Source organism: Planctobacterium marinum (genome assembly GCF_020687805.1).
GTDB lineage: Bacteria > Pseudomonadota > Gammaproteobacteria > Enterobacterales > Alteromonadaceae > Planctobacterium > Planctobacterium marinum.
Genome location: NZ_JAJEWQ010000002.1, coordinates 913,159 through 970,829 on the forward strand (window position 1 = coordinate 913,159; position 57,671 = coordinate 970,829).

The 57,671-nt window shown below is 44.1% G+C and carries 53 protein-coding genes and 1 tRNA gene (1 of these 54 running past the window's edge); 24 read left to right on the forward strand and 30 right to left on the reverse strand.

Features of this window, described 5'->3' with window-relative positions; genetic code table 11:
- Both LJ740_RS09500 and LJ740_RS09505 read left to right on the forward strand, forming a co-directional pair.
- Positions 1–84: transfer RNA gene (locus tag LJ740_RS09500), tRNA-Ser, on the forward strand.
- 239 nt (positions 85–323) lie between these two features.
- Positions 324–1,886 carry a metallophosphoesterase gene (locus tag LJ740_RS09505; RefSeq protein ID WP_229528827.1) on the forward strand — a complete coding sequence of 521 codons (1,563 nt, stop codon included), beginning with the start codon at positions 324–326 and terminating at the stop codon, positions 1,884–1,886.
- 104 nt (positions 1,887–1,990) lie between these two features.
- Here LJ740_RS09505 and LJ740_RS09510 read toward each other — a convergent pair whose 3' ends face one another.
- On the reverse strand, positions 1,991–2,686 hold the full coding sequence (locus LJ740_RS09510; protein WP_229528828.1) for an endonuclease: 696 nt from the start codon (positions 2,684–2,686) through the stop codon (positions 1,991–1,993).
- 229 nt (positions 2,687–2,915) lie between these two features.
- Here LJ740_RS09510 and pnp point away from each other — a divergent pair, with 229 nt between their 5' ends.
- The 14 genes from pnp (at position 2,916) to LJ740_RS09580 (ending at position 17,092) form a co-directional block, all read left to right on the forward strand.
- Positions 2,916–5,048, forward strand: a complete 2,133-nt coding sequence (gene pnp, locus LJ740_RS09515) for a polyribonucleotide nucleotidyltransferase (RefSeq protein ID WP_229528829.1) — start codon at positions 2,916–2,918, stop codon at positions 5,046–5,048.
- 84 nt (positions 5,049–5,132) lie between these two features.
- Positions 5,133–5,432 (forward strand): DUF1244 domain-containing protein, encoded by a 300-nt coding sequence (locus LJ740_RS09520; RefSeq protein WP_229528830.1) that lies wholly within the window; start codon positions 5,133–5,135, stop codon positions 5,430–5,432.
- Between the two features lie 13 nt (positions 5,433–5,445).
- Positions 5,446–6,369 carry a lipoprotein NlpI gene (gene nlpI / locus LJ740_RS09525; RefSeq protein ID WP_229528831.1) on the forward strand — a complete coding sequence of 308 codons (924 nt, stop codon included), beginning with the start codon at positions 5,446–5,448 and terminating at the stop codon, positions 6,367–6,369.
- Between the two features lie 62 nt (positions 6,370–6,431).
- The gene (locus tag LJ740_RS09530) at positions 6,432–7,841 is read left to right on the forward strand and encodes an SEL1-like repeat protein (protein ID WP_229528832.1); all 1,410 of its coding nucleotides are present in this window, start codon (positions 6,432–6,434) and stop codon (positions 7,839–7,841) included.
- 89 nt (positions 7,842–7,930) lie between these two features.
- Complete coding sequence (locus LJ740_RS09535; RefSeq protein WP_229528833.1) at positions 7,931–8,389, forward strand: acyl-CoA thioesterase; 459 nt, start codon at positions 7,931–7,933, stop codon at positions 8,387–8,389.
- 181 nt (positions 8,390–8,570) lie between these two features.
- Positions 8,571–9,773: an RES domain-containing protein gene (locus LJ740_RS09540; protein ID WP_229528834.1), complete on the forward strand. Its 1,203-nt coding sequence runs from the start codon at positions 8,571–8,573 to the stop codon at positions 9,771–9,773.
- A 12-nt stretch (positions 9,774–9,785) separates the two neighbouring features.
- A complete protein-coding gene (locus LJ740_RS09545; protein WP_229528835.1) occupies positions 9,786–10,433 on the forward strand; it encodes a heteromeric transposase endonuclease subunit TnsA in 648 nt (215 codons plus the stop codon).
- 1 nt (position 10,434) lies between these two features.
- Positions 10,435–12,171, forward strand: a complete 1,737-nt coding sequence (locus LJ740_RS09550) for a Mu transposase C-terminal domain-containing protein (RefSeq protein WP_229528836.1) — start codon at positions 10,435–10,437, stop codon at positions 12,169–12,171.
- A gap of 125 nt (positions 12,172–12,296) precedes the next feature.
- On the forward strand, positions 12,297–13,196 hold the full coding sequence (locus LJ740_RS09555) for a TniB family NTP-binding protein (RefSeq protein ID WP_229528837.1): 900 nt from the start codon (positions 12,297–12,299) through the stop codon (positions 13,194–13,196).
- Complete coding sequence (locus LJ740_RS09560; RefSeq protein WP_229528838.1) at positions 13,196–14,173, forward strand: TniQ family protein; 978 nt, start codon at positions 13,196–13,198, stop codon at positions 14,171–14,173. Before LJ740_RS09555 ends, LJ740_RS09560 begins: the two co-directional genes overlap by 1 nt.
- Before the next feature lie 97 nt (positions 14,174–14,270).
- Complete coding sequence (locus LJ740_RS09565) at positions 14,271–14,597, forward strand: hypothetical protein (RefSeq protein ID WP_229528839.1); 327 nt, start codon at positions 14,271–14,273, stop codon at positions 14,595–14,597.
- A gap of 8 nt (positions 14,598–14,605) precedes the next feature.
- Positions 14,606–15,835: a PfkB family carbohydrate kinase gene (locus LJ740_RS09570; RefSeq protein ID WP_229528840.1), complete on the forward strand. Its 1,230-nt coding sequence runs from the start codon at positions 14,606–14,608 to the stop codon at positions 15,833–15,835.
- The gene (locus tag LJ740_RS09575; protein ID WP_229528841.1) at positions 15,832–16,425 is read left to right on the forward strand and encodes a 7-cyano-7-deazaguanine synthase; all 594 of its coding nucleotides are present in this window, start codon (positions 15,832–15,834) and stop codon (positions 16,423–16,425) included. Before LJ740_RS09570 ends, LJ740_RS09575 begins: the two co-directional genes overlap by 4 nt.
- A complete protein-coding gene (locus LJ740_RS09580; protein WP_229528842.1) occupies positions 16,415–17,092 on the forward strand; it encodes a nitroreductase family protein in 678 nt (225 codons plus the stop codon). Before LJ740_RS09575 ends, LJ740_RS09580 begins: the two co-directional genes overlap by 11 nt.
- On the opposite strand, the gene LJ740_RS09585 is transcribed toward LJ740_RS09580, so the two are convergent.
- A complete protein-coding gene (locus LJ740_RS09585) occupies positions 17,036–17,872 on the reverse strand; it encodes an 8-oxoguanine DNA glycosylase (RefSeq protein ID WP_229528843.1) in 837 nt (278 codons plus the stop codon). The genes LJ740_RS09580 and LJ740_RS09585 overlap by 57 nt on opposite strands.
- Before the next feature lie 62 nt (positions 17,873–17,934).
- Between LJ740_RS09585 and LJ740_RS23440 the strand changes: the two genes are divergently transcribed.
- Entirely contained in the window at positions 17,935–18,249 is a 315-nt protein-coding gene (locus LJ740_RS23440) for a helix-turn-helix domain-containing protein (protein ID WP_377307168.1), read from the forward strand.
- Positions 18,250–18,407: 158 nt separating this feature from the next.
- On the opposite strand, the gene LJ740_RS09590 is transcribed toward LJ740_RS23440, so the two are convergent.
- The 18 genes from LJ740_RS09590 to LJ740_RS09675 form a co-directional block, all read right to left on the reverse strand.
- Positions 18,408–21,017, reverse strand: a complete 2,610-nt coding sequence (locus LJ740_RS09590; RefSeq protein WP_229528844.1) for an RNaseH domain-containing protein — start codon at positions 21,015–21,017, stop codon at positions 18,408–18,410.
- Positions 21,018–21,034: 17 nt separating this feature from the next.
- The gene (locus LJ740_RS09595) at positions 21,035–24,436 is read right to left on the reverse strand and encodes a hypothetical protein (RefSeq protein ID WP_229528845.1); all 3,402 of its coding nucleotides are present in this window, start codon (positions 24,434–24,436) and stop codon (positions 21,035–21,037) included.
- Positions 24,436–25,707: a restriction endonuclease-related protein gene (locus LJ740_RS09600; protein WP_229528846.1), complete on the reverse strand. Its 1,272-nt coding sequence runs from the start codon at positions 25,705–25,707 to the stop codon at positions 24,436–24,438. Before LJ740_RS09600 ends, LJ740_RS09595 begins: the two co-directional genes overlap by 1 nt.
- A gap of 286 nt (positions 25,708–25,993) precedes the next feature.
- Positions 25,994–27,721 (reverse strand): hypothetical protein, encoded by a 1,728-nt coding sequence (locus LJ740_RS09605; RefSeq protein WP_229528847.1) that lies wholly within the window; start codon positions 27,719–27,721, stop codon positions 25,994–25,996.
- 43 nt (positions 27,722–27,764) lie between these two features.
- Positions 27,765–28,757: a lipoyl synthase gene (lipA, locus tag LJ740_RS09610; RefSeq protein WP_229528848.1), complete on the reverse strand. Its 993-nt coding sequence runs from the start codon at positions 28,755–28,757 to the stop codon at positions 27,765–27,767.
- Positions 28,750–29,385 (reverse strand): lipoyl(octanoyl) transferase LipB, encoded by a 636-nt coding sequence (gene lipB, locus LJ740_RS09615; protein WP_229528849.1) that lies wholly within the window; start codon positions 29,383–29,385, stop codon positions 28,750–28,752. The genes lipA and lipB overlap by 8 nt, the downstream gene beginning before the upstream one ends.
- A gap of 3 nt (positions 29,386–29,388) precedes the next feature.
- Positions 29,389–29,652: a DUF493 family protein YbeD gene (gene ybeD, locus LJ740_RS09620; protein ID WP_229528850.1), complete on the reverse strand. Its 264-nt coding sequence runs from the start codon at positions 29,650–29,652 to the stop codon at positions 29,389–29,391.
- A gap of 109 nt (positions 29,653–29,761) precedes the next feature.
- Positions 29,762–30,934 (reverse strand): serine hydrolase, encoded by a 1,173-nt coding sequence (locus LJ740_RS09625; RefSeq protein WP_229528851.1) that lies wholly within the window; start codon positions 30,932–30,934, stop codon positions 29,762–29,764.
- Positions 30,935–31,050: 116 nt separating this feature from the next.
- Complete coding sequence (locus LJ740_RS09630; protein WP_229528852.1) at positions 31,051–31,848, reverse strand: septal ring lytic transglycosylase RlpA family protein; 798 nt, start codon at positions 31,846–31,848, stop codon at positions 31,051–31,053.
- A gap of 1 nt (position 31,849) precedes the next feature.
- Positions 31,850–32,881, reverse strand: coding sequence for a lytic murein transglycosylase B (mltB, locus tag LJ740_RS09635; RefSeq protein WP_229528853.1), 1,032 nt, complete (start codon positions 32,879–32,881; stop codon positions 31,850–31,852).
- Between the two features lie 77 nt (positions 32,882–32,958).
- Positions 32,959–34,077: a rod shape-determining protein RodA gene (rodA, locus tag LJ740_RS09640; RefSeq protein ID WP_229528854.1), complete on the reverse strand. Its 1,119-nt coding sequence runs from the start codon at positions 34,075–34,077 to the stop codon at positions 32,959–32,961.
- A 2-nt stretch (positions 34,078–34,079) separates the two neighbouring features.
- A complete protein-coding gene (gene mrdA, locus LJ740_RS09645; protein ID WP_229528855.1) occupies positions 34,080–35,963 on the reverse strand; it encodes a penicillin-binding protein 2 in 1,884 nt (627 codons plus the stop codon).
- A gap of 3 nt (positions 35,964–35,966) precedes the next feature.
- Positions 35,967–36,437: a 23S rRNA (pseudouridine(1915)-N(3))-methyltransferase RlmH gene (gene rlmH / locus LJ740_RS09650; RefSeq protein WP_229528856.1), complete on the reverse strand. Its 471-nt coding sequence runs from the start codon at positions 36,435–36,437 to the stop codon at positions 35,967–35,969.
- Between the two features lie 9 nt (positions 36,438–36,446).
- Positions 36,447–36,764: a ribosome silencing factor gene (rsfS, locus tag LJ740_RS09655; RefSeq protein ID WP_229528857.1), complete on the reverse strand. Its 318-nt coding sequence runs from the start codon at positions 36,762–36,764 to the stop codon at positions 36,447–36,449.
- Positions 36,765–36,895: 131 nt separating this feature from the next.
- Entirely contained in the window at positions 36,896–37,930 is a 1,035-nt protein-coding gene (holA, locus tag LJ740_RS09660) for a DNA polymerase III subunit delta (RefSeq protein WP_229528858.1), read from the reverse strand.
- Positions 37,930–38,445 (reverse strand): LPS-assembly lipoprotein LptE, encoded by a 516-nt coding sequence (locus tag LJ740_RS09665; RefSeq protein WP_229528859.1) that lies wholly within the window; start codon positions 38,443–38,445, stop codon positions 37,930–37,932. The genes holA and LJ740_RS09665 overlap by 1 nt, the downstream gene beginning before the upstream one ends.
- Positions 38,446–38,456: 11 nt before the next feature.
- Entirely contained in the window at positions 38,457–41,039 is a 2,583-nt protein-coding gene (gene leuS, locus LJ740_RS09670; RefSeq protein WP_229528860.1) for a leucine--tRNA ligase, read from the reverse strand.
- A gap of 186 nt (positions 41,040–41,225) precedes the next feature.
- The gene (locus LJ740_RS09675) at positions 41,226–41,759 is read right to left on the reverse strand and encodes an SRPBCC family protein (protein ID WP_229528861.1); all 534 of its coding nucleotides are present in this window, start codon (positions 41,757–41,759) and stop codon (positions 41,226–41,228) included.
- A 150-nt stretch (positions 41,760–41,909) separates the two neighbouring features.
- Between LJ740_RS09675 and LJ740_RS09680 the strand changes: the two genes are divergently transcribed.
- Complete coding sequence (locus LJ740_RS09680) at positions 41,910–44,297, forward strand: Lon protease family protein (RefSeq protein WP_229528862.1); 2,388 nt, start codon at positions 41,910–41,912, stop codon at positions 44,295–44,297.
- A gap of 15 nt (positions 44,298–44,312) precedes the next feature.
- Here the strand turns inward: LJ740_RS09680 and LJ740_RS09685 are convergent, their stop codons facing one another.
- The 4 genes from LJ740_RS09685 to LJ740_RS09700 form a co-directional block, all read right to left on the reverse strand.
- Positions 44,313–45,371, reverse strand: a complete 1,059-nt coding sequence (locus tag LJ740_RS09685) for an MBL fold metallo-hydrolase (RefSeq protein WP_229528910.1) — start codon at positions 45,369–45,371, stop codon at positions 44,313–44,315.
- A gap of 65 nt (positions 45,372–45,436) precedes the next feature.
- Positions 45,437–46,180, reverse strand: coding sequence for a DUF1365 domain-containing protein (locus LJ740_RS09690; RefSeq protein ID WP_229528863.1), 744 nt, complete (start codon positions 46,178–46,180; stop codon positions 45,437–45,439).
- Positions 46,177–47,445, reverse strand: coding sequence for an NAD(P)/FAD-dependent oxidoreductase (locus tag LJ740_RS09695; RefSeq protein WP_229528864.1), 1,269 nt, complete (start codon positions 47,443–47,445; stop codon positions 46,177–46,179). The genes LJ740_RS09690 and LJ740_RS09695 overlap by 4 nt, the downstream gene beginning before the upstream one ends.
- 2 nt (positions 47,446–47,447) lie before the next feature.
- Positions 47,448–47,879 carry a nuclear transport factor 2 family protein gene (locus tag LJ740_RS09700; RefSeq protein ID WP_229528865.1) on the reverse strand — a complete coding sequence of 144 codons (432 nt, stop codon included), beginning with the start codon at positions 47,877–47,879 and terminating at the stop codon, positions 47,448–47,450.
- Between the two features lie 134 nt (positions 47,880–48,013).
- Between LJ740_RS09700 and LJ740_RS09705 the strand changes: the two genes are divergently transcribed.
- From LJ740_RS09705 to LJ740_RS09715, 3 genes are read left to right on the forward strand one after another with little or no spacing between them, the layout of a single operon-like run.
- Positions 48,014–48,595, forward strand: a complete 582-nt coding sequence (locus tag LJ740_RS09705) for an LON peptidase substrate-binding domain-containing protein (protein ID WP_229528866.1) — start codon at positions 48,014–48,016, stop codon at positions 48,593–48,595.
- A gap of 55 nt (positions 48,596–48,650) precedes the next feature.
- Entirely contained in the window at positions 48,651–49,265 is a 615-nt protein-coding gene (locus LJ740_RS09710) for a sigma-70 family RNA polymerase sigma factor (protein ID WP_229528867.1), read from the forward strand.
- Positions 49,258–49,926 (forward strand): ChrR family anti-sigma-E factor, encoded by a 669-nt coding sequence (locus LJ740_RS09715; protein ID WP_229528868.1) that lies wholly within the window; start codon positions 49,258–49,260, stop codon positions 49,924–49,926. Before LJ740_RS09710 ends, LJ740_RS09715 begins: the two co-directional genes overlap by 8 nt.
- Before the next feature lie 998 nt (positions 49,927–50,924).
- On the opposite strand, the gene LJ740_RS09720 is transcribed toward LJ740_RS09715, so the two are convergent.
- From LJ740_RS09720 to LJ740_RS09745, 6 genes are all read right to left on the reverse strand, one after another.
- The gene (locus LJ740_RS09720) at positions 50,925–51,809 is read right to left on the reverse strand and encodes a hypothetical protein (RefSeq protein ID WP_229528869.1); all 885 of its coding nucleotides are present in this window, start codon (positions 51,807–51,809) and stop codon (positions 50,925–50,927) included.
- Between the two features lie 333 nt (positions 51,810–52,142).
- Entirely contained in the window at positions 52,143–52,538 is a 396-nt protein-coding gene (locus LJ740_RS09725; protein ID WP_229528870.1) for a nucleotidyltransferase domain-containing protein, read from the reverse strand.
- Positions 52,539–52,580: 42 nt separating this feature from the next.
- Entirely contained in the window at positions 52,581–52,961 is a 381-nt protein-coding gene (locus tag LJ740_RS09730) for a hypothetical protein (RefSeq protein ID WP_229528871.1), read from the reverse strand.
- Entirely contained in the window at positions 52,954–53,622 is a 669-nt protein-coding gene (locus LJ740_RS09735; protein ID WP_229528872.1) for a hypothetical protein, read from the reverse strand. Before LJ740_RS09735 ends, LJ740_RS09730 begins: the two co-directional genes overlap by 8 nt.
- A gap of 221 nt (positions 53,623–53,843) precedes the next feature.
- Complete coding sequence (locus LJ740_RS09740; protein ID WP_229528873.1) at positions 53,844–54,095, reverse strand: hypothetical protein; 252 nt, start codon at positions 54,093–54,095, stop codon at positions 53,844–53,846.
- Between the two features lie 566 nt (positions 54,096–54,661).
- Positions 54,662–55,429 carry an outer membrane protein assembly factor BamD gene (locus LJ740_RS09745; RefSeq protein ID WP_229528874.1) on the reverse strand — a complete coding sequence of 256 codons (768 nt, stop codon included), beginning with the start codon at positions 55,427–55,429 and terminating at the stop codon, positions 54,662–54,664.
- Positions 55,430–55,626: 197 nt separating this feature from the next.
- Between LJ740_RS09745 and rluD the strand changes: the two genes are divergently transcribed.
- The 3 genes from rluD to clpB form a co-directional block, all read left to right on the forward strand.
- Positions 55,627–56,595, forward strand: a complete 969-nt coding sequence (gene rluD / locus LJ740_RS09750) for a 23S rRNA pseudouridine(1911/1915/1917) synthase RluD (RefSeq protein WP_267498189.1) — start codon at positions 55,627–55,629, stop codon at positions 56,593–56,595.
- Positions 56,596–56,607: 12 nt separating this feature from the next.
- Positions 56,608–57,315 (forward strand): peptidoglycan editing factor PgeF, encoded by a 708-nt coding sequence (pgeF, locus tag LJ740_RS09755; RefSeq protein ID WP_229528875.1) that lies wholly within the window; start codon positions 56,608–56,610, stop codon positions 57,313–57,315.
- A gap of 101 nt (positions 57,316–57,416) precedes the next feature.
- A protein-coding gene (gene clpB / locus LJ740_RS09760; RefSeq protein WP_229528876.1) for an ATP-dependent chaperone ClpB crosses the window boundary here: on the forward strand, positions 57,417–57,671 show its beginning. The gene runs 2,331 nt beyond the window's last position; the window shows 255 of its 2,586 coding nt (coding positions 1–255); it begins with the start codon at positions 57,417–57,419; the stop codon falls past the right edge of the window.

The following is a 57,671-nucleotide window of genomic DNA, read 5'->3' on the forward strand; positions in this document are numbered from 1 at the left end:
TGGCTGAGCTGGCTGAAGGCGCACGCCTGGAAAGTGTGTTTAGGTTAACCCCTAACGAGGGTTCGAATCCCTCTCTCACCGCCATATACGAATAAACCCGCATCAAGCGGGTTTTTTCGTATATGGCGGTGAGAAACTATGTGATATGCACAATAAGACAATCCGTCAACAGCAGCAGCCCCTTCAATAATATCTCTCAGTTGAAAACGACAACTTTTTTCAGGTTTACTCATTCAACACGCAGTAGCCAATGCGGTAAATTTTTTCGCTCTTCGGCAGTTTTCCTGCTATACCTTTTTGAAACACAAGGTTAAGGGAACACAATGCGAAACAACGCTATAGGAAAAAAGGTTAAATTCAGCTTTACTTTTGGGGTCGTCGTCATGCTTTTTGGCGTGCTGGTATCTGCCCATGCCACTGCATCCGACACTAGTTACGGCAGTTATGTGATTTTAGGGGAAGCACCTGCTGGCGATAATATTGCCATTGCCCGCACCGTTATCAATATCAATGAAACCTGTCCAACTGTTTCAGAGGTAGGAAGTGGCTCAGCTATTACCATGATCTCCAGGGACAATCCTAATCATTTCAGTGTATTAGTGTGCGAAGCGCTAATTGAGTTTGATAAAAGCTATCAAATTAACTTTGCCTCTGGGGCTGTGGTATTGCCCATGGCCAAATCAAATCCGGAAAATATTCTGGTTTACGGTGATACCGGGTGCAGCCATTGCGCCACTGGTACTGCTGCGGAACCTTTCAAAACCTTGGCCGATGCAGGCGCCTCTGAAAAAGCAGATTTAGTCTTGCATATGGGAGATTTTAATTATCGCGGCACGTCTGGAAAAACTGCCTTCTCAGGGTATCAGGACGGCAAGTGGCAGCAATCAGAGGAATATACCTATGATGCCGGCGATGGTGAATCGTTGGGACAGCACTGTGGTCAGGTGCCGGGTCAAAGTTTCCTGAGTCAGTCTGCGAGCAATTCTAATCGACCGGATATCTGGGAAAACTGGTTGGATGATTTATTTCTGCCGGCTAACAACCTGATGGCCAGCGCCCCCTGGATTGTGGCGCGTGGTAATCACGAATTGTGCAGTCGGGCAGGGCCGGGGTATTTTTACTTTTTAGATCACAATACCCGCCTGACAGGCAGCAAACAACTCAGTTGCCCTATTCCTGATGCCAGTAAAGACGCTGAACACAATACAGTGCAAATTCCAAATTTTGTGGTGAGTTTTGAGCATCTGGATATTGCCGTAATTGACTCTGCCAATGCCTGCGACAATTCCAATCAATCGCCGTTTACACAAAAGTATAAGAAAGTGTTTAGTGATTTGGAGAATGAAGTTGGGGGAAACCCCGCCTGGCTGATGACCCATCGCCCGATATACGGTGTTGAGGGCCCATCCTCACAAGCAGTTTCCTGTACCAGCAAAGGCGAATTCAGTTGCGTGAACCAGATGATGCAAGCCGCCATAAAACAACAGAAGTCTAAAACGTTGCCTTCGGCGGTGCAGTTGATTTTCACAGGTCATATGCATCGCTTTGAAAGTGTGAGTTTTCCCGGTAGTAAAAGACCTCCTAATATTGTAGTGGGATCCAGTGGTGTGAGCCTGTCTTCCGGGGCACCTTATGGCGCAAATACTACTGAGGTAGATGGTGAAAAAGCGCTGGTACTCAGCACCTCAGATAGCCTGACACTAAATGGTGAGGACTATCAGTCTTTTGGTTACATGTCCGTGTCTGTGGCTGCTGATGGTTCCTGGCAGAGTCAGTTGATTAATCCTGATATACCCGCGGTGATCGCTACCTGTAACAGTCAACAAAACCTTGTTTCAGGTGTCTGCGAATTAGGTAAAGGCGTTTCAGTAGAGGCCAAACCCTAAGTCAAAATGGTGGAGCGTGCTGATTTTTGCTGCAAAATTGTGACGCAAAGAGCAGCACACTCTCGACTCAATGTCGTTTTTTGCTCCTGCAAAAAATTTCGGTTTTACTGGTCCGTAACAGCAGAAAATACCTCATCAGCAAAGCCGGGATTAGTAATAAACGGGTTTTCTTTGCCCTGTATTGCCATGATGCGTTCATTGCGCCAGGTTTCTTCGGCGTTTGGACGGTATCTTTTGTGCCACTTCAGCATCAGCGGTAACTGTCCGTAATCCGGTAATTGGTATTGCCAGATAAGGTAAAGTATAGAGCGGGCAATTTCGCCTTTCGCGAACTCTCTGGGCTCTATCCCCTTATCAAAAATCGTGAAATTACAGTAACTGGCTTCGCCGCTGTTTTTATCACTTTCAATAAACAAATAATGCTGTCTGAGCTGCAATGATTTTTCCGCAACCGGCCACAAGTTATGCAGGTCGGCACTGGCTTCCTTATATCGGGCATATTCACATTGATTTTCCGATGGGCAATTCATGGCATTGGCCATCCAGGCCATGGGATATACATGGCCAACCGTTACATCTTGCGAAGTGTTGTTGGACATTGCGCAATAAAGGGTGTGATGTTTTTCCGTATACAATTGTTGCCAGAAAACAGCGTTTTTGACGTGCTGAAATGGCGTCGTATTAGCGGCCACCACCGCAGGGATTGAAGTAAGGCAAATAAAAACCAATGGTTTTAGCATTGAATTATTGAGTACTGAATGTCTGATTTGTTTGTAGTTTAAGTTGTGCAGCGCGGCCATGTAAAATTTTTGTGTCCGGATATGAACTTTCGCCAAAGGCTATAGATACCGGTTCACCTGCCAATTTGGACAGTTTGTTTGCTAACTAGTGGAATTGTTACAAATCCGTGACTCTGTCAGCGCAATAAAAATGCACTAAACTGGTCTTTTTGACTGTTTTTAATGCACAACACTAGCTATACTGTGCGCCGCAAAATGAAAGTAAAAGTAAGATATTAAAGGATACATTGTGACTCCTATTACAAAGACATTCCAATATGGAAAACATACAGTAACGCTGGAAACTGGTGTTATTGCTCGCCAGGCCACAGCAGCCGTAATGGCAAGCATGGACGACACAGCAGTTTTAGTGACTGTTGTTGGTAAAAAAGAAGCGAAAGCTGACCAGGATTTCTTCCCTTTAACCGTTAATTACCAGGAAAAAGCCTACGCGGCAGGTAAGATCCCCGGCGGTTTCTTCAAAAGAGAGGGCAGACCCTCTGAAAACGAAACACTTATTGCGCGGTTGATCGACCGCCCAATCAGACCTTTGTTCCCGGAAGGTTTTAAAAACGATGTTCAGGTAATTATTACGGTTGTTTCTGCTAATCCAGAAATTCCCACTGATATCATATCAATGATCGGTACTTCCGCCGCACTTGCGATTTCAGGTATCCCGTTTAATGGCCCAATTGGTGCTGCGCGTGTTGGTTATCAGGATAACCAATATGTTCTGAATACCTTGGCTTCTGAGCAAGAAAACAGCCAGTTAGACCTGGTAGTAGCCGGTACGTCTAATGCGGTACTGATGGTTGAATCTGAAGCGGCTGTGCTGTCTGAAGAAGTGATGCTTGGTGCGGTTATGTACGGTCACCAGGAAATGCAGGCCGTTGTGAATGCCGTGAACGAGTTCGCTGCTGAAGTGAATACTCCTGCATGGGATTGGCAGCCACCGGTTGAAAATACCGAGTTAAAAGACAAGATCAAAGCAGCTGCAGAAGCTGAAATGGCTGCGGCTTATCAGATTTCTGACAAGCTTGAGCGTAAGGCAGCGGTTGATGCAACCACTGCAAAGGCCACTGCGGCGTTGCTTGAAGCTGATGCGGAGCTGGACGAAAAAGAAGTTCGTGAACTGTTACACGAACTGGAAAGTGACGTAGTGCGTTCACGCATTCTGGCGGGTGAGCCACGTATCGATGGTCGTGATCCACAAATGATTCGTGCCCTTGACGTATCTACTGGTATTCTGCCTCGAACTCACGGTTCGGCATTGTTTACCCGTGGTGAAACGCAGGCAATTGTTGCCGCCACTCTGGGTACTGAACGCGATGCACAGATGATTGATGAACTGAGTGGTGTTTCTAACAGCCGCTTCATGTTGCATTACAATTTCCCTCCTTACTGTGTTGGTGAAACCGGCATGGTGGGTTCGCCTAAGCGTCGTGAAATTGGTCATGGTCGTTTGGCAAAACGCGGTATTCAGGCTGTTATGCCAAGTGCCGAAGAATTCCCGTATGTGGTACGTGTGGTTTCTGAGATCACAGAATCAAACGGTTCTTCGTCTATGGCGTCTGTCTGTGGTACTTCGCTGGCATTGATGGATGCAGGTGTACCTATTAAAGCGTCTGTTGCGGGTATCGCAATGGGACTGGTTAAAGGTGATGAAAACTTTGTGGTTCTGTCAGATATCCTGGGTGATGAAGATCACCTTGGTGATATGGACTTTAAAGTAGCGGGTACAGCTGCGGGTATCACTGCACTGCAGATGGATATCAAAATCGAAGGTATCACCAAAGAAATCATGCAGATCGCGCTTAAGCAAGCGAAAGAAGCAAGATTGCACATTCTGGGTGTAATGGACCAGGCTATCGGTGGTCACAGAACAGACCTGTCTGAGTTTGCACCGCGTATCTACACCATGAAGATTGAGCAAGACAAGATCCGCGACGTGATTGGTAAGGGTGGTGCTACCATTCGCCAAATCACTGAAGAGTCTGAGTGTAACATCGAGATTGAAGATGATGGCACAATTAAGATTTTCGCGACTGAACTTGCCAAAGCTGAAAAAGCCATTGCGCACATTGAAGCTATCACGGCTGATATCGAAGTGGGTAAGGTTTACAACGGTAAAGTAACTCGTATCGTTGATTTCGGTGCATTTGTTGAAGTTTTACCTGGCAAAGAAGGCCTGGTTCACATTTCGCAAATCGCTCACGAGCGCGTTAACAAGGTTGCTGATTACCTGAAAGAAGGCCAGATGGTTGATGTCAAGGTTATGGAAATTGACCGTCAGAACCGTGTACGCCTTAGCATCAAAGAGTTGCTGGAAAAGCCACAACCTGCTGAAGAGAAGCCAGCGGAAGAGGGCAACAGTGCTGAATAATTAATTCAGCCAATGACTACTTGAAATGGGAGCTTATGCTCCCATTTTTAGTTACATATTAATGCTTCCAGGATATGAAAAAATATGGATAAATCCTCTCAAGACAAAATCGAAGCCAAAGTGTTCCGCCAACTCCTGGCGCATTTAGATAATCATAAAGAAGTACAGAATATTGATTTAATGATTCTGGCTGATTTTTGTCGAAATTGCTTGTCAAAATGGTATGTTAAAGCCTCCGCTGAAGAGGGAATAGCGTTAGATTATGAACAGGCCAGAGAAATAGTTTATGGCATGCCATACTCTGAGTGGAAGGATAAACACCAATTACCCGCGACACCAGAGCAGTTAGCGGCCTACGAGGCTAAACAATCAAAGAAATCCTAAGTATCCGGACATAATGAAAAGAATCGCGCAAACTTTAAAATCCAGATTGTCATTACCAGGCGGCCTGTTAGTCGCTTTATTCAGTTTATCTGGTTGTGCCGTCAATACCGCCGTCGTTGATACGGACGACTCTCCCAGACAAATGGGGAACTTGCTGTTAGCTGAGCCTGCCCCGGCCAGCTTCAGAAGCCAAATGGCGCTGGCCAGATTGAATCAGGTCTTAACCGAAGTGGAGCAAATCAGCGACGAACAACGCGCCGAATTACTCTATCAACGCGGCACACTCTATGACAGCGTCGGTTTAAGAGGCTTAGCGCAATACGACTTTGACAGCGCCCTGAAATTCAAACCCGATATGGCTGAAGCGCATAATTTCATTGGTATTCACCATACGCAAAATGGTGATTTCATCCAGGCTTATGACGCCTTTGATTCCACCCTGGAAATTCAACCAGACCACGATTTTGCCTTGCTCAACCGGGGCATTGCCTTGTATTACGGCGGACGTCCTGAACTGGCGGTACAGGATCTGGCACTGTTTTACCAGAAAGACAGGCATGATCCTTATCGTGCTTTGTGGCACTACATCATTGAACGTGAAATAGACAAAGAAAAAGCGGGGCAAACGCTACAGCTTGCGAGAGAGCAACTCAGTGATGAAAATTGGGCGACTCAAATTGTGGATTTTTATCTGGGTAAGATTACCGAAAATCAACTGTTAGCGGTGCTGGTGAACGGGGTGACTTCTCAGGAGCAATTGACGGACAGACTCTGTGAAGCTTATTTTTATCTGGGCAAATACCATTCTGCCAATGACAAGTTTGGTAAGGCGTCTAATTATTTCAAACTAACGCTCAGCACCAATGTTTATCAGTATGTTGAACACCGGTATGCGCGCCTGGAGTTAAATCTGTTGCGCGAACAGAATTTCAATTAATTTCAAAACGGGCGTGAGTTATTTTTACAAAGCTGCTTCTTTTTCTTAAAGCAAAAGTTTATTTGCTTGTTCTTATCCTGTTAAGCGGGCAATTGCTTGGTTCCGGTTGCAGTTACGTGCCCCGGCTTTTGGCATGGGCTGAACAGGGTATTGAACCCGAAGTTAACTATTATGCGGCTTTCAAACTGGGCGAGCAAAGCGCTGCGTATAATTTGTTAGCAATAGCTGAACAAAGCAGCAGCCAACACTGGGTAAAGGTACTGGCGCAGAACGAGATACCGGAAGCGCGGTTTTATCTGGCAATGAACACTGAGAGCCCGTCAGAAAAAAGAATGCACCTGATGGCGGCCGGAGAACATGACTACGCCCCGGCATTGTTTGAGTTGGGCATACATGACAACACGCCTGAGTCTAAAGTTCATTTTCTCAACGCAGCCGCGCAACTGGATTACTTTCCGGCGCAGCGGGCTTTATATCAGTGGCACTGGTTTCATGAAGATTATAGCAGTGCACTACCCTGGTTAAAGAAAGTGGCACAGCAGGATGCCAAAGAAGCCACCACGCTGGCACTACATTTTTGGCGGAATCGCAATCGACAGGAAGCGCGGAACTGGCTGGATAAAGCTGCGAAAATGGGTTCGTCGGAGGCGGAAGCTTATCTCCATCTTATCGCGCGCTACTGGAATAAATCCGCAAAAACTCAGGTTCTGGCCGTTGAGCCTCAACAATGCACTATGCAGTTACAGTTTGTTGCTACCTCACTGGATTCGATTAAACAGGCACACCAGTTCTACCAAACATTCCTTCAGGATGCGCAATTAGCGCCATTACCGATTTGTTTAAATCCCCCGGTCTGGATTGAGGATGCCGAATTTAATTGCCGCAGCCGCTCAGTTAACAACTACCGTATTGAGTGCCCGTTGCATTTTCTGGATAAAGTATTAACGCCTGACAACTTCACCCACCTGACTATCTTTGCCAAACAAGGAAAGGCTAATGTCGTCAATGGCGTGATGTATCTCGATTTGGCTGACAAATACTCGGTATTTGTGCATGAACTGGCGCACTTTGTGGGGTTTGTAGATGAATATCCGTTAAGTGAGCAGTTTGCGCATTATTATTGTGATGGTGCACAGCAGTTCCCTAATCTCATCGTGGTCCCTGAATCGCAAACTCTGGAGGATGTTTCCCTGGAATATTGGCAAGGGTTATCACAAGACCTGGTGCTTTCAAAAGCGAATACCTGTAAGAATCACAGCGCGCAGGCCTATAAATTCTCTGCGAAATTAACCTTTTTAGAGTTCCACGATACCGGCTACATTCCCGAAGTATACAAAGCTATCTGGCTTGAACGACTGCAATCCCGGCAACATCTGCGTACAGCGGCTCTTGATATCGCCCAGTCACTGGAGCAAGTGGGAAATGTTCCTGCTGCCCAAAAGTGGTGGCGGCGTTACAACGAATGGCATTAAACGCATCAAATCACCAATACCTGGCTAAATTTATACTTCTCACTAATACTGAATAACAAACGTGAGCAAGGTTAAATAAGGTTTGGGACATGCAACATAAACGCGAAATTGATTTTAGATTTCTGGCTGAGCCTACCGACGTCAATTACGGTGGAAAAGTACACGGTGGAATGGTAATGAAGTGGCTGGATCAGGCTGGCTATGCCTGCGCTTCGCAATGGAGTGGTTGCTACTGTGTCACGGTGTCAGTGGGAGGAATTCGATTTAAAAAGCCTATCCTGGTGGGACAAAAAGTGGTGCTGAATGCCAAAATTGTACATACCGGTAAAACCAGTATGCATATTTTTATCACGGTGAATGCCGGCGATCCCAAAGAGCTGGAATTACAGGAAACCTGTACCTGTATTATTTCGTTTGTGGCTATTGATGAGCAGGGGAGCACGGTGGAAGTGGATCGTTGGGTACCGGAAACCGAAGAAGACAAACTGCTGGAGCAGTTTGCCATTCATGCTAAGGATTTTTCTCAGAGGTTACAGGCAGAGTTATGAGAGCTTATTTAACTTCTGTGAATTACATCGCTTTTTTGTACTGATTCGTTCAATATCTATTCAATAAGTACATTGTTCTTTTGTACTGAATCCACTATGCTGATTTCTTAACTACTAAATACATTTTTATTCTGTACTACATTTGTGTTTTTCTGCTCTTTTAAAAGAGTTGAGAATCAAAATGGATTCGCAACAGGGATTTAATATGGGGTATTGGTCAGATTTAGCTATTTCACAGGGAGAGTCCGAACACTTCGAATCAAAAAACACTCATGTTTGTAGCAACTGTGTCGTGGATGAGTATTTAGGGGCTCTTGTTTTAAATAACGCAGTTTCACCAATTTGTGATTATTGCGGAAGAAATGACGGAATGGTAATTGCGGCTAAGTTTGAAACTGTCATGGATGTTGTTTACGAGGCTATTCAGACTAAGTATGCCGATGCCCAAGACATTAATGTACCGTGGGCCGAAGGGGCTTGGATAACCCCTGAAATTTACTCTCCGGATGTAGTTGGATACGTAGATCCTGGGTGGAGTGTTAATTTTCTCGAAGATGTAATTAATGCTTTGAGCCCTTTTGTTTATTGGACTGAGCATGCCGATGGAGATTGGTCCTCAATGGATAAAGCAAGCGCTCTTAGCTATGGTTGGGAGAGGTTTAAGCTGCAAGTCTTGTTTCATACCAGATATTTTTTCCAGAGTCATGAAGATGACGAATATGAAGCAATGAGGTCAGATTTTTTGCCTGTAAATCAAATGATGAGTGTTCTAGGCAAGTTGTGCTTATCAAATCAAATGATTACTACTGTCGACCCCGGTACAAGCTTTTATAGAGTGCGGGTTTCTCAAGATAAAGAACTATATACAGACTTTGATCAAGTTGGAGTCCCTCCGATAGACAACACTGGGGCAGGGAGAATGAATCCGTCAGGTATTCCATATTTTTACCTTGGGTTTGAGCAGGAAACTGCAATTGCCGAAACCCTATCTACGTCAACTCACTATTGTATGGCGACCTTCACTAATAGTGCACCAATTAAGGTTATAGACCTCACCAGTAGACCCGATATTCCAAGTATTTTTGATGTGAATAATGCTGAAAAAAGGCATGATCTGATGTTCTTAGAAGGATTTGTAAATGACATAACAAAACCTGTAGCAAAGGATAAAAGAGAGCATACAGAATACGTTCCAACACAAGTTGTGTCTGAATACTTTAGACATGTCTTTTTGGATAATGAAAATAGCAGGATAGATGGAATTGTTTATCCTAGTGCCAAATCAAGTACAGGTACTAATATAGCGATCTTTAAGTCTGACAATAAAGAATTACAGTCGATATTTGAGTTAATAGATGTATCACTCTATGAATACAAAAATTAATCAGAGTTTCTAATGCCAGTACGCACTATCCCCAAAAATTACCGTAACGTTACCGGCATTGCTGCTGTTACCAAGGCTGAAGGTAAGGCTCAGTTTGAATCTACACTGGAAAGGGACCTTCTCACTCTCCTTGAGTTTGATGACTCGGTGGACTCTTTTGAAGTGCAGCCAGTAAAGCTGGAGTGGCTTAGTGCGGATGGGAGAGCACGTTCTTATACGCCGGATGTATTGGCTTTCTATCGTGCTCAAAGCAAAAAGCCCGTTTTGTTTGAGGTGAAGTATCGCAGTGAACTGAAAGAAAAATGGGATACATTTAAACCAAAATTTAAGAAGGCTGTTAAATTTTCAAATCAACAAGGATGGCGTTTTAAGCTGATGACCGAGAAAGAAATCAGAACGCCATACCTGGAGACTGCAAAATTCCTTCTGCCTTTTGTGCGCAGAGGCCCGGCTGATGAGCAACACATGGAGTTACTTTGTGATGCACTGCGCATTGTTAAAAGAAGCACACCAGAGCAATTAATTGCCAAGGTATTTCAAGACGAATGGAACCGGGCTGCACTAATACCTACGCTTTGGTATCTCATTGGTACCAGGCAAATAGGAATCGAACTCTCTCAAAAACTTACGATGTCTAGTCCAATTTGGAGTGTGAATTAACATGACGCCATCCAAATCATTGCAACTCACACCCGGCTCTGAGGTGGTTTTCCAGAATAAAAACTATCGTATCAAGCTAGTGGTCGACTTGAATCAGGTCGTCTTACTAAACCCAGTAAACAATGAAACGGTCACCGCTGCAATAAGTGAATTGAGTGCGCCGATTGCGATTCACAAACCGAAGCAAGATCTAGAACTGATCGATGACAAAGCGTGGCAGACTGCGCAGAAGCGGTTAGAAATCATCAAACCATTAATTGGCAAGCTATCACGCACTCGGGCAGAGGTCTCGGAAATAGCCGAGGCAAATGATGTTAGCACCAATACAGTGTATGGCTGGCTTAAACTCTACGAGGACAGCCAGTTATTAACTTCATTAATGCCTAAAATCAGAAAGGACAAAGGGGTTACTAAGTTAACTGCTGCTCAGGAAGAGATCATTAAGGAAGTGATTGAGGCAGAGTATTTGTCAAAGCAGAAGAAAACCAAAAAGAAAGTCTGCGACGAAGTTAAGAAAAAGTGTATCGAGCAAGGAGTGACACCACCGCATAAAAACACGGTACGCAACCGTATTAGTAGTCTTTCTGATGAGATTGTTGCGGCCAGAAGACTAGGACGAAAAATAGCCGATAATGATTTTAAGCCCATTGAAGGTGAATTTCCTGGAGCTGATATTCCACTGGCAGTCGTTCAAATTGATCATACTAAACTTGATATCATTCTTGTTGATGATCATTTCAGGAGGCCCGTTGGACGTCCTTGGATAACTTTGGCCTTTGATGTTTTTAGCAGAATGGTAACGGGGTTTTATGTGTCATTCGATCCTCCCGGTGCGCTGTCTACCGGACTCTGCCTTGCGCACTCAATATTACCAAAAGATAGTTGGTTGATTAAACATGGAGTCAAAGGTGATTGGCCATTGTGGGGATTACCGGCAAAAGTGCATGTAGATAATGCTAAAGAGTTCAGAGGTAATATGCTGCAAAAGGCTTGTGACCAATACGGTATTGACCTTGAATGGCGTCCAGTGGCGAGACCTAATTTTGGTGCTCATGTAGAGCGTGCTTTAGGTACCTTCTCAAAAGAAATACACATGTTGCCCGGTACTACATTTTCAAACCCTCGGGACAAGGGAGAATATGACTCTGAAGGCAAAGCAGCATTAACTTTGTCTGAATTTGAATCATGGTTAGCGACTTACATCGTTGATGTTTATCACCAAAAAGTACATTCAATGATTAAGATGACGCCAATGACCAAATATCGAAAAGGAATATTCGGTGACTCGGAGAGACCAGGTTCTGGTCTGCCACCAAAGATAGCTGATGAAGAAAAGCTTAAATTGGATTTGATGCCATACGAGCTGCGAACAATACAAGACTATGGCGTCAGAATTGACGAAATCTTTTACTACAGTGATGTTTTGCGTCGCTGGATAAATGCTAAAAATCCTGATGACCCTAATAAGAAGCGCAAATTCATGTTCCGGCGTGATCCGCGAGATATTAGCCAGGTATGGTTTTATGATCCTGAGCTACACCGTTATTTTGAGATCTCCTATCGAGATACTTCTCATCCTGCTATTAGTATTTGGGAGCTACGGGAGGCTAAAAAGCGGCTCGAGGATGAAGGGCGCAGTGTTGTTGACGAAGCTGCCATTTTTGATGCGTATGACCGAATGAGAGAAATTGAAGAGGAGGCCATTTCAAAGTCCAAATCAGCCAGACGTGCTGTATAGCGTCGAAAACAAAACAATATTGCTGAGAAGCCCAAAGTCGAATCACCGGACGAGCTAAAGCTTCCTGATACGCTTCCTGTTATCGACCTTGAAGCTTTTGATATCGATGAGATGGAAGATTAAACGTGTCTAAATATCCGCACCTGAGTCCAAATGCCGCTAAGTATGTTGAGCTAGATGAAGCGGCCAGGGTCGAACGCATTCTTTCCGACAGATGGATAGGGTACACCACATCAAAAACGATTTTAGGCAAACTGGAAGATTTACTCGCATACCCCAGAAAAGAACGAATGCCTAATATGCTCATTGTTGGAAATACCAATAACGGCAAAACTCATCTGGTAAAGCGCTTTTGCAATATGCATCCAGCACAGGACAATCCGGAAGGCGATGGTGTGATTGCGCCTGTATTGTTTGTGCAGGCTCCACCTGTACCTGATGAAGGTCGTTTTTACAACAGTATATTGGAGTTGCTGTTTGCACCTTATCGCCCCAGTGAACGAGTAGACAAAAAGCAATTTCAGGTATTAAAACTGCTCAGATATGTTGGGCTGAAAATACTGGTAATTGATGAAGTACATCACATCCTTGCAGGTAGCCTTCATCGCCAAAGAGCATTTCTTAATGTTTTAAAATACCTGAGCAACGAACTAAAAATTTCCATTGTTGGTGTCGGCACCAAGGATGCTTTTCAGGCTATTCAGACAGATCCTCAATTTGCCAACCGTTTTGAGCCTGTTGGTATACCCAGATGGGAATTGAATGAAGAGTTTTTGCGTTTGTTAGTTAGTTTTGAAAAGGTACTGCCCCTGAAAGTACCTTCTATGCTACATCAGAATGAACTTGCCAGAACGCTGTTCTCAATGTCAGAAGGTTATATCGGTGAGTTATCCACCTTGCTCAACCAAGCCGCTGTTTATGCCATCAAAAACAACATTGAACAGATAACGCCCAAAGTACTCAAGGAAATCAACTGGGTACTGCCATCACGAAGGAAGCGTCAACTCGATAACGTCGTTCTGTGATGTTATCTGGCGAATACTGGCCAGCTCACCCACACCCTTTGCCCGGCGAATGCCTGTCATCCTGGCTAGTGCGCACTGCTCATGCTAACGGACTAAAAATTCAAACATTCTGTGTTCGGGTCTTTGGTAACCAAAAGCAAGTATGGAATAGAGATATAGACCGCCAGGCACCAGACTGGATCTTAGAACCCATGTCAGCAAAGACTGGCACACACTCAAAGGTAGCTAATAAAACAACACTTAAACTCTATGAAAAACGTTTGTTTCCAGCGATTAAAATATCCGGGCAGCTCAGGTGGGTTTTACCTTTAAAAATGAACCATCGAGTTTACAAGGGTTTTGGCATGCAATATTGCCCACTTTGTCTGGAGGAAGATAACGAACCCTATTTTAGGCTTTCGTGGCGGCTCGCCATTTTCACGTTTTGTCCAAAACATAAAACATTGCTACACGATAAGTGTTGGCACTGTAGTGCACCTGTCGCATTTCACCGCATTGAATTGGGTAAACCTGATGTATTTGACATATCTGGTCTGAATGAATGTTGGGCTTGCGGAGAGTCATTAACAAGAGCTGCCGCGCTTCCTGTTCAAGTTGTAAATCAAACCTCGTTCAACATGTGGAACAGAGTATTGGGTGCAATTCAGCGAGACTTTGTAAATTGTGGCTCAATGAACTACGACCGACTGATTCTTCTGCACCAGATTTGCAAGTTGTTGTCATCGCCACGTTATAGCGCCAAATTAACTGAGTACATCCTTGTTAAGTCCAAAATCCAGCCTCGTACTTTTGACTATCCCGATTTCTTCGAATCTTTGGGAATAGAAGACCGGCACTGCGTTTTACAAATGGCGTGGTGGTTGGTTGGGAATTCAAATAAGAAAGTCATTACTGCTATTAGCAACAAAGCACTGCTAACGCACTATTTGTTTCGAGATCTTTTTGCCCCCAATTTGCTCGAATGGATACGTAATTAGATTTTCCAGAGTAAGAATATTCAAAAATGTTTTTTATATTTCTCTTAATGTGAAGTAGAATTTGCATTTATAAATAAGACACTAGGAATAATTTTGTATGTCAGGTAGTGGTTCAGGTAGTGGTTTTGGATCTGGTGGTGGTGCCGGTTCGGTTGACTGTAGTTCGTTAGCTTTCGAAACACATATAAGTAGCCCTAATCCGACAATGGTCGTTGCGCTGAGTATTGGCGATATTCTAAAGGTTGGAATTAAAAACTTAAATGGGATTAATGTTGTGAGTCTGTTGAAAGATGGAAGTGCTGTAGGTGGACTTGTAGATTTTTCAGACCGAATATCAGATTGTATTGATGCCGGCTTTGATTATATTGCCACGGTGCGAAGCATAAACGGTGGCGCAGTTAAAGTCTATGTGCAGAGTGTATAGGTCTTATTATGGATATAAGTGTTGTTGGTGGAGTTTATAAGGAAATATGTGGCTGGCCTTCGCATAGTGCAGTACTAGGTTCCGCGGGTAGGGCTGCTCTGTGTCTGAGTCAATTAGACGAAAATATTGACGTTAAACTTTTCTCAAAGATTTCAGAATCAGATGAAACTGGATTAAGAAAAGGATTCGCATTTAACAGCAATTGCTCGTTAGAACTGGAATACACTGACTCAACGGTTAGTTTTGACTATTTTCATCCGCTATCTGAACCCAAAATAAACAATAACCAATCAAATAAGTCATTAGAAAAGTTTACGCCTTCAGTGGGTAAAGAAGCCCATTGCGTCTTATTTGGCATGATCGAAACTACTCCAATGGTTAATTGTAAGACTCTCATTTATGACCCGCAAAACACCTACAGTCCTGTCTTACTATCCGATGCAGGATGCAAAGCACAGACCGTCATATATATCGTTAACGAAAACGAATTGAATATATTGACGAAAAAATGCCCTCAGGAGTTTGTAAGCGTTGAAGACAAGGCAAAATGGCTTAAAACAACTGAAAATGCCAGTGTTGTCGTTGTAAAATGTGGTCGATTTGGTGCATTTGTTCTGGATGGAAATTCACGTGGGTGGGTTCATCCATTTAAAACTGATACCGTATTTCCGATAGGTTCGGGGGACTCATTTGTAGCAGGATTTGCTTACTACTGGCTCGTAAAAAATGATACAGCGATTGTCGCAGCTCAAAAGGCAAGTGTAGTTACAGCGTACTATGTCTCTCACAAAACTCTATGTAATCACAAAGATCTGGATGACTACGGACAACAACTTATAGAGTTGAGAGAAGCAGCAAGTGAGAAAACGGTGTATTTGGCAGGCCCATTTTTTACTTTAGCTGAATTATGGATGGTTAATGAGGCCAAGTACTTCATCGAATCATTTGGTATGGAAGTTTTCTCTCCATATCATGATGTTGGAATAGGAAGCGCTGAACAGGTGGTCCAAAAGGATATAGATGCAATTCACGATTGTGATGTTATGTACGCCATTTTTGATGGAAATGATCCCGGAACGTTGTTCGAAATCGGTTATGCCAGAAGCCTAAATAAACCAGTCGTTGTACTTTCTCAGAACCCTAAATCAGAAGACCTTAAAATGTATGAAGGATCTGGTTGTTGCATTGTAGATGATTTTGCTTCGTCAATTTATCTTTTGTCATGGATAAGCAAATGAAAGGAATACTACTATCAGGTGGCCTAGATTCTGCAGCTTTGTGCTACATGGAAAAGCCAGACATAGCATTTAATATTAATTACGGTCAGAGTCCTGCAATAGCAGAAAGAAAAGCTGCAACTGAAATTGCTAAAGCACTTAAAATTCCTCTGGTACCAATTGACATTGATTGCTCTAGCTTAGGTAGTGGTGATCTGGTCAACTCAGAAAAGTTGAATGTGGCTCCCGAGTCAGATTGGTGGCCATATCGAAATCAATTATTAGTTACTCTGTGTGTGATGAAGGCTGTTAGCGTAGGGTGTACTGAGACAATTATCGGTTCTGTCAGTTCTGATCAATACCATATCGATGGCTCAATGGAGTTTATAGAAAAGTTGGACGCCTTGGTGTCCATACAGGAAGGAAATATCAAGATAAGTGCCCCCGCTATTAGTTATTCTGCAGTTGAATTGATAATAAAGTCAGAAATTCCTTTTGAGTTATTGGCTTGGTGCCATTCGTGTCACAAATCAAACGTGCCGTGTGGTCAATGCCGCGGATGTAACAAGTACTTTGACACCATGCACTCCCTCGGAATTTATGTCGACTAAACTAGAAGAGCCGGCAATTAAGACCAATCGTAAAGTGATTGAGCGATGGTCTTTCTCCAGTGAGCAAGGAAGGGTAGTCTTTAAGTCTCAACCTGAATGCTCTGCCAGGTGTTTTCTGGATGTTCTTGAGAAAAGAAAATCCGCAGATAAGTTTGGCGACATTAAGTTGGAAGCGCTGTCTGATTTGTTTTATTACTCCCTAAGGACTAAATTCACTTGGGCTGATGAATTTGGGACACTCGAAAAGCGCAATGTACCCTCGGCGGGAAGTTTACATTCTATAAGTGCGTTTGTGTCTAATTTTGGTAGCGATGATTGGTATTTATATAATTCCCAATTTCATGCTTTGGATTTAATACCGAGGAAGACGGCAGTGCAGCTCAGCTCTTTCAAACAAAAGTGTTTTGAAGTGATTCAGGAACAATGCTTTGGCTGCTTGATTTGGTATGTCTGTGATTTGGATTTACTAGAAGCCAAGTATGACAACGCAGAGACTTTGGCGCTGAGGGAATCTGGAGGCATTGTTTCTATTCAAAATTTGATAGCCGAGTATCTCGGCTACCCATATCGCACAATAGGGTTGTTAGGTTGTGAAGAGGTAAAGTTGCTATCAGGCAAGCGCAATCTGTTGGGGGTCGGAAGTTCCATAATAGGTGGGCGTCTTTGAGCGGGGTTTAGAACTGCTTTTTCTCTGTTCCAGTAGTTTGTGAATAGATTTGTATTGCTGCATTTCAAACCACATGACAGCATCTAGCTCTGAAGTCTTTATTTTCATTTGGGAGGCCAGAGTAACAAAGATCTCTTCAAGCTTCAGGTAGTGCTTTTCAACAGTTAGCTCTTCAGTGAAAAATCCTGCCAAGATACCTGCACGATAAATATGTATGTCCAATATCGCTACGTCGTCTGCTCTAAGCCAATTTCGCGCTATCCAAGAAGCAGTTTTCAAACCAATACCTTTTATGTCTACCAACCAGTCTCTTAATGCAATTCCTGTCTCTAATGGGGGGGATTGTTCTGATAGCGCTTTAATGGCATGGTGAAGATAGCAAGATTTTTGCTTTGCAAATCTGTACTTAAATGTTTTATTACCCTTAGCTATCGGTTCCGATAACCAGCTATAAATTAGCTCCTCTGAATGAACTTTCCCGGTGAAACACCCTTTAGATTTCATATGCTCGTATGCAGCTATACCGTTTTCAGCAGGAATACCATGCCCCCCTAGCAGACACGCACCTATTTCTTCCAATAGAGATTCACCCAATTGGTAATTAATTAGAGAGTCTTTGTAGCGTCTTTCATTAACTTTGTAAAACCAATACGCGATGGTTGGGAATCCGGCAACATTTCCCCAGACCACACCAGGCAATACTTCATCACTTTCAGCTGGAATTATTAAAGGCATTACCCCTGATTCTGACTGAATATAAGCTTTTTGAGTTTGTTCCATTGTCATATTGTAAGTTATCGAAAATTATCTGTATAATAGCATAATTCAGATTGAAATCGATAGTGTTAGTTTTGAGTTTTACCCAATTTTCAGAAAATTTAAATGATTTTTTATTGAACTCTGGTATCAGCCAAAACCAGATATCTAGGGACCTTGGGCTGTCTCAGTCACAAATATCCGATTGGAAAAATGGAAAAGGTGTCAGGCTTTCAAAAAATGCAAAAATGGTGAGTGAGTATATCGAAACTTATCGGAATTCGAACAATAAGCAATTGCCCAGGTCACTACAAAATACCATTCACAACTTTTGTAGGGGAAGTAAAGAAAAGTACGAGAAATTGGAGAGAATTATTCAGGCTTTAAACGAGATAACTTAAATGGAGTGGGTCTTGACCTAATCTGACATGTTTGTTTTCGATAGCGAGAGTTACCCGAATAGATGCAGGTGCTCAACCTAAAATCAAAATATTTCGTATCTCTCATCATGCATACTGCGAATTCAATTATCAAACACAAAGCTGGTTTGCACTAGATATTACTTGGCAGAGCTGAGCATCCCATCTAACTCATGCAATGGAAACGGCAAGATAGTTTGGTCCTTATCTGTTGTAATATGACTCCGCATGAGTGAGCGCGTCAAGCCAACAACATTTTCGACATCCTTTTCGTATTCACCAAGCACTTGAACAAATATTTCACTGAGTGAAGGTGAATACCTATTTTTGAACTGATCACCACTCATTTCATATCTGCTGACTTTATTGGTGTGCTTCGAGCCTTGCTGAGTTGGTGTTGGCAGTCCCCTAGTTATCCAAAATGTCCTTTCTGATTCAGGCTCTTGATATACTCCGCTAGGGGCTCCCTGCGCACTATTTTCCACCCAATAACTGGGCATTTTCTCTACTTCAGTAGCAATTCGAACAAAAGTGTTTTTATCTGATGGGCCAATCACTCTGACTGGTGCCGCATCACCGATCTTCCCAAGCTCTAGGTTATCAATCTCCAACCCTTGCCCATTAGTAAACCCTTTGACAAAAGATCTTATATTTGTGGCATTCACAAATGTGAGTGTTTCCACTCCGTCGTTTGGTACAACATCTGCGTAAAACTGCTCAATCTTGGCTATCTGATTCGCTCGAAATTTAAGCTGTCGAACATCGTAAAAATTACCAAGTGATATTTCTCTAATAGCTTTGCTATATGGCAGGGATACTATTTCGTTTTCCGACTTTAAAAAAGACACTAATAACTGCTCACCATCAAACTGGGCATAAAGAGGGGTAATTACTCCCATTTTTTTTCCGGGCTTATAGGAATATACCGTATTAGTATTAACAACCGTCCATGCTGACAATCTAATGTTTTTGTTTTGGATTGCAGGAGCCCCTAGAGACCTTATTAAATCAAGAATGCAATGCTCATATATGTACTTGTCATTATCTTGTATTTCATCTTTTGAATTTGAATCATAGAGCGTTACCTGAGCTACACCTCCATGCTTAGAGATCCCGGCATAAACAAGGTTATATGGATCGCGGCTTTCATATTTATCTTTTAATACTTGGTTCATTTCCACAAGTGCTAACCATGGGCCATTAATTCCGTCAACGTGCTCAGATATGTGATTATCGATTAGCGTTTGAGCTTCACCGCTTTTAATACTCCTTTGTCTATTGAACTCCTTTGAACGCACTCGCCAATCTAATGCTTTGATTTTCTCTTGATTTACATCTTCCACCAGTTGATCTAATTGACCAGAAGGTACAAATTTTAGTTTTAAGATCAGTCCATTTTTAAAAACCATACGGCCGCCTGCTACTTCAGAAGGGCCTAATACGTCAGCAATTGCGTTATTTACTAAATCTGGTGTACATTTCCTTGACTGAAAAACAAGGATACTTAAAAAGTCTAAACCTAATGAGTTAATTGTTCTGAGAACTGAATCCAGAATATCTTCTTTCGATTCAACCCGATTGAGCTTGGGACTACCAAGTCGATTTGATTTTTTATCAACGGTTATTCGTGTGAACCCACTCTGCTCAAACAATTTATCAAGCATACTCAAATAGTTTTCTTTATCAGGGTGGGCAGTGCCTGTTCCCGCTGGAGCCCACTTGTCTCCATGTCCAGAACCGAATCTTGGCAGCATCATGAGTTTATCATTTAAGATTGGCCTCATGCCGATCTCTTCAGGCTCTGTTTTTATGCCTGAGAATTCAGTGATCGAATTAATTACCTTTCGATCATTACTGAAATCCTTTTGGACTTCATTTATCGCCACCAAATAGTCAGTTTTCTTAATATCTAATGATATGCAACGCATCCTACTTGCCCCAGGTGACAAGTGTTGATCAGATGGAATAAATATATCGAGCTTGCGAGCTTTATCTTTCGATAAGCGAGCAGGGTGAACCTCAATATAATTTCTAATGCTAAATTTAACCCCAATTCTGAGTCGGCTTTTTTCTGGCGAAGACAAAGAAAACACTTTGATACACTCGGTCCAAAGTCCTTTTTGATTTCCGTTATCATTTTGAATTATTGAAGGCTTGTATCTTAAAAGCTGCTTTCCGGGATAAAGTGTACGTACTGGCCCCTCACTGACTAGCTCTCCTTCCCAAGGTGTACCTTGATTGATTAGCTCACCTTCTAGCGCTTTTGATCCGATCAAAGTAAGGATATCGAACACTCTATAATTGTTAGGGAAGACACAAGTGCGAGTTGTATTTAAAGTTGTATCTATATTTTCAATTATCCAACTAGAAAGCATAGTCTTGCTATTTCTTTCAAATAGGTTTTGTACCTCGTTTGGCTCTCCTGTACCTGTGAAGCTAAGCCATAGATGTAGGGCCCTTATTATTTGCTCATGCAAAATCGTTAACTCGATATTCGAGTTTAATGCCCACAATACAAGTGTTTTTTGGCCGTTTTTATTTTTGTCGATTGTTACTAGATCTATATCTGATGCAGCCCAACCTAAAATGGCCGATAGGCCTCCAAGGTCTGGGTTGTAGTTATCTTTTAGGCCTTGTTTTTCAAGTACATATTTGTATATTTGTTCTGGAAGGTAGAATGTTTTGATCTCGACATCACCAAGTGCAGGAACATCAAATTCGTAAACCATTGGATGTAATTGCGATTTCATTAATTGACTTCCTTTTTTCAGTTATAGAGTGATTCAAGTGCATCAAATAGCGGAAGGTAAAGGGTTTTAGCTATCTCACCCTCCTTGCTGTCAAATGACTCTGATAGGGTTTCTTTCATTTGAAGTAAGCAACTTGAGCTGCAAGTATCAGCTTTTGGCGGGGAGCTGAAAGTTCCTGGCGAAAATTGACTATCCATAAAACCGACATATATTGGAACACCTTTCCTTATTCCCCGCCCTATTGTTTGCCATACTGAAGTCATCAAATCCCATGAGAATTGTTTTCGCGATATTTCAGGCATATAGCTGTATGACGTTCGTAAATCAAACCCATTTGCCACTGCTACTTTTGCTGCTTTTGAGTACCACCGCTGTAGTTTCGACAAGTCTCCATCCAGTGGCCCAATAGAGCCATTCATAAAATTAAGAGCAAGCTTGTTCACCATGCCGATTACACTTGTATAATCATCAGGTCGTGGGTGTGGCCTGTGTAGAAAAAAAATAGTGCTAATGGCAGCGTAACCATCCTTTGTAATGATGTTGTGACCACGAGAAATTGGTGTTAAAGGAGCTACCAAAATACTCCCGGAAGGAGTATGGCCAAACTCTTCGACCTTGGACCGAGGGACAATATTTACACTTGGAGAAAGTGGTTCATCAGCTCGACTATCGCTTTGCTTTTGCGCTCCTTTTCTCACAGTTTGATCACTAACCAAGCAATAGACCGGATGAGACAAACCGGCTGTTGAAGTCAACTGGTTGGCAACACACTTCGCATCTTCATAGTTATTTGTAACTAGAAGGGCTCTCCGCCGGTCTTTTGCAATCTCCCCATTTTCTTTCCAATACTTTTCAAGGGTTAACCACTTTTCACGAAGAAATGTGCCCGTAGGTCTGGATTTTACGAGTTCATTTGCAATAAGCCTGAGGTTCTGCTTTCTTTCCGCCGGTGGTAATCCAGAAACTCGTATTGGATTCTCCTTTAGAGATACCAACTCAAACCGACTGTACTTTAGAGATTCGAGTTCTTCTTGAGGCTGTTCCAATATAGCCTTAACTGGCAATTGGATATCATAAATAGGAGATGCATCTTCAGAACCTCCGCCAGCCCAAGATGTGCCAGAAACAAGCAGCACATGTGGGCCTGCTTGCCCATCTGATTTAAGAAGCTGATTTAAGTGAGTTAGAAGGTATCTGCCTACTCCCAGATGGTTCACTAATTTTAATGTTCCACCTTTCGCTGAATCTGACATCGACTCGAAGGTTAATCCAAATACCGTACCGAATAAGGGCTTTGGAATGATCGAGCCGAAATGACGAAATATTCTGTTGGCTTCTCTAAATGTATCATTTTTACTTAAATCGAAATCTTCTTCGACGGCAGCTTGATTTCGAACTAAATATGAAAAGCTAGATAGGGTTAAGTTAGTAAGTAGCGACAACACTATCGCGTATGCGCGTTCATCGCTATCTTCAGGAGGTTGGTTTTTATATCGCTTCTTTTTTTCATCAGTAGGTTTATTGACTGATACGTTTGAAAAAATCGATAAACACCCCCCATTGAGCTCGCCACTAAGATCATCAATAACAGCTTGCAACTCTTCAGATACTACTGATTTAATGACATCATCTTGCAAATTCAAAAGTTTTGAATACGCTGATGCGTAGGTCTTGTTAAGCTTATCTTTATCATAATCTGCATGTCCGTCCCGATGCTTAATATTTCCCGAATAGAGCATGCTTCCGAGTAAGGAAACTTGTTCCATTTCCAAATGGGATTCTTCGGAATTAGAACTCTTTTTTGACAGATCAGATAAGATACTTAGACCTGTGAATGTTCTCCCATCAGTAATCCACTTCAGCTTTTCTCCGTACTGAAGCAAAACATGAAATGTTGCAGAGATAGAGCTTTGGAGTTGATTCAGCTCATGATGCCATCTGACGTTAGATAGTGCTTGGTATTGACTCCCCGAGAGCTCTGTTAGTGATGAGGCAAGGGCTCTTTGATTCGATGATACGAACGCATTTTCACTGCCTGAGAGAAGGTCAACCTCCTGGGCACATTCCTTATCAAAGGTGCTTAGCACATGGTCTGCTTCATCGACGAGCACGATATCAGACTGATATTGGAAGAACTCTGGGAAGGACAAGCTTTCTGAAACATGAGACTTATCAGGTGTCATATGAAGGAATGCTTGAGGCGTCATTACTACTACTCGTGCATCATTTAGTTGCCTTTGTTGATTGTGCGTTGGGCAGCTGTGAATTAAAGGACAGGTCAAACTGTTGCTCGACCCAGCTGATTGGTAGATTTGGTGACAAGGCTTTTCGTAAATTGATGCTTCTTGTTCTGACGGTTTACCAAGTGTTGAAATATTCTTTTGGAAGCCCATTAATGGGCAAGCTGTTTCAAAGTTCTCAGTCAATGCAGAAATGGCATTTAAGGATTCATCTGAAGGGAAACCCTGAGCATTCCAGTGAATCATTCCAAGATGCTCATCTCTATTAAACAATGAGCTAAGAACAGTTGAATCGCTAATTCCATGAGCCTTAAGTCTTGCTACCACTTTTGTAGCCGTTGCAGTGTCTGGAACTAAAAACAAAACGCGCTTTTTATACTCCGTTCCAACAAGGGCAAAAAGCAAAGCTTGGAGCAAGGTGCTTTTTCCGCTAGAGAGCATTCCAACCAAGTGCATGCTTTGATCTAACCTTATTCCATCCGATTGGCAAAAGTCACTATTGAAGTTTTTAATTTTTACGCGTTTTAGTCGACCTTCAAGGTTTAAAGGATCTAGCCATTTTGGAAAGCTTGAAGAGGACTCTCTAGCATCAACATCCCTTGCAACTTGATATAGGTAACTCCATGAGATAAATATTGGAGGATTAATACTTCTTTTTGTTAGCTGAACTCTTTCAAAGCGTTTTGGTTCAATATCTGGAATACTTATATCAACAATACTCTTCTTAAAGCCGGCCTTGACGTAACCCGTCCCATATTTTGGATACTCCACCTTCCGATTCAGATATGAGGCACTATTCTTAAGTGTCTCAGCTAGAAAAATATTCAGACTATCGTTTTTGATTCGATTCCGAGCGACTTTTCCGTCATTAATTGAAAATGCTGTAGCATTAGACATTAAAGAGTGGTTTGCTTGTGCTTTTCGCCAAGCCAGTTGACTACTGAGGTTTCCAGCATATTGACGAAGAGTAAAAGCTGCTTTTTGAAACTCGTCAGATTGCTTGCTGGTTAAATGTCCCTGCATCAACCCCGGAATGATAGAAACATTCTCATCAGGACAATATTCGCTTAGGAAATACAGACAAAGCTCTACTATAGCAACATCCTTGATAATGTAGCGTTCTGTGTCGATTAGACTGATATCTTTGTACTCTGAGATGTATGAGCTTAAATCCCTCATTACCTGCCCTCCAATTTATCAATAAAGTCACTAAAGGACATCAATTGAACGCTCTCGGCCAGAGCGGATTTTCGTGCTCGATTAAACATCTCTTGATAATGAGGCATTTGTTTGTATAGATAATCAGGGACGAGAATTAGTTTCTTATGGTTTGGATAACGTTGAAACCCTTTAAAGTTCCTTGCTAGTGATATTGGTGAGATGTAATCCTTTACATCAATGGCAAATCTTTCACCATGCCACTTCTTTTGAACCAGCAGATCGACCGCGTCATAGTCTGGCCACATTTCAACATCCCATCCTAACTCCTTTAGTTGATTCCCAAGCGCCAACTCGTGATAACCGGGATAGCACCAAAAAAATCGAAGTGGTCGTTTGAGTTCAAGAAAACTAGGAGTGTATTCTCTCCAAACAGGACCTTTTTCTGCGAGGGCCTTTGTAGCAAGAGGGTCTCTAAATTCAGTGCTATAACCGGTCCTTGTTTTTCTAAGTTGAGCTTGAGTAGTTGGGCAGCATGGAATTTTTCCATCTTCTGCATACCAGGCAGGCAATAGTTCGTAGAATTTATTAATTAGTTCCTTCGTGGAGGAGGCATATGTTAAGAGTATTGGAGTACTTTTGGTTAATAAATCTGTGTGCGATTCGGCCACTGGATTTTCGATTACAACCTTTCTCCAGGCGCTATAGTAATCGGCACCTCTATCACCCAACTCCTTACATATGTTCATTAGGAAACTATAGAACTCGACCTCCGCATCTTTCCCTACGAGAGCTGCAATAGTGGAGCAGTCCGTAGTAATTGTACCAGAGTTAAGAAGGCAGCTCTCACCATAAAACTCACCATGCTCTCCATCCATATAATCTGGACACCAAAGGTATATGGGCTGCTTTGACACTGAGATTAGTCGTGCCAGACTAGTGGGGTAATCAGATTCACTTTCGATATTGAATGCACTTGCGATATGAAAAGCTCTTTGTAATGCTTCTGGATAAGGCGCATGAATATGCCCAAATCTATCGAGTTGTTGCTGTATTTCTACCAGCCCAAGAGCAAACAGGTTGACCATTTCATAGGGCGTAGAACGGACTTGACTGAAAGTTGCTATTCCCAGCAATTCAAGAATCTCAATCGGAATTTTTTGCAGGTTCCCAGATTCCTCCAGTCGAATGTATCTATCTAGCGTGGGACGACTCACCCTTAAGTGCTTCAATGCGGAGTTTTTCCAACCACGCTCTCGCCCAAACATTTTATGCAATGCGGCCAACAGCATTGAACTTACCATCCTGAAGTGGACAATTTTACCCCAAGATACATACCTTCTTTCCATATGTAAAGAAGGTATAAGGGAAATTATCAAACCGATGGAGGGGGATCTGCATTTTAGGAAAGTCAGCGCTTGGTAAACCGGAAGGCCTTAATCGGGCCTATGTGAAATTCCATTGTTGATGAACGGAAAGGCTGGGCGGGAATCATAAATAGAAAGACTTTCCGGACTTTGTAATTTTCCCCAAAAGGTTCTACTTATCCCATTTTTACAAATGCATGTGCAGAAAAACTTAGCTCTTCAGTATCTTTGTGTGGACTGAAGTATAAAAGTCGCTTTCAGATGACCACGTGTGCTTCATAGATTCAATATCAACGGATAATATTCGCAGCTGCTCAATGTTTTGCCAGACTCCGCGACTCCTCGCTGCTTGAAATAGAATCCGGTTCATTAATTGATTCGAGAGGATTTGGCCTGAACTAGAATAACAGAGTGCCACATTACACCTGTCCGATTTTCTTAACTCGAACTCAATCAGACTATACCATTTCCCTGCATGATAAATGTCGGCAATGATCACTTGTCGTCTTGTGTAGGTTTCTGAATCCAGATACGACCATTGTCGTTGAGTGGCTGGTTTAGTTAAGGGAATATACTCTGTTGACTCGTCCAAAGCTCTCAAACGAGCACTGAAGCCATCTTTCTTATTAAGTAATGAAATGGCCTCTTCGAATACTTTAAAGCTTGCGGGAAGGCCTTTGCGCCGTGTTCGGTGTTGATCTAAATTACCTTTACCCGTACCGTTTTGTTTTTTGCCGCCACTACCTGTACCAAGCTCATTTGAAGGTTTATTTGGACTAGGAATAACCGGTTTGCTCATATATTCGCACTGTTCTTTGGTTGGCTTTTCAGGCCGTTTCCCCGCTAACGCTGAAAATTTATCTGTAGGTAGCGGAATACGCTCATTGGAGCATTGATTGTCTGGCTCATTTTTACTTTGTAGTGGTTTGTCACCTTTACTGGTTTTGGCATTAGGTTTGGGGAACGCGGGCTTTTTCTGGTCTGCAGGAAGAGCATTAGCCGGATCACCTTTGAGGTTGTTGTTGTCTCTATCCAGAAGCATATCTTTGAAGGGGAAAGCAGCTGAACAATGATCTATAGACAGCACTAACGTTCTCCAGGAATTATCTTTGAGTGACTTAATTCTTTTAAATCTCACCGTGATGTTTGTGGTTCCTTGGAATGGGAACTGGCTTTCAATGTAAGCATACTGATTATTAACAGCGTTTTTCATCATCGAATCGTGAGGTAGGGTAGCGCCTCGCCAGGCATCCAAGGAGTTTAGTATGCGACCAATAATCCAACCGTCTTCGTCACTCATGTGTTGGCGCAAATGCACTACACATTTATTCTCTGCCTTTAAAAAGCCACATTTTTCAAAGTTTACTATCTGGTTGAGATCATGTTTGTAATGTCCAGCAAATAACGCATGAGATAGATCTGTGGAGAGGGCGTAATAACTGCGCACCAGTTCCATCATAGGGATTAATACACCGTATGGATCTGCGCCCTGTTTAATGGCTACCAGCTTTGCGCCAGTAGCTTTCCCGAAAGTATAGAAGTTGGGTGGAATTAAATATTTATCTTCTACTTTGTGGCCACCAGATATTACTTGAGTGGTTTCGGGGGAAATATCGAGACCATAAATGATTTCGGTATTACCTGCTTTGGCTGGCTGACAGTATCCATTGTGCCAGATAGAACCTATTGAAATTAAAGGCAGCTGACCAGAGCCGATCAATATCGTTTGTTGCTTTTCTTTAATTACGCTTCGAGACGATGCAAGGTCTTTTGGTTCTGAGTGGATTAGGCTGTTTTCAGCTAGAGGACTTATGAGAATTTGTATGTAGGGTTCGGTGGGTATATTTGGATTTTGCTTTACAGCGCCGAACCAGTCGACACGCCAATATTGGTCATCGGCAGGAAATTCCTTTATTCTTGGAATCCCTGCCGACCTCATTTATTGGCTCTCTGGTACAAAATAGTGATGTTCCAGTACAAAATTACTTTGTACGGTCCAAATTAGGGTTGTAACTCACAACTTCTTCACCCGCAGCCTGTTTATCAGCATGGTAACTGGAGCGTACCAGCGGACCGCAGGCGGCATGTAAAAAGCCAAGTGCATCAGCCTTGCGTTTAAGAGCATTAAACTCTTCTGGATGCACATAGCGCTTCACCGGGTAATGGTGCTTACTGGGTTGCAGGTATTGGCCCAGAGTCAGCATGTCCACATCGTGAGCGCGCAGGTCTTCCAGTACCACTTCAATTTCCGGGATCTCTTCACCCATGCCCATCATCAGTCCGGACTTGGTGGCAACATCCGGGTGTTGCGCCTTAAATTTCTTTAACAGGTCCAGTGACCATTGATAATTTGCACCGGGACGACATTCCCGATACAAACGCGGAATGGTTTCCAGGTTGTGATTAAACACATCCGGTGCGCCATCTTTAAAGATTTCCAGCGCGCGGTCCATCCGGCCCCGGAAGTCTGGTACCAGTACTTCTATTTTCGTGGCTGGGCTGTGTTCGCGAATCGCGTTGATACAGTCCACAAAGTGTTGAGCACCACCATCGCGTAAATCATCTCTGTCAACAGAGGTGATAACCACGTATTTTAATTGCATTTCTGCGATGGTTTTTGCCAGTTTTAGCGGCTCTTCCGCACTGGGTGGTAGTGGTTTACCGTGCGCAACATCACAAAATGGACAGCGACGGGTACAGATGTCACCCAGGATCATAAAGGTGGCTGTGCCGTGATTAAAACATTCAGCCAGATTAGGACAACTGGCTTCTTCACAGACTGAATGGAGTTTATTGGCGCGCAGCGTTTTTTTGATATTTTCTATGCGATCAGTCGTGCGTGGTAATTTAATTTTTATCCACTCAGGTTTGCGCAACATCTCTGCCTTTTCGGTCGGAATGATGGTGATTGGTATGTGCTTTACTTTTTCATCATCGCGCAGTTTCACACCTGCAGCGGGTTTAGCATTACTCATTGAAACCTTCTATAAATTGTAAATCCTGAATGTTCAGTAAAGAACAAAATGCTTGCACAATGGCTTTGCCGGCGTCTTGCATGTTAGCTATGCCCCCTAATCGGGCACTGTCGGTCATTTCCAGTCCCTGATAACCACAAGGGTTTATGCGCTGAAAGGGCGCTAAGTCCATATTAACGTTAAACGCCAATCCGTGAAATGAACAGCCTTTGCGAATGCGCAATCCAACTGAACAGACTTTCTGCTGGTTAACATATACTCCAGGTGCATCGGCCTTTGGATAGGCTTCAATACCATCTTTGCTAAGGGTGTTGACGATACATTGTTCCAGCGCAGTAACCAACTCTCTGACACCGGTTTTAAGCCTGCGAATATCTAATAAGATATACATCATTTGTTGACCCGGGCCATGGTAGGTCACTTGCCCACCACGATCTACCTGCACAATCGGAATATCACCCGGGGCTAAGATATGTTCTTCTTTACCGGCCTGACCTTGCGTAAACACCGGATTGTGTTCTACCAACCAGATTTCATCAGGTGTGTCTTTGTCACGGTTGTCAGTGAAAGACTGCATGGCATTCCAGATAGGAATGTAATCTTGTGTTCCTAATTGTCTGACAATCATCAATTACAAAACAACCCTGACCAGTTCCAGGTTCCCCAATTCTGTGTAGATGGTTTCCATGTGTTCTTTGCTGGTGACTCTGACACTGACAGAAACCGAATGATAATTACCTTTAGAGCTGGGCTTAATCGTTGGGTGATAATCACCCGGAGCGTGTTGCTGAAGACAAGCAATTACATCCAGCGGAAGTTGTTCCCCGGCCACACCCATAACTTTAAACGTTTGGTTGCAGGGAAAATCCAGTAGTTCATCAAAACGCGTATCCATGACTTCTACTCAAATAAAACAAAATAGCCTGTCATTATACCTGAATGTAATCGGATGAGATATATAAACGCTGGGAGTCGCCCCGGGCGGGGCGACAAAAAGTGGAATCTTAATTGTCCATACCTAGTTTGAGCTTGATGTAATCGGTCATGCGATCAAAAAAGCCCCCTTCAGCGACAGACTGCAGCGTAACCAATGGATACTCGGCAATGTCTTCACCTTCCAGTTGCAGGTACAGGGTGCCGACTACTTCGCCTTTTTCCAGCGGTGCTTCGAGCTTTTTGTTCAGTTCAAAATTCGCCTGCAGGTTTTTGCGTTGGCCTCTTGGGATGGTGATCGGGGTATCTACTGTGATGCCTAAATCTACGGTATCGCGATCGCCCATAAAAATACGATGGGAAACAAAACTTTCCCCTGCGGTGTAAGGCGTAATGGTTTCAAAGAAGCGGAAACCGTATTTTAATAACTTTTTATTTTCAACTTTGCGGGCTCTTTCGCTCTCCGTTCCCATTACCACGCTGATCAAGCGCATATCATCCTGTGTACCTGAGGTAATAAGGCTGTAACCAGCATCGGATGTGTAGCCAGTTTTAATGCCGTCTACACTCATACTGCGATCCCACAACAAACTATTGCGGTTGTATTGCTTTATGCCGTTATAGGTAAACTCTTTAACTGAGTAATATTTGTAGGCTTCTGGCACATCGCGGATCAGGGCTTTAGCCAACAGCGACATGTCGCGCGGTGAGGTGTAGTGGCTTTCGTCGTGCAGTCCGTGACTGTTCACATAATTGGTGGAACTCATGCCTAGTTTGGCGGCATAGGAGTTCATCATGGTGGCGAATGCAGATTCGCTTCCGGCAATATGTTCAGCCATGGCAACGCAAGCATCATTGCCACTTTGCACCACAATGCCGTGGATCAGGTCTTCTACGGAAACCTCTGTGCCTACTTCGATAAACATCTTAGATGAATCAGGGAAGTTCTTAGCCCAGGCGTTTTCGGAGATCGTCACCATATCGGTCAGGGCAATATTCCCGGCATTTAACTCCTGACCGATAACATATAAGGTCATCATTTTAGTCAGGCTGGCGGGATTCAGTCTGATATCGGCATTTTGTTCCGAAATAATGTGCCCGGTTTGATAATCCAGGAGAATGTGACCCTGGGCATTGACCTCAGGGGCGGGAGGCACAATGACTGCTGCAATACTGTTTGAAATGGCACTCACAGAGAGCGCGACAGCGGCAACAAAAGAATAAAGCTTGTTGTTTCTTAACATTTTCAATCCGACTTTATAGGTTGCTGTTTGATCTCATCCGTTGAGACTGAGAAAATTCGCCGTAATATAACAGATCCCTACGACGTAATAAAAAACCATTCGTTAAAATTTGTGTGTCAGTCTGCAGCCACTAATTTATAAGCCTCAGAAAAACCACTGCTTCTTAATTCCTGCAATAATTTTTCCGGGTCGATATCACTGCTCAGTGGACCCAGCCTCAAACGAAACACACCTCCGGCTTCCGGCGTATGAGTGGGTACCTGATAAAGCTGTGCTAACCCCTTAGCCAGTTCAGACACTTTCTGGCTGTCTGAAAGCGCGGCAACCTGAATAAAGGTGCCTTTTTGTTCCGGCGTTTTTGATGGTGTTTGCTGCACTTTACCAATGGTCACTACGCCCGCTTCGTCAACGTGAATGACTTCCAGTTTCACCTGGGCCGTACCGGTTTTCAGCACATCCAGTTTTTTTGCGGCCGCCCACGACAAGTCGATAATTCGGTTGTTGTGGAATGGCCCGCGATCATTTACCCGAACGATGGCGGTTTTGTTATTTTGGGTATTCGTGACTTTTACAAAAGAGGGCAGCGGCAGGGTTTTATGCGCTGCTGTCATGTCATACATATTGTAAATTTCACCATTCGCGGTCAGGTGGCCGTGAAACTTTTGGCCGTACCAGGATGCCTCGCCCTCAGCTTCGTAACCTTTGCCCTCCGGAATAGGGAAATAATGCCTGCCCAACACGGTATAGGGACGATTGTTGGCCTCTTTATATTCCACATATTGTGGTTGTGCATCATTGAGGCTGACCTCCAGCGGCGTTTGCCGGGGGGCGGAATCGTGTTTTTGGCTGTAGCGATCGGTAGACGCACAGCCTGTAAACAACAAGGCTAACGATAAGACCAGTAAGCGTTCCATATCACTGCCTCTGCATCGCTGCTCTGAGTTGTTCACTGAGTTTGAATACCACCATGGCATATAGCGGGCTATGGTTGTAGCGGGTAATCACATAGAAGTTATCCAGTACTACCCAATACTCTTTTCCTTCTTCCAGCTCCAAAGCCAATAGTTTTGCCGGTGTATCGGGTGATGGCTGGATAGTATCTTGTAACAGAACACCGGCTTCAGAGAGTTCTTTCCAGCTATGATTGATGCTTAAGTCACTTTCCACCAATTCCAGCGCTTGCTCATTTCCGATACTGGCTTTGAAAGCCACAGCTTCGCCGGTTTGCCATTTGTGTTGTTTAAAGTAATTGGCCACACTACCAATTGCATCTACGGGGTTGTTCAAAAGGTCTCGCTGACTGTCCCCGTCAAAATCAATGGCGTAATGGCGATAGCTGGAGCTGATAAACTGTCCCCAACCCATGGCACCCGCATAAGAGCCTCTGGCTGCCAGTGGGTCCCAGCCTTCTTCACTTACCAACTTTAGATATTGGCCCAGCTCCTTCTTAAAGAAAGCTGCGCGAGGTGGATAGTGAAAACCCAGCGAATACAAGGCATCTAAAACAGAATAGGTGCCGGTATAGGAACCATAAAACGTTTCCACACCGATAATGGCGACAATAATGTGAGCCGGGACGCCTAGTTCTGCTTCTGCTCTGGCCAGCGTTTTTCGGTGTTTTTGCCAAAACGCGAGGCCGCGTTCCAGGCGTTTTTCGGTTAAAAATATCGGATAGTACTGATACCAGGGCTTCGCTTCCCAGGGACGGGCAATGGCTTCCAATACCTTGGAATTTATACTGGCGGCGTTAACTGTATCTCTGACAAATTTGCCGTCCAGCCCATATTCTTCAATGGTATCTGAGATGAATTGTTCAACTTCCTGTTCAGTGGCAACGGGATCGTTGCTTTCCTGAGGAGCTGCATAACTTAAGGTGGCCGCAGTCAATGACACACAGCCGAACAGGGCAAGCTTAAGTTGCCTTATTGATTTTTTTAGCGCACACATGCCAATAGCCTCTGTTTACTGGGGATTTTGTTATTGTTGTTATCCCGCATTGCTTTGGTCTGATTTTTATTGGGCGATTATTCCCGCGAAAGTAACTTTCGCCTTGTCGCCACTGACATAAGAATGCCAAATCCTGCCATTAATGTCACCATTGATGTTCCACCATAACTCACTAAAGGCAATGGCACACCAACAACCGGCAATATTCCGGATACCATGCCCATATTCACAAACACGTAAACGAAGAAGGTAAGGGTGATACTGCCTGCCAGTAATTTACTGTATGCTTCCTGTGCTCTCATGGCGATATACATGCCCCTGGACACTATAAATAAATACAGGCAAATCAATAATATGACACCAAGAAACCCAAATTCTTCGCTAAACACAGAAAAAATAAAATCCGTGTGGCGTTCCGGTAAAAACTCCAGTTGTGATTGCGTGCCCTGTAGCCAGCCTTTACCTTCCATGCCACCTGAGCCAATGGCAATTTTGGACTGAATGATGTGATAACCTGAACCCAAGGGGTCAGATTCGGGATTCAGAAAAGTTAAAACCCGCTGTTTTTGATAATCCTTCATTAAAAAGAACCACAAAATGGGCGTAAATGCCGATACTGCGACGGCAAAGAAGCTGAGTAATTTCCAGCGTATACCGGCCAGAAATATGGCAAAAATGCCCGAGCTTGCAATCAGCAATGAGGTACCTAAATCGGGTTGTTTGGCAATCAGTAATGTGGGCGTGACCACTAAAACTAATGCCGCTAAAACATTGAGAGTGCGCGGCGGCAGATCTTTACGGCCGATATACCAGGCTACCATCATGGGCACGGCCAGCTTTAACAGTTCTGAAGGTTGGAAGCGGAAAAAACCTAAATCTAACCAGCGCTGCGCACCTTTACCGGTTACCCCGATCACCAGAACGGCCACCAGTAGCAATACACCAACGATATAGACATACACTGAAAGTCGGCGGAACACAGTAGGAGAGACCTGCGCTAACAAAAACATCACTGTCGTGGCCAGTCCAAGCCGAATTATCTGGCGCTGCACCAGATCCCAGTCTTGTCCACCCGCAGAATAGATAGTAAACAGACCTACTATCATCAGGGTTAATAAACCCAATAACAATGGCCCATCCAGATGAAGTTTATACAGGAACGACTGATTTCTGGCGTCCATTTTTTCAGAATTCATTGTTAATTATTCCTGTTTTGCGCCAGGGTGGCGTTACCTTCACCAAAATACTGGTCCATGATCATTCTGGCGATTGGCCCTGCCTGAGCACTGCCACTACCGGCATTTTCCAGCGCAACGGCAACCACAATTTCCGGATCGTCGTAGGGGGCAAAACCTACGTACATGGCATTGTCGCGATGACGTTCGTCTAGTTTTTCCGCATCGTATTTTTCGCCCTGGGCGATGGATACCAGCTGAGCAGTACCGGTTTTACCGGCAGACAGGTAACTGGTGTTCTTGAAGGAATTGCGACCTGTGCCTTTTTCTCTGTGGTTTACACCATACATGGCATCAAGAACAATGTGCCAATTAGTCATATCTGCAACTTCGATGGGCTCCCGGATTTTAGGTTCCGCCACAACCGTTTGTCCTTCCTGATGTATACCCCGGAATACCTGCGGAACGTAACGGGTGCCATGGTTAACCAGCGCCGTAACTGAACTGGCCAGTTGCACCGGTGTTGCCGTCCAGGGCCCCTGACCAATGCCTACAACAATGGTGTCACCCATATACCAGGGCTCCCCCATACGGGCTTTTTTCCAGCCTCGCGAAGGTAAAATAGCGCTGGATTCTTCGTAAAGATCTAATCCGGAGTATTCACCAAAACCAAACTGAGCCATGTAACCACTGATTTCATCAATGCCCATGCGGTAGGCCAGATCGTAAAAGAAGGTATCGCAGGATTGTTCTATCGCATCAGTGACGTTGACATGTCCATGCCCCCAGGATAACCAGTCGCGCCATTTATGGGTGACGTTTTTCAAAGTAAATACACCGCGATCAAAGATTTGTGTATCTAATCTGATATGTTTGTTCTCCAGTCCCAGCAGGGCCAGGTGTGGTTTTACTGTTGAGGCCGGAGGATATTGACCTTGTGTGGCGCGGTTGATAAGCGGCTTGTCGGCAGAATTCAGCAATGCGCTGTAGTTTTTACGACTGATACCATGTACAAACAGGTTGGGATCATAGGCCGGATTACTATACAAGGTCAGCACTCCGCCATCGCGCGCATCCAGTACCACCACCGCGCCGCGATTACCGGCTAAGGCCTGCTGCGCGACTTTTTGCATTTCGACATCGATGTTGACTGTGATGTCTTTGCCTGGCACTGGCGGGACAAAGTTCAATGTGCGGATAATTCGCCCCTGATTATTCACTTCGACTTCCTGAGAGCCCACCTGACCGTGCAACAACGACTCGTGATATTTCTCAATGCCCAATTTGCCGATGTCGTATGTGGCTGCATAGTTTGCTTCCTGACCGGCTTCCTGAAGTTTCTTCAAATCTTTTTGATTAATTTTGGAGACGTAACCCAGTACATGGGTCAACGTGTCGCCATGCGGATAGTAGCGGGTCAGTCGGGCTTCGATGGAAACACCCGGAAAACGATGTTGATGGGCAGAGAATTGCGCCACACTCTGTTTACTCAATCTGTTCAACAGGGTTACAGGTTTAAATCGCCGTTGACCGCGATAGTCTTTATAAAAATCCTCAACATCGCTGTCAGAAATATTTAAAAGTTGCGCCAATTCAGCAACGGTTTGTTCCAGGTTTTTGATTTCATTGGGCACCAACTGCAGGCTAAACACAGGCCTGTTTTCTGCCAGCAGCACGCCATTTCGATCGTAGATAAGGCCTCTGTTTGGAGCTACAGGGAGTACTTTTATACGGTTGCCATTCGAGCGCGTCTGATAATCGTCGTAGCGTGTTACCTGCAAGTGGTATAGATTAAACAGTAAAGCGGACGCCATCATGGTAATGATGATCAGAGCGATGAAGGAGCGTCGCGCAAACAGATTGGCTTCTGCGGAATGGTCCCGTATGACTACGCGCTTTGGCGCCATTATTTACTCTCTATGGTATGGATGATTATTATTTAGCGACCAACCCCGAAATAAGCTTTCCGCCACGATGACTCGAACCAGGGGGTGAGGTAGTGTCAATGGAGATAAAGACCACTTTTGTTCCGCAAGGTTCAAACAATCTTGCGATAAACCTTCCGGACCACCAATCATCAGGCTAACATTTCGTCCGTCCAGTTGCCATTTTTCCATATTTTGAGCCAGCTTGTGGGTGTCCCAGGCTGCACCTGTGACCTCAAGAGCAATAACGCGATTTCCTTTGGGGATCGCGTTTTGAATAAGTTCACCTTCCTTTTGCAGAATTCGGGCGATATCTGCATTTTTGGTGCGCTTTCCTGGTGTGATTTCAGTAAAAGAAACCCGATAATCGGGTGGCATTCGGCGTAAGTATTCTTCAACGCCCCGGCTAACCCAGTCAGGCATTTTGTTGCCAACGGCAACGACATTAATCTGCATTGTAAAGGCTTAGTTCCAAATCTTCTCTAATTGATAATGATCGCGGGTTTCGTCCTGCATGACATGCACAACCACATCACCGTAATCAATAAGCACCCACTCACCAGTGTCCTGACCCTGGACATTCAGTGGCTTTTCACCTATTTGTTTGCTTTGTTGCACCAGATTTTGTGCGATTGATACGACATGACGTTTAGAGTTACCCGAGCAAATCAGCATGGTATCGGTAACCGAGCTTTTGCCGGTAACATCAATGTCAATAATGTCTCTGCCTTTTACATCTTCGATTTTGTCTTTCACAAAACGTTTAAGTTCTTCGTGCTCCAATTTTTCTCCTGCACATTTTCTACAATCGTATTAAGTATAAGTCATTCACCCTGCAAAGCCTTATAAAATAACGTCATTAAAACTTTGCCGGTAAAACGTTTTCCTGATTTAGCCCGTTTGCGCCTGAGTCATCAGTGGTATTCCAGTTGAATCCCGCTCAACGCCATAGGAACAAAGAGCAGGCATAAGTGGCACAGTTCTACATAGGGACGTTGTACTGCACTACTTTTTATTGCGATATCAAAAGCGGATAATTTATCGCGTATTTCATCCAGTTGTTTTGGGGTTAATCTGCGGGCCACGTTAAGGTACAAGGACTGCTTGTTTTTCCAGATACGGTGACTGCTAAACACCCGATCCACAGGTTGTGATGCCTGTTGCGCACGGGTCAGTGAATCCAGGACTTGCCATTCCCGGGTCAGTGCCCAGCAAATTATGGTGGGCTCAATACCTTCACTTTCCAGCCGGGTGAGCAGTTTAATGCATCGTTGGGCATCACCGGCCAGTAGTGTATCGGTGAGCTGAAAAACATTGTATCTGGACTGCTCAGACACCATGCCGGAAATATCCTGGCGGGAGATCTGGCCATCCGGGAACAGCAACTTCAGCTTTTCCATTTCCTGTACAGCGGCTATCAGATTACCCTCAAAAAAATCACAGAAAAAACTCACCAAATCCGGTGTGTTCTGAATACTGTGTTCCCGCAACTTATCATTAACCCACTGTGTTAGGCGGTTGCCTTCTGGTTGAAAACAGGGCAGGTACACGCCTTGTTTATCGAGGGCTTTAAACCATTTGGTGTTTTGTACGTCTTTGCCGATTTTGCCTCCGTGAACGACTAAGACAATATCCGGGTTAGCTTTTTCGCTGATCTCCAGTAAGGTTTTTGCCCCTTCAGTGCCGGGTTTACCGGTGGGGATTTCCAGTTCAATGAGTTGTCTCTCAGCAAACAGACTCATGCTTTGGAACGCGTCAATCAGATGCTGCCATTCAAATTGAGCATCAGCCACCAAACTGTGGCGCTCAGTAAAGCCCTCTGTCTGGGCTTTGTCTCTCACCCGTTGCAGGGCTTCCATTTTTTGCTGTGGTTCTTCACCAAACACCAAAACGGTGTTAGGTAAAGACTTATTCAGATGTTGTGCAAATTGATTGGGATAAATCTGCATCAGTTTTGATTGTCAGTCTTGCTAAGTTGACGAATGATGCGATCTGCAGCCTGGCGACGCATTTCGGCCAGTATCAGGTCCAGTTCCCGTGATTTAGCCAGTACCTGGTCGGGATCATCCTGATATTCCCGGGTAAGCTGAAATTCAAAGTCCCGAATATCACCACTGGGCATTTGTACCTGGTATTGGCAAAAATAAATGAGTTCGTATTCAGCAACCTGTCCGGTTGGGAACAGAGACAACAGGCGTCGTTCCAGCTTTTCCGGCAAAATAAACAGTGTCGGTACCTGAAACTGATGATGCTCTTTGGGATGTGTTTGATTTATTACTTCGGCAGAATACACGGCCAGGCGCCTAATCAATACATCGGTGAGTGGCGATTTTTGCGTAGCGTTTTGCACTCTGACTTTTTGGAATTGATCCGCTATCTGAAAGTCATTGCGCAATTTAAAGCCACAACCACTCATCAGAGTGATTGCGACTGCGATTCCCGCCAAAATCGTGGCTTTAGACATTCTTCTGGACACTAGTTAGCCACAATGTTCAGTAGTTTACCTGGAACGTAAATCACCTTGCGAATGGTTTTACCTTCGGTAAAGTTTTTCACGTTTTCATGGGCAAGGCCTTCCGCTTCAACGGATTCTTTGGCGGCGTCCGCGGCAACGGTAATTTTTGCCCTGACCTTGCCATTCACCTGCACCACAATCAGTTTTTCATCTTCAACCATGGCGCTTTCATCAGCTAACGGCCAGCCAGCGGTTTCAATGTCTGAGTTGTGGCCCAAAATCTGCCATAGCTCATGGCAGATGTGTGGTGTAATGGGGTTTAGCATCTGAGTCATGGCAACCGCGACTTCACGTGCGATAGCTCTGTCTTGCGCAGAATCTTGTGGTGCTTTTTGTGCCGTATTTAACAGCTCCATAATGGCTGCGATGGCAGTGTTAAAGGTTTGACGACGATTAATGTCGTCAGACACCTTGGCGATGGTTTTATGCAGATCGCGGCGCAACGCTTTTTGTTGACCATTCAGGCTGCTGATATCCAGTGCTTCCACTTCGCCCTGAGCCATGTTTTCTGTGACATAACGCCAGAAACGTTTCAGGAATCGATGGGCACCATCTACCGCTGAGTCAACCCATTCCAGGGTTTGCTCTGGTGGCGCGGCGAACATGGTGAACAAACGAATAGTGTCGGCACCGTACAATTCAATAACGGATTGCGGATCAACACCATTGTTCTTGGATTTGGACATCTTGGTCATACCACAGTGTTCTACCGGTTGACCGTCAGATTTCAATATGGCTGCCGTGATGCGACCTTTTTCATCACGCTGTACTTCTACGTCAGCAGGGTTAAACCAGATATCACCGCCTTTTTCGTCTTTACGACGGAAAGAATCGGCGAGTACCATGCCCTGGCATAACAGACGGGTGAAAGGTTCGCTAGAATTAACTAATCCTTCATCGCGCAATAACTTATGGAAGAAGCGGGCGTACAACAGGTGCAAAATTGCATGTTCGATACCACCGATATACTGATCCACTGGCAACCAATGGTTAGCTTCTTCGGGGTTTAACATTTGCTCAGCAGATGGCGAGCTGTATTTTGCATAATACCAGCTGGATTCCATGAAGGTATCGAAGGTATCTGTTTCACGTTCTGCTTGTTGACCCTGAATTTGCACTTTACGCCACTCAGGATCTGCTTTGATGGGCGAGGTTACGCCATCCATTTGCACATCTTCCGGTAACTCAACCGGCAGTTGTTCTGGTGGTACGGGTACTGAAGTGCCATCTTCCAGGTTGATCATCGGAATCGGCGCACCCCAATAACGCTGACGGGACACACCCCAGTCACGCAACCGGAAGTTTACTTTTATCTGGCCTTTACCTGCGGCGATTAAATCATCCGCGATGGCTTTAAAGGCCGCTTCGCTGTCCAGACCATCGAACTTACCAGAATTGATCAGCAAGCCCTTTTCAGTGTAAGCCGATTTATTCAGGTCACAGCTGTCTTCGCCGACAGGGGCAATAACCTGGGTGATATTCAAAGCGTATTTAGTGGCAAATTCCCAGTCTCTTTGATCGTGACCAGGTACTGCCATTACGGCACCGGAGCCGTAATCCATCAATACGAAGTTAGCTACCCATACAGGCACTAAATCACCGGTAATGGGATGCTCTGCCATTAACCCGGTGGCACAGCCTTTTTTCTCCATCGTGGCTAAATCCGCTTCCGCCACCTTTGTGTTTTTACATTCATCAATGAACGCCGCAAGTTCTGCATTGTTTTTTGCGGCTTCCAGCGCCAATGGATGCTGCGCAGCAAGTGCCACGTAAGTTACACCCATTAAGGTATCCGGGCGGGTGGTGTAGATATCAAAGGACTCGTCAGAATCGGCCACCTTGAAGGTCATTTCTACACCTTCGGAACGACCAATCCAGTTGCGCTGCATGGCTTTAACCTGTTCAGGCCATCCTTCCATGTTGTCCAGCTCATCCAGCAGTTCTTGTGCGTAAGCCGTAATTTTAATAAACCACTGAGGAATTTCTTTTTGTTCAACTAATGCACCGGAGCGCCAGCCACGGCCGTCGATAACCTGCTCATTGGCCAGTACAGTCTGGTCCACGGGGTCCCAGTTAACCGTTGAGTTTTTGCGATAAACCAGGCCTTTTTCATACAAACGAGTGAAAAACCATTGTTCCCACTGATAATATTCTTTTTTGCAGGTGGCCAGTTCGCGGTCCCAGTCATAACCAAAGCCCAGAGATAACAACTGTTGCTTCATGTAATCAATATTGGCGTAGGTCCATTTTGCCGGAGCCGTTTTATTTTGAATGGCTGCATTTTCAGCCGGTAAACCAAACGCATCCCAGCCAATGGGTTGCAGTACATTTTTACCCTGCATTCTCTGATACCGGCTAATCACGTCACCGATGGTGTAATTACGAACGTGACCCATGTGCAGGCGACCACTGGGATAGGGGAACATGGAGAGACAGTAGAACTTTTCTTTACTGTCATCTTCTGTGGCTTTGAATGATTGGTTTTCTTGCCAGTAGTGTTGAACGTTGGATTCGATTTCTTGAGGACTATATTCTGAGGTCATTCAGGGTTCCGTTTAATACAACTTTTTCTGCAGTCTCGGTATTCATTTTCCGAGTGATAAAATTACTGCAAGAATACAATAGTCGATACCTGTGGAACAACCGTTAATTAAAGCCTTCGTAGTGAAATGACGGATTTATTTTGTGATTTGTAGAGGAATCTGGCAATTGCGCTAAAAAACTGTTTTTCATTCCGGTGGATTGAGAAATTCCGCTAGCCCGCCCAACTGTTGTGCCTGCACTTTATCGACTATGGGTGCCAGCGTGTCGTAACCGCCAGGATTGATGCCGCTGACGGTATATTTGAGGGTAATTTGTGTTTGACCTTGCTCGTTTTGCTCAAAGCTCCAGTCCAATGCACCGTGCATACCCATACCCTGCAGTGGCCCTAGTCCACCAGTCATACGCAACAGGGTGTATTGATCCACAAAACTGATACGCATGTGCTCGGCGGAATTATTACCGGCGGTTTCACAAAAGCAACCGCCGGCCTGTTCATCGATGGATAGATTTTCGGCTTTGCCCCACCAGGTGTGATCGGCCGGCCACCATTGCCCAACGTTATCTATCATTGCTCGCCATGCTTGCTGCGGCGAAGCATCCGTTTGCACTTTGTTTTCGATAATAAATCCATGCTGATTAACGTGTATTACATCAGCATTAACGACTGGTGACAGGAGTGCAGAAACGGTGATCAGACGAAGCAATGACTTTAGAAACATAACTATACTCGGCAAAGGTTGATTGAATATCCGGGTCGATCGAAAATTGGGCAAAAAAAAGCTCAATGTGAATCATGGTTTGACAGCGACAAATAATCAAGCTTCACTAGGCTAGAAAATGATAAAAAGCGACGATTTATTAAGGAAATCATGAAGTCTATTGCACCTCTGACGCCAGAACAACTATCAGCCAATATTCACAAACGGATCATTAACCACGCCCTGAAAGATGATGCCGTGTTACACAGCACTTTTATTGGTCAGGAGCGCGCTCGAGAGGCGCTTGAATTCGGCTTAGGCATAGATGCAAAAGGCTACAATCTCTATGTTATGGGGGAGCATGCAACAGGGCGTTATACTCTGGTACAGGAATATGTCGAAAAATTTGTAAGCAAAACTGACACGCCCGATGACTGGTGCTACATCAATAATTTTGACGATGAGCGCGAGCCGATAGCATTGCGATTAACCCCGGGTGAGGGCAAGCAACTGGTTAAGGAGGTCAACGCCCTAATCGATGAATTGTTAGATACCTTTCCTGCTGTTTATGACAACCCGGGTTACCAGCGTAAAAAAGCGGCGGTCGCTCGCGACTACGATCAACGTTACGACAAAGTCATCGATGAAATCGAGACTTATGCACAGAAGAAGGATGTGGCACTTTACGAAGAAGATGGCACCATCAGCTTTTCACCTATTATCAATGGCAAACCCATAGATGACGAAGAGTTTGCCAAACTCTCTGATGAAAAACGCCAGTACTTTTATGACCTCATTGATGACCTGGAAGAAATTCTCAATGAAAAATTAATCGAGTTACCGCAATGGAAGCGGGAATCATCAGAACGTCTGAGGATTTTGAAAAAGGAAACGGCAGAACAGGCCATTAAACCCATTCTTAAACAGCTGGAACATAAATACAGTGCCGACCTGGGTATCTTGAAGTTTCTGCGTCAGATGAAGCCCGATTTGGTAAAGATTGTGGTAGAGGTGCTTGCTTCGGATAGTAAAGAAGACAAACACGACGAATACGACAAACGCACCATTTTAGAAGAGCAGTATCTGCCCAATATCATCACCAGCCATGAGCCGGACAGCGGCGCGCCGGTGGTGTATGAGCCCAATCCTACTTATCAGAATATTTTTGGTCGCATTGAATATAGCAATATACAGGGTTCATTGTTTACCAACTTCCGTATGATTCGACCCGGCGCCCTGCACAAAGCCAATGGCGGCTATCTGTTGCTGGATGCCGACAAGATGATTCATCAACCCTTTGTCTGGGAATCGTTGAAGCTGGCGCTCAAGTTTGGTGAAGTAAAACTGGATATTTCCCAACATGACTATGGCATGGTGAATTCCATCACCCTGAATCCGCAGCAAATTCCTCTGAGTGTCAAAGTGATCCTGTTGGGCACACGTGATTTGTATTACATGTTGCAGGAATACGATGACGAATTCGAAGAGCTGTTCAGAGTACTGGTGGATTTTGATTCTGAGATCCCTCTAAATAAAGGCAATCTGTACGATTTCGTGGGGCGGGTGCGCAATCATGTGAAAAAGTTGGAGTTTGCCAGCATTTCCAATCCTGCCATGCATAAACTGGTGGAATACAGTTTACGTACTGCAGAGCATCAGGAGCGACTGTCTGCCCGTTTTGCCGACGTAATAGAGCTGCTGCAGGAGGCCGCCTATTTTTGTCGCCAAAAAGGGGCAATTGAAATGGATGTGTCACATATCAATGAAGCGCTGGAAGCCAAAACCCGGCGCAGTGGCCGTATCAGTCAGGCGCTTCTGGACGACATCAAAGAAGGTCAGGTATTAATTGATACCGAAGGGGAGGCCGTGGGTAAAATCAATGGCCTTACCGTGCTGGAAATTGGTGACAGCGTGTTTGGCACACCGGCACGAATTACCTCTACTGTATATGCCGGTTCCAATGGTGTGGTGGATATTGAACGGGAAGTCGAGTTGGGGCAATCCATTCACTCAAAAGGCGTAATGTTGTTAACTGGTTATCTGGGGCACAAGTATGCACAGGATTTTCCGCTAACCTTATCCGCTAACATTGCTATCGAACAATCTTACGGCCATGTGGATGGCGACAGTGCTTCGCTGGCTGAACTGGTGGCATTGCTGTCGGCACTTACCGGCGTGCCGGTGAAACAGGAGTTGGCGGTAACCGGGTCTATCAATCAATATGGCGAAGTGCAATCCATTGGTGGTGTGAATGAAAAGATCGAGGGCTTTTTCAAGTTGTGTCATCACCGTGGATTCAGCGGAAAGCAAGGGGTGGTAATACCGAAATCCAATCAGATCAATCTGATGCTAAATAGTAAAGTCGTTGAAGCGGTGAAAAAAGGCGTGTTTCACATTTACTGTGTGGCGACAGTGGATGAAGCCGTTACCATACTGACGGGTATTGATGCAGGTAAACTCTCCGCAAAAGGCAGGTTCCCCAAATCATCGGTGAACTATAAGGCATTACAGCGACTGAAAAAGATCTCCGACAGTATTAATGGTGCGGATGAAGATTAGCGACTGATTCAGCGGTTATAGCTGAACAGTGTCATTCTCGTTCAAAATCAGTAGTGGTACCGAGGAGTTTAACTGCTGGTGCATATGCAATAGCCTAAGCAGGGCAGAGTGGGAGCTGTGATCTCCCATTTGCCAACTGTTGTTGCCATAACCCCAGGGGATCATCACCTTACATTCCAGCTCTTCGGCAGCAATGAGAGCGTCCTCAGGCGTGGTGTGAACAAATCGGTACCAGGACCCTGCTTCAGGATGATAATAGGACGCAATCGGCATTAGACAGACATCCATTGCCCCAAGACGGTTTTTAATCTCTTTGAAATGTGGCGAATAGCCCGTATCACCCGCAAAGAAAATTTTGTGTTCAGCTTGCTCAATTACCCAACCGCCCCAAAGCGTGGTGTTTTCGTCTTCGTACAAAAAGGGAACCCAAATCCTGCCACTGAAATGGTTGGCAGGTACAAAGGTCAAATTGAGTTCATTCACTGAAGTTTCGGAAAACCAACTCATCTCATTAATAGTATAACCGCCATCAGGGAAATGCTCTGCAAAACCCATAGGCGTATAGTACTTAGCGCGGTTACCGATGGCTTCGATATCACTTTTGTTAAAATGGTCGTAGTGAATATGGGAATACAAAACGGCGTCTACGGATTGTAGTGTTTGCTCAGATAGCCATGCCGGTTCGCTGCGCTTAACACCGCCAGTCAGTTGGAACGCCCAGTTAACCGGCCAGTCGAATTGCCGACTAACAGGGTCAAGCAGTACCAGGCTGCCATCTGAACTTTTAATGGAAAAGCTGGCGTGCCCCAGCCATTGTATTTTAAATCCGCTTTGTAATTCAGTGGTTGATTGAGGGCCTGTATATCGACAATTCTGTGCCGGTGTCTGGCATTCAACCCAGGGTGATTCTGGATAACAATCCTCGGTGCAGGTCACCGGATATTCTGGCTTTTTGGAAATCAGATTGTTAAAGCGCACTTTGCTGGTGTCTTTCTCATTGTATTTGATAACGGCATCAGGCCCATTAATTTGCGTGATGCGGTTGTTACTACTACAACCGGCAAGAATCGCCATAGCTGACAGCACCACCAGACAGCCGCTAACTCTTTTATGCACTTTAATTCACCCCGAAAAAAACGCTATATTCTATCCGGATGATCGTAAATTGGTATTCTTTTTAGCAATAGTTTCAGCGCTTGCCAATAAATACCCCACAGGGTTTTGATGGTGATGTGGGGGAATTTAAACAGGGTTTTACCCATAGTGCGATTGTTTAACGGTGAACGTTTCAGAGCAATCGCTGCTGAAAAGTGCTTGTGCTCTTTTATGCAATCCAGCTGTAATTTTAGCGATTGACCGGGTGCTGCTATTTGCCATTGATATTGCATGTCGATGGGGTTAAATGGCGACACGTGAAAGGCTTTATCAGTCATATCTTGTTGTGCTAAGTCCACCAGGTAGCAATGTCTTTCGTTCCAGGGGGTGTTACTCACCTCAGCCAGCATGTGGGTGAAGTTTCCGTTTGAATCCTTCAAGTAGTAAAAATTAACCGGGCTAAAGTACATTCCTAAGATACGCAGTGGCGAAAGCAGAAATATCTTGCCAGTTAAGCTTTTACCGGCAAGCGACGACATGGTTTCCAGCGCTTCCTGTTTCAGACTGTTTTGGTTTTTAGACAGGTAATCACTGCGCCTAAACTGTACCCAATTAAAGCGGCCTTCACTGAAAAAGCGCAATTGTTTGTCCAAAAGCTGAACTTCGTCCAGGTCCAGCCAAAACATCATGATATGGTATTTAAAACTGTGCACTTTAGGGCTGTACCTGTGATGCCAGGTTTCACCAATGTACAGAGCACTGTTTAAATGAATATCATCTTCTTTCACAGGGTTTCACCGAAACGTTGGCATACATCTAAGGCACTCTTCAGGCCATCTTCATGAAAACCGTTGTACCAATAAGCGCCGCAAAAGTGCAATCCCTCAACACCACAAATTTGCTTCCGCTGTTGCTGTGCTTTGATGGTCTGCTCACTAAATTGTGGATGTGCATAGTTAAATTTGCGCAGAATCTTTTCCGGGTTGATTTTGTGCGTGGCATTCAGGGTGACACAGAAGGTGGTGTCGGATGTCAGACGCTGCAAGATATTCATATCATAGGTTAGTGTGGCCGGTGCGGTTTGTTCATCACTGCTACCATCCAACAGATAATTCCAACTGGCCCAGGCTAATGGCCGTTTTGGTAACAGGTTTGTGTCTGTGTGTAAAACCACTTCGTTGTCAGCATAGGGAATGGCTCCCAGAATAGATTGCTGCTGTTCGCTGGGGTTATCTAACATTTTCAGTGCCTGGTCACTATGACAGGCGAAAATTACCTCTTCATAAATACCATTCAGGTTTTCGTTGTGGCTTTCGACAAAATAACCTTGCTCATTTTTAACCACCTTTGTTACACCACTGTTCAGAAAAATTCGGTCTTTAAAGTTGGTAGTTAGTGGGCCAATGTAGCTGCGCGAGCCACCTATCAGGGTATACCATTGTGGGCGGTCAGTGATGTTGAGCAGCCCATGATTCATAAAAAACTGCAAAAAGAAGCGCAAAGGGAACTGTCTGACATTTTCCAGGCTGGAGGACCAGATGGCGGCACACATGGGTAGGATATAGTTGTGAGCAAAATCATCACTCAACTGGTGTTTATCCATTAAGTCGCCCAGTGTGGCATTGCTGTCAAACGTTGGGGTAGAGTGTTCCAGTTTGCACAGCTTGTTGAATTTCAGGATATCCCTGACTATGCGAATAAACTTTGGTCTTAGCAGGTTACGCCGCTGGGCGAACAGAGTATTCAGGGTGTTGCCATTATATTCCAGGTTTTGTGCGGTGTTTTTGACACTGAAACTCATTTCAGTGGGTTGCCGTTTTACCTTTAACTGATCCATCAGTTTAATGAAATTGGGATAGGTCCAGTCATTGAATACGATAAAGCCGGTATCAATCGCGTAAGATTTACCTGCCACGTCAACATCGACCGTGGCAGTATGACCGCCGATATAATCATTGGCTTCGAAAATCGTGATGTCGTGGTGTTTGTGTAATAAGTAGCCGCAAGTTAACCCTGATATTCCGGTACCGATAATCGCAATCTTTTTGCTCACTGTTATGCCTTGTAATTCTTGATTTTGTTTTTGACGAATCGAACCAGATTTTTGAGCACCGGAATGTGTTCATAGAACATGGCCCCCATGTCATAAAAATCGGTTTGCGCAACAATTAAATTATTATCTATTTTGAGTTCACTTACGCCGTCCAGCTTAATTTCGTTGCCTCCGGCCAGTTTGGGATGTTCCAGTATCATTACCCAGCGAACAAAGGCGAAATCCGTCGCATTGGTGATGTGCTGGATGTGAAACTCACAGCGCCGGGTGGTTTCCAGCAGGTGTTTGAAATATTCATGCACAGTCACCAATCCCACATGGCTCCCCACCGGGTCGGTAAAAATGATATCTGGGTGGTAGATAGTTTGCAGTTGTTCCAACTTATCTGTTCGTAAATCTTTGTAGAAATCGGTAAAGTTATCTAATACTGACATTGAAGTCGCTCGTGGTAGAGTCTGAATGTTCCTTCGATTAGTACAGGCCAGAAGGAATTTAAGATCAAGGTTAATCCATATGTGTGCCGATTCAGTAAACAACAGTAACGACGAGTTATTGGGAGAATAAAGTTTTGTCAGATTCTGTGCAAATTCCGTTATTTCCTCTGTCCGCTCATATTTTTCCCGGCGGCAAGATGGCGCTTCGGATATTTGAAGCCCGCTATCTGCGCATGGTGAAAGAAACCTTAAAAGCGCAAACCGGATTTGGCATTTGTATGTTTAACGCCCATGGTGATAAAGAAAGAAATCAACATATTTATCCGATAGGCACATACGTCAAGATCATTGACTTTGACATGCTGGATGATGGTTTGCTTGGTATCACTGTTGAAGGGCAGTACTTGTTCACGGCGGGGGAAATTCAGACACAGCAAGACGGCTTGCGGGTGGGGGAAATTGAGGAATTACCTTTGTGGTCATCTGATACCTTTCCCGGTATAGACGCCCCGTTATTGCAGGAGCGTCTGGTGCAAATCATAGCCAGTTATCCGGAGCTTCAATCACTGTACACCGATCCTCCCCTAAAAGACTTGTCCTGGGTGGTGTTTCGATGGTTGGAATTGCTACCCATAAAGGCCGCAGACAAACAACAATTGATGACGCAACAAAACCCCAAAGTCGTCGTGGAATTTTTAGAATCATTAATCAGGTGATCTTTTTATCGCTAATGTCCGTAGTTTTGGATAAGCTCACAAAAAGGTAGAAATCATGCTGGTTGGAATGTCGGTGACTAAAGAGCAGGCGCGCGTTCGGGAACCCAAAGAATGCGCAAACGAAATGTCTGATTGCCTGCGTAAAGTAGCGGAACAGCGATGTCGGGTATCATTCTCCACGTTGTTCAGTTTTTTTGCTCCGAGGGTTAAATCTTACGCGCTCCGTCAAATAGGCAACGATGCGCTGGCCATGGAGCTGGTGCAGGACACCATGACCAATGTTTGGCAAAAAGCACACCTGTTCAATCAGGAAAAGGGCTCTCCTTCAACCTGGATATTTACCATTGCCCGAAATATTCGTTTTGACATGCTGCGCAAGCAGCAAAATCGCAAAGAAGACATATGCTCCGATGACTTGTGGCCAGTGCTGGTAGAGCAAACTGCCGATCCTGGCGAAGTCGATATCGAAGAGCAAACTACGCTCGACCAGGTGGGAGAATATCTGGACAAACTACCGGCGAAACAGCAGGTTGTGATAGAGGCAATCTATGTCAAAGGCAAATCCCAACAAGAAGTGGCTGATGAGTTGCAAATCCCTTTAGGTACGGTGAAGTCCCGCACCCGGTTAGCACTGCAAAGATTGAGAGAGATTTTAAAGGAACATGATTAAGTACCATCCCGACCACAATCAATTGCTTCAATTTGCCAGGGGCGAGGCAGAACCCGCCTGGGCGCTATTGATTGCTGCTCACGTTGATATGTGCCCGCATTGCCAGGATGAACTGGACAGCATCACCGAAAAGTTGAGTGAGCAGCTGTTACCAGAGGCATCATTGGCGACAACAGATATCAGCTTCGACAGCATGATGTTTGACATCATGAAGCTGGAACCCATCGAGACAGAGACGGTTATACCTGAAAAACACTTTCTGGAATGGGAAGGTCGACAGTTCGAGTTACCGCGGGCGCTGCGAAGAGTCGCGACAAAAACGGAGTCATGGACAAAATTGGTGGGTAAGCTTTGGCAGGCACCAGTAGATCTGGGTGATATGGGTAAAGGTCACTTTATCTATATGGAAAAAGGTGGCAGCGTGCCGGAGCACACACATCGTGGCAACGAGCTGACCCTGGTGATCAATGGCGAATTTGAAGATGGTCATCGCTGCTATGACACCGGTGATTTTATTTTGATGAACCAGGACAATACTCATATGCCGGTATCCAATCATGACGATGGCTGTCTGGTGTTTAGTTTTGTGGATCAGCCACTGCACTTTACCTCGGGACTAGCCCGTTTGCTAAACCCCTTTAGCCATTTATTCTTTAAATAAGCGAGCCGCTTTAGATAAAAGCGGCTGGTTGTTCTCTTAAACCACTCAGATAATATTCCCGCCCTAATTTGAAATGCCTGTTAATTAATCTGGTTAATGGTGACAGTTTAAAATCAGTGTTCTGATGTACTTTTTTATTAGGGGAGCTTCCCTAAATCCCCCTTTTGCCCCGGGTGCGAGAAAGCATAAGCCTGTAGGTCGGAATTTATTCCGACAAAAGGACTAAATTTAACCACAGCTGTCCGATTAAAATCGAACCTACAAACCAATCGGGTAAGCTTCAAGATCATCTTTCTGATTAATGTACGGGGTACAAACATCCCTGTGGCCTTTTTTTGCACCTGCAAAAAACGGCATTCACTACATCCACTTAGCTATGGCAGTCAGCCAGGCCATCCACGGCTGGCGCAACCGCTAGGCTCCTGGTTAGAGAAAGAGTTATCCTTTTGGTGAGCCCTTTTTCAAAATATCAACCTTCAGTGTTCTGATGTACTTTCTTCTTAGGGGAGCTCCCCTAAAACCCCCATTTGCCCCGGGTGAGAGAAAGCATAAGCCTCAAGCGAAGAACCTGAAAGACCGACAATGCTGGCACATCCTTGTGCCAGCATTGTCGGTCTTTCAGGTTTTTTCTTCACTTTCGGCTTATCTCGCACAGGGGCAGGAAACCTATGGACTTCGAACTAAACAGTGGAGGGGCAATGAAAGTACCAAAAATGAATGTCGTTGTTATTTTGAATAGCAGAAAAAAATCATTCGAAGTGGCTGCTTTTTTAAGATAGCTGTCACTTACCTTGTACTTCTCCACTGACTGCTAACACACCAGAGCGGACAACCGGTGTTAATGTTACGATTGACTACATTTTTAAGTTGGCGGACGTTCAACTCTTAATAAATGACTGCTTTCAGCGAAAGCCGGTTTATTGCGGCTTGTTATCTTTTTCCTATACATCCAGCTTTTGAAATCGAATGAAGACCCAAACATTTGATACTATAAAAAATCAATCTATATATCTAAATTTTCCCTTAAAGTATTCCCACTCACGACTATTTAATGTTGGTTGAAAATATTTCATATTCTCCCCACTAAGAGGTTCCCAATGCAAAAGCATGCCAATTTTTTTTGAGCGTATAATCATTATTTCCTGGCTCTTATACGTTTCAATGGACCTTGCCTCTAATTCCTTTTCGTTATTCTCAAGTTGTTCATCGGACAATAAACCAGGCCATTTGACACCGAGATTGTTTCCGACATCAACGCTTTTTATTGGAATGAATTTGTGAGGAGGGGGCTGCTTCCATCCGTAACTTGTTTCGAACGCATATTCATACCCAACAACTTGTATTGATGCATTTTGATAATTAGAAGGGAGTTTGCTGATATCGTGCAGAGTTCCTATCGCTATTGACTGAGCGTTATCTATCAATTCAGATACTGCTATATCAATTGCTTCAGCTTTAGCTCTTTCGTATTCCCCTTTACTAAGCAGCGGGTCTTTCAAGGGGGTTGCCATTTCTAAAGGGTAAAGAGAAAACATATAATCATCGAACAACGTTTGAAATTCGAAAGCTAAATCACTTTCTTCTATGCTGCAATCAAACTCGTTTTTAAAGGAATTAATCTCTTTTAGGTAATCTGATTCATCGGCTATTATAGCTTCAAATTTTGACAGTGAAATCAGTAGTTTATCATGCAAGAGATTTGCATAGGAATCTTGAAGTTCACTATTAAAAAATTTGTTATATTTGCACTTTTCTGAAGCGACCTTAAGTTCCGAGAATTTTGAGTATGCCTTGAAAGCATATTTAATAACATTATTATTTTGAGCTACCAATGGTGCGACATATAAAAATAAACCAAAACATAAAACTGTACTTCTTAACACTATTACTTCCAATTTACGATTTATAATAATTTTATCTAATTTCTGCTGATTTTTTAAAGCAGGTAAATAAACGTATCAGACAAAAAGCGTGAAGTCATCAGTACGAATCTGGATGAATGGCTTGGTTAGGCTTCGAGTTCATCTGAGTAATTCCATTACCCAAGATTTTTCTTGGAGCGGTAAATTGAATATTAGCAAGTAGCGATGACACCCATAACAAAGATCTAACTTCTAAATATGGGGCACAAACTGGCAGGCTAAAATGTCGAAGCCGCCTGCCTGTTTGTGTCCCCGCCCGCCGGCGGGCGGCATAATTTTTTTGTTATGCATAACTTAATATATCCTTATAGCCTTTAACGTGATTATTTTTACCGCACTTAAATCATATGTTTGACCACTTAAAACTTTAGGAACTATTCTTGATTTATATGTGGCCGTTTCATTGGTTTGTTGATGCCATTGCCATTGTTTGAAGTCACCACTTGAACTCTCTGGCTGCCCCTCCAATAGATATTTCCCATCTTTACCAACTTGGATGATATCCACGTTTTCTGCTCTTGCCTCCCTGACTTGAATATGAGTGTTTAAAAAACAAATAAAATCCCAATCAGAATGTTCATGAGCTGTTCCATTGGCTCTTGAGCCAATAAACCAAATAGACTTTATGTCTTCTTTTTCAAAAAGCCCTGACATTACGTTTTGAATATTTCGGGGTAGCTCGAAATTCATATAAATGCATAACGCCGCAAATAAACGGTAAAAATTAGTTGGCTAAACTTGTGAGGAACGAACAAAGCCATCAACTTGCGTGTATTCCAAGTCTGCGCTAGCAACGTTATTAATTTCTAAGGTTAAGCTGCTTATATAGCGAGGCTCTTGTGCTGAATCCGTAAGAGGGAAACGAATTATATATTTGTTTTCAGACTCAACAAAACTCGCGAAAGCCTGAAACCCCTTTGGAATTTCTAGTGAGCATCCAGCAGATAACGATGAAAAAAACGTCAGAAAAACTAAAAAATATCGCATCTTTATTATAGGTGTATAACGCTTACAATAACGGGAAAAGCCGAGTGCTTTGGCACGAAGTGCCTGCGAGGATTTTTCCCAATGAGCGCAGCGATTGCTGTTAATTGTTTTGTTAGCACTAAACATGCTTGCAAACCTTAGCAAGCTTTTGCTTCCTTTCTTCAAGTTCTTCGATTTTTGTATCTACATCTTGCTGTGCCGCTTTACTTTTGAACTTTTCCAACGTTAAGTGAAAGTCTATTATTTGAGATTTTGGGATTATAATCGTTTTGTTATTCTTGAAATCCCAAACTAAGTAATTACTTGATGAAACTGCAATTATACTTGCACATTTAACCTTACTCTTACCACCATGGTAAACGATGTTGTAAAAAGCAGCATATCCATTTTTTATACTAGAAGCATCTAATGAAGGAGATGTAAAAGGGGCAATTAAAATAAAAAATATAACTGGTACTATAACTAGTGAAATAACTACTGTGAAGAATGTTTTTGGTCGGCTAACCTTCGACTCCGCAACTTCTGCTTTGCTCCCCAGAAGAGAGGCAAGGATAAAAAGTCCAGACAAAAGAATTATTGATATAAAAAATGTCTTGCTAAGGAAAAGAAGTTTAATTAGATCGGTGAAGTCAACAAAATGCAGATAGCTCAAACCGAATTTTCCAAAATAGCTCTCTGCGTAGAAGATACTAATACCTAAAGATAAGCCTACTACAAGTGTAGAAATTGAAGGCCAGTGTTCCTTTGAAAACTCTAACATTGATAAAATCTGTGTTTTATTGAGCATGAACATCCTAGTTTAGTGCTAACAATTTAATATCGACCCATTGGATCGTTTTTCTACTTTAACTTGGGTAGATTATATACTTTGTGCTTGCGATAACAAATTTACCTAGGCAAGGTCACTTCTTGGAAGCAGAGGCTTTTCAATTTCTGGTCTGAGGACAGAAACGACCCAAAGGGTCGTTTTCCTGACTATGGGAGCAAACGCTTGTTTGAATTGGTTAATTAAAAAATTTTTCGATGACCGCTTTTGGCACAAATCGGCCCTTTAACAATTACCAATCGAACGTCAGCAAAACGGTATGAGCCGCCAATGAGCAAACTCATTTTAAATTGATTACATAATGCCTGGATGTTAGTTCGAAGCTCGGATAAATCTGGCCCTTTCGCGAGATAAGCTGAAAGCGCAGGAAAAACCTGAAGATTGGCAACAAGGATGTTGCCCAAGTCAATGCTGGCACACGGAAGTGCCATCATTGACGGTCTTCGGGTTCTGCGATTGAGGCTTATGTTGTCTCGCGTCCGGGCCAAAAGGGGGTTGAAGGGGATCTCCCCTTCGAAGAAGCAACATCATAGAACCAAATTTGAAGATCAGCATCCATCTTCAAATTGGTAAATTCCAGCGACAGATATACGGTAACCCCTGCCTTCTGGCAATAACCGCCACAATACTCATTTTGAATTCCTCAAAACCCTATACCTCTATCAGTTCGAAGTTCGGACTAATCTGGCCCTTTCGCGAGATATGCTGAGAGGGCAGGAAAAACCTGAAGATTGGCAACAAGGATCTTGCCCAAGTCAATGCCAGCGCAGGGAAGCGCTATCATTGACGGTCTTCCAGTTCTGACCTTGAGGCTTATGTTGTCTCGCGTCAGGGCCAAAGGGGGTTGAAGGGGACCGCCCTTTCGAAAAAACATCAGAGAACTAATGTAGAAGCTTCGCACCCTTCTTTAAACCTGGTATTGCCGAAATTACGGCCAAATTGCAGACACAAAAAAACGCGCCGAAGCGCGTTTTTTAATATCTGTTTAGCAGAATAAAACTTATCCCAACAAGTCACTATTGGGATAGTTTAGCCTCAGGGTTTCCATGGCATTATTTTTCAGTTCTTCCAGGCCCAGTAAATCGTAACATTCCACCATAATTTCCAGTGCGGTTTGCACATGCACGGTATCGGAGAAGTTTTCCACTATGTACTGACCTCTGTTAGCAGCTGCCACATAGGCTTCGCGCTTTATGTAATACCGGGCGATAGCTAATTCATAGCGGGCCAGGCGATCTTTAATAAACACCATACGCTTTTTAGCGTCAGCGGCATATTTGCTTTCGGGAAACTTAAAGATCAAATTGTTGAAGTCATTAAAGGCTTCGCGTGCTTTGGATGTATCTCTGTCGGCGCGATCTAAATTAAAAATCTCCTGAAAGAAATTTTTATCAAACTCCATATTCACGATGCCCCGCATGTAATAGGCGTAGTCTACATCTGAATGGTTGGGGTTTAGTCGGGTGAAACGATCAATAGTCGCCAAGGCTTCATCATTTTTACCGGATTTAAAATACGAATAAATCAGATCCAGTTGCACCTGACTGGAAAATGGGCCAAATGGATAACGGGAGTCCAGGGCACTTAAAATGGTTGCGGCGTTACTGTAGTTACCAATTTCCATTGCGGCTTTGGCATCTTCATATAATGCTTCTGCACCTTTGTTAGCAATTGCCAATTCTTCATCATCCGGGGAAGACGAACAGGCGGCCAGTACAGCAGTGAATAACAACGAAATGAGAGCGCGTCTAAAATTTGTTCGAGTCATATAAAATTTTATCTTGTTGTGCATTTAATTCGGGTCGCGTTTAGCGTCGACCGGCAATACTATACGATTCCCGTGCTGATAAGAACAATTAACTGCTATAAAAGTTCCGAATTCTGGTAACATAACGCTAATTTTTTGAACCTGAGCTGAAGGCTGTAACAGGTTTTCACACACATGAGTTTATTTAGGAAATTCTTTTGCAAGTTGTATCGTTAAGTGCCGAATTAGAACTTCAACATGCCGGGCTGCGTCTGGATCAATGTCTGGCCGAATGTTTTGATGATTTTTCTCGTTCGCGATTAAAAAACTGGATATTAGAAGGCAATGTCAAAGTCGATGGGCAGGTTGTCATTACTCCAAGGCTGAAAATGAAAGGCATTGAAGTGCTTGAACTGGAAGCACAGGTAGAAGATGAGGTTGGATATCAACCTGAAGATCTGCCAATTAACGTGGTGTATGAAGATGACGATATCATCATCGTGAATAAACCTGTGGGTTTAGTCGTGCATCCCGGTGCAGGAAATCAGTCCGGTACTTTGTTAAACGCACTACTTTATCATTACCCTGATATTTCAGTGGTGCCCCGTGCCGGTATTGTACATCGTCTTGATAAGGACACCTCCGGCTTAATGGTAGTGGCGAAAAATATTGCAGCCCATACGCAACTGGTTACCCAATTGCAGGCCAGAGAAATAAGCCGTGAATATGAAGCGGTTGCCATTGGGGCAATGGTGGGTGGCGGTACGGTAGATAAACCTATTGGCCGACACAGTACCAAGCGCGTGGCAATGGCCGTTAAAGAAATGGGCAAAGAGGCGGTTACCCATTATCGCGTTATTGAGCGGTTTCGCGAACATACCCATCTCAGGTTAAAGCTGGAAACTGGCCGTACTCACCAAATTCGCGTCCACATGGATTACATTAAACACAGCCTGGTGGGCGATCAGCTTTATGGCATTGGCTTGAAGTTGCCAAAAAGTGCGACAGAGCAGTTAACAGAACAGCTCAGAGGATTCAGACGTCAGGCCTTGCATGCTGTGCAGTTGGGTTTATTCCATCCGTTAACCGGTGAGTGGATGAGTTGGCAGGCACCGTTACCAGACGACATCAAAGCACTGCTGGTGGCTCTGCGGGAAGACACCGAAGCCTTTGATGAGTTTGCGTAATCAATAAAATTCATGTCCCATTATCTTATTCCTGAATGGCCGGCACCGGATTCGGTTAAGGCCATTTCTACATTGCGCACCGGTGGTGTAAGCCTTGCGCCTTTTGCATCGCAAAACCTGGGCTTACATGTGGGTGATGTCGCGGAGTCTGTGCAGCAAAATCGCAATAATTTACCATGCCCCGAACAGCCCGTATGGCTCAATCAGGTGCACGGCACTGATATCCTCGAACTCAACCATCAGTTAATTGTAAACAACACGGCAGATGGTAGTTACACCCGTGCTAAGCAGCGAGTTTGCGTGGTGATGACGGCAGATTGTTTGCCTGTATTGCTCACTGATACCGCTGGCAGCTTTGTGGCTGCGCTACATTGTGGTTGGCGGGGTTTGGCTGGTGGGATACTAGAGAAATTAATACAAACTATTACGCCTGAAGGGCAGGTGTTAGCCTGGTTGGGGCCCGCAATTGGACCGCAAGCCTTTGAGGTGGGAGGCGAAGTCCGCGAGGCGTTTGCCCCACAGCAAGATGCATTCAAGCCTATATCGGATGATAAATATCTGGCCGACATATTTGCAATAGCAACCATGAAGCTTAATGCCTGCGGCGTTCATCAGGTGTATGCCAGCGGGCTTTGTACCTATTCTGATGAATCTCGCTTTTTCAGTTATCGCAGAGATGGACAAACCGGAAGAATGGCAACACTTATCTGGTTGCAATAACTCCTGTCATCACAATTGCATTATTTTTAGTTAAATCTATTCTTGAATCTGTGCCCGGCAAACCCATCTAGTTCTGTAGTTAGTATTATTCGGAAGTAAGAATGAGATTAGATCGCTTAACCAGTAAATTTCAGGTCGCTATATCTGATGCGCAATCCCTCGCGTTAGGACGGGATCATCAATACATCGAGCCTGTTCATATCATGATGGCCCTCATGAATCAGGAAGGCAGTACCGTTAAATTATTAATGGAAGCCGCTGGCGTCAACGTTAATAGTCTGCGTTCTGTACTTGCTGAAGCACTTGATAAGTTACCACGCGTCTCCGGCATCGGTGGTGATGTCCAGCTTTCCAAG

Coding starts and splice junctions, on each gene's coding strand:
- LJ740_RS09505 (WP_229528827.1), top strand. CDS start 324: ATGCGAAACAACGCTATAGGAAAAAAGGTTAAATTCAGCTTTACTTTT.
- LJ740_RS09510 (WP_229528828.1), bottom strand. CDS start 2,686: ATGGCCGCGCTGCACAACTTAAACTACAAACAAATCAGACATTCAGTA.
- LJ740_RS09520 (WP_229528830.1), top strand. CDS start 5,133: ATGGATAAATCCTCTCAAGACAAAATCGAAGCCAAAGTGTTCCGCCAA.
- nlpI (WP_229528831.1), top strand. CDS start 5,446: ATGAAAAGAATCGCGCAAACTTTAAAATCCAGATTGTCATTACCAGGC.
- LJ740_RS09535 (WP_229528833.1), top strand. CDS start 7,931: ATGCAACATAAACGCGAAATTGATTTTAGATTTCTGGCTGAGCCTACC.
- LJ740_RS09540 (WP_229528834.1), top strand. CDS start 8,571: ATGGATTCGCAACAGGGATTTAATATGGGGTATTGGTCAGATTTAGCT.
- LJ740_RS09545 (WP_229528835.1), top strand. CDS start 9,786: ATGCCAGTACGCACTATCCCCAAAAATTACCGTAACGTTACCGGCATT.
- LJ740_RS09550 (WP_229528836.1), top strand. CDS start 10,435: ATGACGCCATCCAAATCATTGCAACTCACACCCGGCTCTGAGGTGGTT.
- LJ740_RS09560 (WP_229528838.1), top strand. CDS start 13,196: ATGTTATCTGGCGAATACTGGCCAGCTCACCCACACCCTTTGCCCGGC.
- LJ740_RS09565 (WP_229528839.1), top strand. CDS start 14,271: ATGTCAGGTAGTGGTTCAGGTAGTGGTTTTGGATCTGGTGGTGGTGCC.
- LJ740_RS09570 (WP_229528840.1), top strand. CDS start 14,606: ATGGATATAAGTGTTGTTGGTGGAGTTTATAAGGAAATATGTGGCTGG.
- LJ740_RS09575 (WP_229528841.1), top strand. CDS start 15,832: ATGAAAGGAATACTACTATCAGGTGGCCTAGATTCTGCAGCTTTGTGC.
- LJ740_RS09580 (WP_229528842.1), top strand. CDS start 16,415: ATGTCGACTAAACTAGAAGAGCCGGCAATTAAGACCAATCGTAAAGTG.
- LJ740_RS09585 (WP_229528843.1), bottom strand. CDS start 17,872: ATGGAACAAACTCAAAAAGCTTATATTCAGTCAGAATCAGGGGTAATG.
- LJ740_RS09590 (WP_229528844.1), bottom strand. CDS start 21,017: ATGAAATCGCAATTACATCCAATGGTTTACGAATTTGATGTTCCTGCA.
- LJ740_RS09595 (WP_229528845.1), bottom strand. CDS start 24,436: ATGAGGGATTTAAGCTCATACATCTCAGAGTACAAAGATATCAGTCTA.
- LJ740_RS09600 (WP_229528846.1), bottom strand. CDS start 25,707: ATGCTGTTGGCCGCATTGCATAAAATGTTTGGGCGAGAGCGTGGTTGG.
- LJ740_RS09605 (WP_229528847.1), bottom strand. CDS start 27,721: ATGAGGTCGGCAGGGATTCCAAGAATAAAGGAATTTCCTGCCGATGAC.
- lipA (WP_229528848.1), bottom strand. CDS start 28,757: ATGAGTAATGCTAAACCCGCTGCAGGTGTGAAACTGCGCGATGATGAA.
- lipB (WP_229528849.1), bottom strand. CDS start 29,385: ATGATTGTCAGACAATTAGGAACACAAGATTACATTCCTATCTGGAAT.
- ybeD (WP_229528850.1), bottom strand. CDS start 29,652: ATGGATACGCGTTTTGATGAACTACTGGATTTTCCCTGCAACCAAACG.
- LJ740_RS09625 (WP_229528851.1), bottom strand. CDS start 30,934: ATGTTAAGAAACAACAAGCTTTATTCTTTTGTTGCCGCTGTCGCGCTC.
- LJ740_RS09630 (WP_229528852.1), bottom strand. CDS start 31,848: ATGGAACGCTTACTGGTCTTATCGTTAGCCTTGTTGTTTACAGGCTGT.
- mltB (WP_229528853.1), bottom strand. CDS start 32,881: ATGTGTGCGCTAAAAAAATCAATAAGGCAACTTAAGCTTGCCCTGTTC.
- rodA (WP_229528854.1), bottom strand. CDS start 34,077: ATGAATTCTGAAAAAATGGACGCCAGAAATCAGTCGTTCCTGTATAAA.
- mrdA (WP_229528855.1), bottom strand. CDS start 35,963: ATGGCGCCAAAGCGCGTAGTCATACGGGACCATTCCGCAGAAGCCAAT.
- rlmH (WP_229528856.1), bottom strand. CDS start 36,437: ATGCAGATTAATGTCGTTGCCGTTGGCAACAAAATGCCTGACTGGGTT.
- holA (WP_229528858.1), bottom strand. CDS start 37,930: ATGCAGATTTATCCCAATCAATTTGCACAACATCTGAATAAGTCTTTA.
- LJ740_RS09665 (WP_229528859.1), bottom strand. CDS start 38,445: ATGTCTAAAGCCACGATTTTGGCGGGAATCGCAGTCGCAATCACTCTG.
- leuS (WP_229528860.1), bottom strand. CDS start 41,039: ATGACCTCAGAATATAGTCCTCAAGAAATCGAATCCAACGTTCAACAC.
- LJ740_RS09675 (WP_229528861.1), bottom strand. CDS start 41,759: ATGTTTCTAAAGTCATTGCTTCGTCTGATCACCGTTTCTGCACTCCTG.
- LJ740_RS09680 (WP_229528862.1), top strand. CDS start 41,910: ATGAAGTCTATTGCACCTCTGACGCCAGAACAACTATCAGCCAATATT.
- LJ740_RS09685 (WP_229528910.1), bottom strand. CDS start 45,371: ATGGCGATTCTTGCCGGTTGTAGTAGTAACAACCGCATCACGCAAATT.
- LJ740_RS09700 (WP_229528865.1), bottom strand. CDS start 47,879: ATGTCAGTATTAGATAACTTTACCGATTTCTACAAAGATTTACGAACA.
- LJ740_RS09710 (WP_229528867.1), top strand. CDS start 48,651: ATGCTGGTTGGAATGTCGGTGACTAAAGAGCAGGCGCGCGTTCGGGAA.
- LJ740_RS09715 (WP_229528868.1), top strand. CDS start 49,258: ATGATTAAGTACCATCCCGACCACAATCAATTGCTTCAATTTGCCAGG.
- LJ740_RS09725 (WP_229528870.1), bottom strand. CDS start 52,538: ATGAATTTCGAGCTACCCCGAAATATTCAAAACGTAATGTCAGGGCTT.
- LJ740_RS09730 (WP_229528871.1), bottom strand. CDS start 52,961: ATGTTTAGTGCTAACAAAACAATTAACAGCAATCGCTGCGCTCATTGG.
- LJ740_RS09735 (WP_229528872.1), bottom strand. CDS start 53,622: ATGCTCAATAAAACACAGATTTTATCAATGTTAGAGTTTTCAAAGGAA.
- LJ740_RS09740 (WP_229528873.1), bottom strand. CDS start 54,095: ATGATGGCACTTCCGTGTGCCAGCATTGACTTGGGCAACATCCTTGTT.
- LJ740_RS09745 (WP_229528874.1), bottom strand. CDS start 55,429: ATGACTCGAACAAATTTTAGACGCGCTCTCATTTCGTTGTTATTCACT.
- pgeF (WP_229528875.1), top strand. CDS start 56,608: ATGTCCCATTATCTTATTCCTGAATGGCCGGCACCGGATTCGGTTAAG.